A 57671-nucleotide genomic window follows, 5' to 3' on the forward strand; every position below is an offset into this window, starting at 1 on the left:
TGTGCGGGCCTGGAAGCAGGTCACCGCCGAGCTGGGGATCGCGGTTGACGGACGGTATTTTGAGTTGCACGAAGGCGAGAAGCCCGAGTACACCGTGAAGCAGCTGCTGGCGGAGAAAGCGGTCGAACTGTCCGAGGACCAACAGCGCGAATTGATCGAACGAAAGCGACGGATTTACCGCGCCGATGCTCCGACCGGGTTGATTCCGAACGCGCGACGGCTGATCGACGCGCTGCGGCTGCGCGGGATCGAGTGCGATATCGTGACCGGGTCGATCCGCCGAAATCTGGAGGCGACCTTGAGTCGGAGTGAAATGGACTTGTTCACGCGGATTACGACGGCAGATGATTACGACCGGGGAAAGCCGTTTCCCGATCCGTACTTGACGGGCTGGAAACGCAGCGGCGTGGCGCAGGCGGAGTGTCTGGTGCTGGAAAATGCGCCGCTCGGAATCCGCTCCGCGCGTGCCGCGGGGTTGAAGACCATTGCAATTGTTACGACGCTTCCCGCGGAGGAGCTGCGGGAGGCCCACCACATCATCACCTCTCACGAGGAGCTACTGAACTATGTCTGACGTTAAAGCCGCGACGCTGAATTCGCAGACGCCAAACGTCATCACGATCGAACGGCATATTGTCGATCAGGAGCGGGAGAATCCTGAAGCGACGGGCCAACTGTCACGGCTGCTGTACCAGATCGCCTTTTCGGCTAAGGTCATCAGCCGCGAGGTCCGCCGCGCGGGCTTGCTGAATATTCTGGGATCGACCGGCAGGACGAATGTGCAGAACGAAGTCGTGCAGGTGCTCGACGAGATCGCGCATCGCACGGTCGAAGAGGCATTTGATCACTCCGGTGTGCTTTGTTGCATGACTTCCGAGGAGGTCGAGGACTTGATCCCGATTCCGCCGGAATTCGATCTGGGCAGATACACGCTGGCGTTTGACCCGCTGGACGGCTCATCAAATATTGATGCGAATGTGAATATCGGAACCATCTTCTCCGTGCACCGGAAGGTCTCGGCGGGGCGGGAGGGACGCGTCGAGGACCTGTTGCAGAAGGGGAAGAAGCAGGTCGTCGCGGGTTACGTAATGTATGGCTCGTCCACGATGATGGTGTACACGACCGGACGCGGAGTCTATGGCTTTACGCTGGATCCGACGGTCGGCGAATTCCTGCTCTCGCACCCGGACATCAAAGTGCCGCCGCGGGGCAGTCAATTCAGTTGCAATATGGGCAACTATAAGTACTGGAGCGAAGGCGTTCGCAAGTACGTTGATGACCTCACGCTGATCGACAAGGACCGGCGCCGGCCGTATTCCCTACGATATATCGGCTCGCTGGTCGCGGACATTCATCGGACGCTAATTTATGGCGGCATCTTCATGTATCCGATGGACCTGAAGGATCCGAAAAAGCCGTCGGGCAAGCTGCGGCTGCTCTACGAGGCGGCACCGATGGCGATGATCATGGAGCAGGCGGGCGGCGGGGCCACTGACGGCGTGAATCCGATTACGGAGATCAAGCCGACGGAATTGCACCAGCGCGTGCCGCTGATTATCGGTTCCAAAGACGAGGTCGACGAGGCCGCGGAGTACATCAGGAAGTACGGGTAAAGCGATTGGGCTTATATTAGCAGTTGCTTAGTTCGCGGGTCCGGTGACCCCCGAACGCGAAGGCAGCGGGCCGAGAGGCCCGCTGCTGCGTTTACGGAAACGGAATTCGTTGCTATGGAATCTCCCGCGCTCACAGGCTTAGCGTTGCGACTTCCAAGCGCGCCACTCACGGACCTCGTATGTTACGACCAGTTCGCTTTGAGGCTCGACGACGACCGGGAACTCGATTGTGTGGTCTGAAGTCTGGCGGTATTCAGCGGACGCGGCGAGAATCTTCCACCCCTGGTTGAACCGTTCTTGAATTACCATGTCAACCGCAGCTTCCCGGTCATTTGTTAGCCGGACTTCCCAACTGTCGTCGTGGCGCGAACCCAACCCCTTTTCGGATCGAAGTTGGTTGCGAACGGCGCTAAGACCTTCGGCACTCCCGACGCGGATGCGGAGTGGATCGTTCTTCGCAAGGGCAGCGGTTTGGTACTCGCTCACGTACTCGGAGACGCCGCCTTCGCGCGTGCGATAGATACTAACTGTACCGGCGGGCAGCGGCATTCCCAGACCGGCACTGTCCGTGTTGACCGTCGAGACATAGACTCCGATTCGCGAAGGGTTGTTCCAGTAGGTGTATTCGTAGTTTGTGCGTGTCTTGATCGGGCTGCTCTGAATCAGCGTGAATTCCTGCTCGACGCCTTCAGGCAGCGATGATTCAACGGGCAGTGTGAAGAGCTTCAGACCGAACAGCTCCTCAACAAAGGCACTGGGCGGAGCGAGCGGATCACGATAGGCCTGACCGTCAACCGAGACGAGAACTTCTTCGTCTCTGCCTCCCCGGACGTGTATCGCGCCCGCCGGGTCCGTTTTGAAGCCCGGCTGCCGGGACAACAAACCCTTAACAGTTTCGGTCGCTCGAGTCGCGAGCTGATCGGAGGAGATGCGGAGCCGTTTGGGCGGTGATTGCAGTTGTCCCGAAACGAGTGTGATCCGGACGTGATCGAAGGCGCGCCCGGTTGCATTCCAGATGCGAGCGGAACCACTGAATATCGCGACAGAGTCGCTTGCCGTGAGCTCCAGCGTGTAGCCGGCGCTCCAATCCAATCCTTGCAGCGAGTATTTCGCCTCGACGTCATGCGGACCAGCTTCCGCAGCGTTAAGCTTGCAGGTCAGTACGGGTTCAATCTGGTAGTCGAGCGGCTTTGTGGCATAGCGATATTCCACAACTTGAGTCTGGCGAAGCGTGCGAATCATGCCACCCGGCTGCTCAATCACGAATCGCGCGGAGGAGTCGGATTCGTTGCGCGATTCCGGCTGGCCGATGAGCAAGCCGCTGAAGGAGGAACCGTCGCGCAGTACGAACTCGACTTGTTTGCCCAGGCTTTGACCGAGCAGCAGGTCATCCGTCACCCTGTGGAACTGGAACATCTGCTCCGAGGCCGCGATGCCGTGCCCGGTGATGCGAACGGGTTCGTCAAGAATGAGTCGCGAGAGATTCTTGAAGCTCACTTGATTATCGCCGGCCGTCAGATCGAACGAACGGACATCGCGCACAACCGCATAGTTCTGATCGTAGATCGTAATCAGAAAATGATCGGCGGCAGAAGCCATGAGAGTGCTCGCGAGGAGCAGGACTAGGCAGGCAGCAGCGTTCATGATCGGACCCTCCGCTGGTGGTTTGAAGTTGCGTTAGACAAAAAGCACAAAGGGCTCCGATTCTTGGAATCGCAGCCCCGAGTCAAAGACCCTTACTGTAGTTCACTCGATGGACAGGCGGGCGGTTCCGCGTGGGGCGAAGACGCTCCGATTCCGGGCACGTGAAGCCGGCGGACACGTGCCTCGGCGGCGGAGGGAGAATTCTCCCTTGGAAAGGGGGACGGGTGCTCTCTTGATTGGCTATGAGCGTGGGATCGAGGTAGAGCGCAATTCCGGCAGGGAAGGAATCCCTGCTCGGCGAAGATCTCCCGAGTCCCCCCTAACCCCCCCCTCTGCTCGCGGAGAGGGACACGACCTGGAAATTATCTTCCCAATTCAGGGCGGTGTTTAGTGCGAATTCTTGAGCATCACGTCCATTATGTGGCCCAGACCGGTGCCCTGCAGAATAGTTTGTGACTACGTACTGTTTCCCGAGGTCGTGGGCTTTGGCGCGAAGATAAAGAAGGAGCCGAGCGAATGCGTCCGCAGAAACTCCGGCATCCGGAGAATACTTCACGCCAATGACCGGAGCTTCGGACGCAATCCCGGAAAGGTCCGCAAACGTCCCTGTGTTTCGTCCCGCGATGATAGATGCCATCGAGGTCCCATGACCAAAAGGGTCTTGCAATGCGGGAGGTGGGTTCTGCATTGCCTGATTGATCGCATCCTCATCATATTCCCATCCAAGTTCCAAGTTATTGAACGGCGGCAGGAGATTCGTACTCGAACTCGTGTAATCTAGGATCGCCCTGAACAGCGTACTGTGCTCGGTGCTACCGTCACGAAGTGCTTGATGCTGGATGTCAAATCCAGTGTCGATGATGCCGAAGATTACGTTTCCTTGTGTTGGCCACGGCACAGGGTACTGTTCATCCGCTTCTCCATCGTGGATATTCGGACGGCTCTGATCAAGCTGCGGCGTATCCTTCTTAATGACCGGATAGACAATCCTCAGTAGTCGCGTCGGCAACGAGTCCCACGGCAAGTCAATCGGCCAGTCCCCCATGTACATATAACATGGTTGGGTCCACGTCTGCAGTGAATCTATCCAATCCTTTGTCTCAAATGGACCAAAAATGGTGAAACGGAATCCAAAAGACGTCAGTAGCGACGTATCCGCGGGCGACTCCACGTATATGTTTCCACTGACCCACCTTATCCCGTCGTTGCCCGGCGCTTTGCGGATTCCTTCGTAGTTCGCCGGTGGCGGTCCAACGGATTTACGCGCCTCGCTGCCAAAATAGGTCGGATCGCGGGGAAGATCAACCTGTGTTTTCTTCACTGCAATCGAGTCCACGGCCTGCGGAGGCAGGGATTCGGGGTCGCCGCCGTGCGGACCAGCCAGCACCATCGTCAGTAGAAACAACGTCAGTGTGAGAACGCCTAATCCCACGACCTGACCTTTCCCGCGCAAACGCCCTCGACTGTTTCTCATGTTCCTACCTCTTCTCGATACGCCCGTTGCCGTTTAGGCGTGCGCACTGGTCTCAATGACGATCTCGCACGGGGCGATTGTTGTCTCGCATGTCCACTCGTTCGTCGAAATACGCACGTCTTGGATCCCCGGGCCAAGAATGTGTACTCCCGATGTCCACAATCGCTGACCAAAATTGATCAGGCTACGACGTCGGCGGGGTGAGTCGTTGGAGTGTCGCGAAGCAGGGATCGCATCATGCCGGGAAGCCTGATGATCGCGGCGATGAAAATGATGACCAGCACAGCGGCACCGACCCAATAGGGGGCTGACGGAGTGAAGCGCTGGAAGAGGTAGGTGCCGCAGGGCGGGCCGACGGTCCTTCCCAGAGCGCCGAGGCCCTGCGCGACCCCGAGCGTCGCGCCCTGTTTCGCTGCCGATGCGCTGCGCGAAATCAGCGACGATAACGCCGGATTCGAGAGCGCCGATCCCAGGGCATAAAGCGGCACGACCGCAACCATCTGCGCGACCGTCGTGACCAGTCCATTCAACAACAGACCAATCGCCATCAGCAATACACCGGCGAGCGCGAGATTGACTTCGCCGAACCGGCGAGTTAGCCGGCCCGTCATCAAGCCCTGCACAACCGCGGCAATGATCCCCACTTCGCCCAGCAATGCCCCTACGCCGAAGGCACCCAACCCGACACGATGCTCGCTGAATAGCGCGAAGGTCGATTCCATGTTGGAGAACGCGAAGACATGCATGAAGAAGATCACGAGTAGGAATGCGAGACGCGGATCACCAAACGTCTCCCGGAGGCGCGTGGGATTCAAATAGGATGGTGTGATGCGGCGGTTGTGCTCATGCAATGTTTCGGGAAGGCTGAACCAAGCCCAAATGAAGTTTGCCCCGGCCAAACCGGCGGCAATGATCGCAGGAAAGCCATAACCGTAGCGTGTGAGCAATCCGCCCATCGCCGGGCCGAAAATGAACCCAAGGCCGAACGCCGCTCCAATCAGGCCCATGCCCTTCGCGCGATCCTCAGGTGCAGTAGAATCGGCAATATAGGCCTGCGCGGTAGGCAGCGATGCGCTGGAGAAGATCCCGGCGATCGTTCGCGCGACGAACAGGAGCGTCAGGCTCTCCGCGAGGCCGAAGACCAGAAATGCCGCGCACGAGCCGACGAGACTCATGAGGATGATCGGTCTCCGACCGACACGGTCGGAGACTCGCCCCCAGAATGGCGCAAACAGGAACTGCATCAGGCTGTAGCTCATCGAGAGCAGCCCAATCGTCAAGGGAGAAGCCCCATAGCTTTCGGCGTAGAAGGGTAAGGCCGGAAGTACCAACCCGAAGCCGAGCAGGTCGATGAAGATCGTAATGAAGATGATCGAGAGGGGCGAGAGTCGGCGTATGGAGTTCATGAACGGAATGTACGAACTTCCCGCCACAATGTAAAGGCTGTCTGCTGCATGGTTTAGGTGGCACAGCGAGCTTCAAACCGTTGCAAATGTTGGGGATTCTACCTATATTTAAGGTTCCGCGAGAGTGGCGGAACTGGCAGACGCGCCAGACTTAGGATCTGGTGCCCGAAAGGGCTTGGGGGTTCGAGTCCCCCCTTTCGCACAGCTTAAATCGGAGCATTTTGTGGAATTACAAGTCGAAAAAGAGCAGACCAGTCCGGTCGAATACGTCCTGAAAGTGACGGTCCCGGCGGATACGGTAGCCGAACGGGTAGAATCGGCGATTGACACGATTGCCCGAAAGGCACAGATTCCGGGATTCCGGGTGGGAAAGGTGCCGCGCAGTGTGGTCGTTTCCAAGTACGGTTCGGCCGTCACGACGGAAACGGTGCAGGAACTGCTGCAAGAGGCATATCGCGCCGCCCTCGAGCAATCGGCACTCTTTCCGGTTACTCCGGGCCAGATGAGCGACATCCAGTTCGACAAAGGATCGCCATTGTCGTTCAAGGCCAAGGTCGAGGTTCTGCCCGAATTTGACCTGCCGGAGATGAGCGATATTTCCGTCGAGCGATTGGAGCCTGAGGCCGGTGACGAAGATGTGATGAACGCACTTGACAATCTCCGCGAAGCGAACGGTACGTTACTGCCCAGCGAATCTGGCGCGACAGAGGAGAGCACGATTACCGCGGATTTCCAGGAATTGGACGCGGGCGGCGTCCCGGTGATCGGTCGTGTGCAGCGGGACATCGAACTTGACCTGCGGCGGATCAATCTTGGCGAGGATTTTGCTTCCAAAGTCCAAGGGATTCAAGCCGGGCAGGCGTTCGTGGCGGAGATTCCCATACAAGGCGGCAAGGCGGAGCAGCCGAAATCAACCCGGATGCAAATCACCGTGAAGACGGTCAAGGAACGGGAGTTGCCCCCGCTGGACGACGACTTCGCCAGGACGATTAATCCGCAGGTGGAGTCGCTGGCTGCGCTGAGATCCGATTTGAAGAAGTTCATCGAGGCTCGCGCCGCGCATCGGGCGCGCGATGCGATGTACAAGCAGATCGTGGAAGCGCTGCTGCGCAAAGTGGAGTTTCCGGTTCCGCCGCGATTGGTCGAAGACTATCTGGATCGGGCCACGCACGACGCGGTGCACCACGCCGAGCACAAGCCGGGAGAGCAGGAGATCACGGAGTTCCGCGAGAAGCATCGTGGATCCGCGGTCTGGAACATGCGGTGGTACCTGATGCGCAACCGGCTGGTACAAGAGGAAAAACTCGACGTCCCGAAACTCGAACTCGATGCGGAAATCGAACGGTTGGCGCAGATCGAAGGCTATCCCGTCGACGAATTCAAGGACAACCTGAGCAAAGAACAGCGAGAGCACGTGCGCGAGGACATCCTCGAACGCAAAGTGTTTCAGTACCTGGAGGAGCAGGTGACCGTGGTGCCGCGCAAGCTGTCACTCGCCGAGTTCGAAGGCCGGACCCCGGGCCGAATCATCACACCCTGAACACGACAGTAGTTCCCGTCGCGGACCGGGCGTTCGCGACGACACACGATACTCATCATCCTGGAGACACAATCAGCATGACACTCGTTCCGATGGTCATTGAGCAGACGGGGCGCGGCGAACGCGCGTTCGACATCTATTCCCGGCTGCTCAAAGAACGGATCATATTTCTGGGCACCGCAATCGACGATCATATTGCCAGCCTGATCATCGCGCAGCTGCTGTTTCTCGCGGCGGAAGATCCGGAGAAAGACATCAGCTTGTACATCAACAGCCCGGGCGGCGTCGTGACCTCGGGATTGGCCATCTACGATACCATGCAGCACATCAAGCCTGACGTGGCGACGATTTGCATCGGTCAGGCCGCGTCGATGGGGGCGTTTCTGCTGGCCGCGGGCGCGGCGGGGAAACGCAGCGTACTGCCGAACTCGCGCATCATGATCCACCAACCGGCGGGCGGCGCACAGGGCCAGGCCAGCGACATCGACATTCAGGCGAAGGAAATCCTGAAGATCCGCGCGAGACTGAACGAGATTCTGGCGAAGCACTCGGGCCAGCCGATTGAGCGCATCGAAAAGGACACGGACCGCAACTATTTCATGTCCGCCGAGGAAGCCAAGGCCTACGGTCTCGTCGATGAGATCATCTTCCCGCGGGCCGTCAAAATGAAGGCAACGAGCTAATCTTGAGTACGGACCAATTCGAGCAATTCTGCTCGTTCTGCGGTCGCACCGAATCGCAGGTCGCGACCCTGATCAAGCACCACGAAGGGATCGCGATTTGCGATATGTGCGTGGAGCACGCCCATCAGATCGTCGCGCTGTCGCGCGGCAGCAAGAAATCGCTGCAACTCGACAAGTTCCCGACGCCGCGCGAACTCAAGCGCAAGCTGGACGACTATGTGATCGGCCAGGACGACGCCAAACGCAAGATCTGTGTCGCCGTGTACAATCACTACAAACGAATCGGACGCGACGATTTCGGCAGTGACGTTGAGTTAGAGAAGTCCAACATCCTCTTGATCGGGCCGACGGGTACCGGGAAGACGCTGCTGGCGCAGACGCTGGCGAGATTCCTGCAAGTGCCGTTCGCGATCGCCGATGCCACGACGCTGACGGAAGCGGGTTATGTTGGCGAGGATGTCGAGAACGTGCTGGTGCGACTGCTGCAAGCCGCCGATTACGACCTGGCGCGGGCGGAAATGGGGATCGTCTATATCGACGAAATCGACAAGATCGCGCGCAAGGATACGAACGTGTCGATCACGCGCGATGTGTCGGGTGAAGGTGTGCAGCAGGCGCTGCTGAAGATCCTGGAGGGCACGGTGGCCTCGCTGCCGCCGCAGGGCGGTCGGAAGCATCCCGAACAGAAGCTCGTCCAGATGAACACCAAGAGCATTCTGTTTATCTGCGGCGGGGCGTTCGAGGGGTTGGACAAGATCGTGGCCACACGCATTAACCGTCAGCAAATCGGTTTCGGCTCGGAAGCCGTCGGCACCTCCGAGCGTGGCAGGATTCTTGGGCAGGTCAGCTTCGAGGATCTGCACGGGTTCGGATTGATTCCGGAATTGATCGGCAGGCTGCCCGTCGTTTCCACGCTGGAGCCGCTGTCCGATGACGCGCTGATGCGAATTCTGACGGAACCACGCAACTCACTGGTCAAGCAGTTCGCTCGCTTGTTCGAGATGGAGGGCGTCAAATTGACCTTTGAGCCGGACGCGCTCAGCCGAATCATTGCGCTGGCGCAGAGTCGGAAGACGGGCGCGCGCGCGCTGCGCTCGATCGTCGAGGAGAGTCTGACCGACGTGTTATTTGACATTCCGAGTCGCAAGGATGTGGCCGAAGTGGTCGTGACCGCGAAGTCCATCGATCATTTGGAACCCGCGCGGCTGATTCCCGCCAAGAAGCGAAAGAGCGCTTGATTCACTGAACACCAGCGTGGGCGGCAACTACTCCATGAAAGGTGACGGCAGGTGTTTGTCCGTCACCTTTTTGCTCATCACGGTAATGCTGGCGGCGGGTTCGTCGCCGGTGCAGGGTGCGCTGCGACCGCCGGCGGAAGTCGCCGCCGTGGACAGCGTGTCGAGCGCCGCCGAAAAGGGAATCGAGCTGATTCGATTCACGCAATATGCCGGATGGAATCAACGCGTGGACGCGAACGGCAGAGCGTTGGCCTATGTCAAGTGGCGAACCGATCAACGATTCGCGGATCAGGATGTGGATCGGATTCGGCAGGATGGACGCTGGTATGCCGGTGGAACGAGGCGCGGCCTGTCCATGCTGGATTTCTGGGTCGGGGCGGAAGGTGAGCACTTCGACGATCGGCCGAAGCGAACGCATTCCAAACCCGGTGACAAAGCCGACCTGCAGCCGCGCGACGCCGGGATTGTCACTGAACCGCTCAAACTCATTCAAACCGCGGCGAGCGCCGTCAGAATCCTGCGCGGCGGCGGGGGGATCGTGCTCACTCCGCTGCGCGGCGTGCGGGCAACGGTGGGCAGCGGCGCGGTCGAAGACCGGCGAATCGCACGAGTCGAGAATGGTCTTGGCGTATGGAGTTCCATGCGCGCCGACAGCATCATGATCGGCGGATACGAACAGCATGCCAGCGCGGAATACAATCGTGAGACGCCGCGCAATCACGCGAATACCGATCTGATGGGGCGGTATCAGGTGTACCGCGAGTTCTTTCCCGGAAACTCGAATCGCGCGGACGCCGCCGGAACACTGTACCGCCGGGATATCTACCTCGATGCGTCCGACTTGCTGTCGCGGCGCAAGGATGAGCACTACGAAATCCGCGACGTGCTCAACTATCAGGTGCACCGCCTGCTGGATGCGGAGTTCAGCGGCGAAATCGAGCACGACCGAACCACACAAGCCGGAGCCGGCAGCGCGGATTTCAAACTCGAAGAGAACCAGACCGGTTTCGGCGCGAAACTTGCCGCGCGGTCGAGCGACTACGCGGGGACACTGGGGATCGACCTGCGCCAGGTGACGCAGACGATCCGCGGCGAAGTCCTGCAGGGGCTCAAGACCGATCTGCTGCTGAACGGGAGCGCGCCCGCGCCACTATCTTCACGCCTACGACTGCGTTTGTTGGTCTCGAAATACCGGCTGGATACGCGCAGCGAAAGCAATCATGATGACCGCGACGAATTGCGATACACCGGAGAGGCCGTGTGGACGAAGCCGCTGTTCACCACGATGATCTTCGAATGGCATGGGTCGGTGATGCTGGATCATCTGGTCTATGTCTTCGCGGAGAACTCGGCCAATAACCGTTGGACGCGCTATCTTGTGACCGGGACGAGGCTGCGATATCGACCGGCAGCGTCAATCGACAACTTTCTGCGGGCCAATGTCTCGGCCAACTACTCCGATTACGATTTCGAAACGAATTCGCGCACGACACGATCGACCGTGTTTCGCCGACTGACACTGGGCGACTCCACTCGAGTCCAAGTCAGCGGCAGGACCGCGGCGCGATTCAACGTCGCCGGACAGATCGAGGAGTTCGGCAGATTGTACTGGGATTCGTTTGAAGAGGAACGCAGCGACGAGACCCGCTCGTACAGTGCATCCGCGGAGGCGGTCTTCACTCTGAATCCCCGGGACGAAATCGCGGCCGGCGGATTATGGGACAGCCGTCGCAGCCTGCGCTTTCCCGAGCATGTCGGTGATCCCGAACTGGTTTATCAAGAATATCAGACTTACGGTCCGGTGGGATCGCTGCGGCACGAGGGAGCGCAGTTGACGATTCGCATCAGCGCACGAGCGCTGCGTCAACTGCGGTTGGAGCAACCGGATCGCTGGCTGTACACCGGGGAGGCGGTAGTGGCATGGAGATTCTGACCCGTGAATGGGGTGAGTTCGTGTACGCACCGCCCGAAGCAAGAACCGGCGATCTGGTCAGGCTTCCGACGGCGGAGGAGCATCATCTGTATGACGTGTTGCGGTTCAAAGTCGGGGCGAAGGCGCGGGTTACTGACGGGGCCGGATGTGTGTACGACTGCGAAGTGCAGAGCGATCGCACGCTCCGAATCCTACAGGAGCACCGCGAATTCGGCGAGGCCACGATGCGTTTGACGCTGGTGATGGCCGTGCTGAAAGGCGATACGAACAAAGCGGTGGTCGATAACGCGACTCAACTCGGAGCGGTTAGGATTCGATTCTTCCACGGCGCGCGCAGCGAGGGGCGGATGGACGAATCCAAGGTTGATAAGCTGAGACGGGTCGCACTGGTGGCGGTCAAACAGTGCGGGCGGGCACGGCTGCCGAGCATCGAATGCTGTCGTGACCTGACGGCGGCGTTGGGCCGGTCGGATGAGGGCGCGGCGCGGTACATCGCGCATCCACTGAGCAACAGTCCGGGTGGTTCGCCCGGTGGCGCGATGAACGTCGAGATTCTGGTCGGACCCGAAGGCGGATTCACGGACAGCGAGGCGCAGGCGGCGATGGACGCCGGCTACGAACCGCTGGACTTGGGTGTACGGCGATTGCGAGCGGAATGCGCGGCTGCTGCCGCGATTACCACACTGGTGCAAGCGACTCGGCCGTAGGCAACCCGACAGGGGAGAGGCGCTAACGAAGCAGGCACCGCGGGGGCGGTGCCTGTTCACTTTTCGGCGGAAGTCCGGGGGACCCCGACATCATCGAGCATCCGGCGCGCGAGTTCCTGCAGCACCTCGGGTCGATCATAATACGCGTGCCGGATGCGCGCGTGCAGGCTTCGCGCGAGCTCGCCCGTCAGCGGGGACTCGCCGCCGCCGGCATGGCGCTGAGTGTGTTCATTCCGGGCTTCGCCCTTGCGAAATCGAATCATGGCGGGGTCGGGGTCACCATTGCGATGGACGGACGCGTGTTCTTGTCACATTATCGGCTGCTCCTGAAGTTTCTTGACGAGTTGACTCGCGTACACACCGGACCTGTTAGACGGACCCATCACATAGGCGAGAAGTCGCAACATTTCGCCGTCGAGTTCCTGCGACATGCGCTGATGTATGAAGGTCATCGCATCGAAGCCGCGCATGGCCGGTTTGTAGGAGCGGTGAGAAGTCAGCGCGTCATAGATATCGACGACGGAGCAGATTCGGGTCGGGAGCGAGATTCGGGCCGATGGCAACCGACGCGGATAGCCGTTGCCATTCAGCTTCTCATGATGGTCGTGTATGATCTCCAGCGCCATCGGGACCAACTGCTGATGGCACTGCATCAAGCTGACCCCGTGCTCCGGATGTCTCTCCAACTGTTTCAGTTCGGAAACCGAGAGCATTCCCGGCTTGTTCAGAATGTAGGTGGGCACGCGACTCTTCCCGATATCGTGCAGGAGCAGGCCGAGGGAAAGGTCGCGCAGCTCTTCCTCATTCTTATGGCCGGTTTCCAGCAGCAAGCCAGTCCCAAGCACCGCGACGTGCACACTGTGCGTATAAAGGCTGTAATCGAGCGCGAAAAGCGCGGCCATGGTCCTGACCATGGCCGGTTCACTGGCCAGCAGCGCCACCGAGTGCGCCATGAGTTTGCGATTTGTATTCACCAGCACGGGGGAATCCGGGCGCTCAAACGTGGAGCGGACAATTGCGCTCGTGGTCGTGTACAGGATCTCGGACTTCTTCTCCGGGGGCGTCGTCGCGGACAACAGCATCTTGCCGATAGTCTTGTCCACAAATGTGTGATAGGCCTCGATATCGCGCTCCTTGATGAAGAGCGTATCGATCCCCTTCGCGATCAGCTCCCGGCGCTTGACTCCGGTCAACTCGATGTTGGCGGACTTGTAAAGGTGATAACGCACTCCGGAGCGCCCCGGGATCGCAATGTAGAGCTCGAAATGCGCCTCACTGTCCGGGGGCAACGTGGCCAGCGGAGCGGGGTGGAAGACGGCGGTTTCTTCCGTGTCGGCGGGGCGGGAGCGAGGATCTGCGATCATGGCCGCGCCGCCCGGTGTGTCAGTGTCGTTGAAAGAGAAGAGTTCATCTGCCGAATGGCGGGCAAAGTGCATGCCCCGAAAGACAATCGACCCGGTCGCGAGGACCGGGTCGATTTTGTGAGGGCACCGGGACTCGAACCCGGGACACCCGCCTTAAAAGGGCGGTGCTCTACCTACTGAGCTATGCCCTCTCGTCTCGCAATTCGCAATGCCGTGTTGCCAGATACCACTCTACTTGACAATGGTCTGTTCCCGGGACACGCCGACGGAGACAATCGACACCGGCGTCTCCGTGAACTGCTGGATAAACTCGAGGTAGCCGCGGGCCTGCGGCGGCAGGTCGTGCCACGACCGCACCGTGTCCAGCGGCTCCGTCCAGCCCGGCAGGGCCTCGTAAACCGGTTCCAATTGGCTGAGCACGCGGCTATCGGACGGAAAGTTCTTGTAGATGCGCGAGTCATCCCGATAGGCGATGCACACGCGGAGTGGGTCGATGCCGGTCAGCACGTCAAGCTTGGTAATCGCCCAAGAGTCCACGCTGTTGATCCGCGCGGAGAACCGTGCCACGACGCCGTCAAACCAGCCGCAGCGCCGCGGCCGCCCCGTTGTTGCGCCGTATTCCTCGCCGCGCTCGCGGAGATTCACGTGGCTGTCGGTTTCTGAAAGCTCGGTGGGAAAGGGGCCTTCGCCCACGCGCGTCGTGTAGGCCTTGATGATCCCGAGGACGCGATCAATCTTGCGTGGCCCGATCCCGAGACCCGTACAGGCGCCGCCGGCCGCCGGATTGGAAGACGTGACGAACGGATACGTGCCCATATCTACGTCGAGCAAGGAGCCTTGCGCGCCTTCGAGAATCAGCCGCTTGCCGTCGCGGATCGCGTCATTCAAATAGACCGAGACATCCTTTACGTAGGGATCGATCTTCTCGTCAAATGCCAGATACTCATCGACAATCCGATCCACCTCGAGTTCGGCACCGCCGTACACGCGCGCCAGCAGGAGGTTTTTCTCCCGCACATTGTCGATGATCTTGCGGCGCAGCGATTCGCGGTCCAGCAAATCCACGATGCGAATCCCCACGCGGGCGACCTTGTCCACGTAGGCCGGGCCGATGCCGCGGCCGGTCGTGCCGATCTTCGTGCGTTCGGGCGAGGCTTCAATCACCTGATCGAGTTGCTTGTGATACGGCATGATGAGGTGAGCCTGATGACTCACAAACAGGCGATCCTTGAGTGAGATGCCGGCCGCTTCGATCTGCTCGATCTCTGCGCACAGGGCGACCGGATCGACAACGACTCCCGCTCCGATCACACAGGTCGTGGCCGGACGCAGGACTCCGGCGGGGAGCAGATGGAAGACATATTTCTTCCCGGCATGCACTACCGTGTGGCCGGCGTTCGCCCCGCCCTGATAGCGGGCGACGATATCCGCGTCCTCGGCGAGATAATCTACAATCTTGCCCTTGCCTTCATCACCCCACTGCGCACCGACGACCACCGTTACCATGCGGCACCGCTTTCAATAAAACTGCCCCGCTCTCGCGGGGCAGAGGAGAGCACAATCCTGAAATGAAGCGTCAGCGTTTCTTACCCTTTAAAACGGCCTTCTCGGCCCATTCGACCACAACCGGCGCCGACACGAACACCGTAGCATACGCCGAAGCAATCACGCCGACCAACATGACGAACGCGAAGCCGCGCAGCACCTCGCCGCCGAAGACGTACAGCACCAGCGTCGTCAGAAACACCGTGACCGACGTAATGACCGAACGCGACAGCGTCTCATTGATCGAAAGGTCCATGATCTCGCCCATCGACATGTTCCGCAGCTTCTTCATGTTTTCGCGAATGCGGTCAAAGACGACAATCGTGTCATTGATCGAGTAGCCAATAAGCGTCAGAAACGCGGCCAGCACCGCCAGCGAGAGTTCATAATTGAAAAAGACGAGGAAGGCCAGCGTCACGCCGACGTTGTGGACGAGCGCAATGATGCCGCCGATCGCGAACTCGAAGCGGAACCGCCAGGAGATGTAGATCAGGAGCAGGCCAACCGCAATGATGCCGGAAAGAATCGCCGAGTTGCGCAGTTCGCGACCGACACGCGGACCGACCATCGACACGTTGCGAATCTCGACCGGGTTGCCCGGAAAGGTCCGATCCAACCGCTCCTTGATCTGCTTTTGCGTGGCGTCGCTGTTTTCGGTGACCTTGGTCCGGATCAGGATGTCCGACTGCTGGCCGAGCCGGCCGATGGTCTTGACCTCGCCGATTTCGATGCCGCCGAAGGCGTCACGAACCTGACTCTCACTCAGCGGCTGCGCGAACCGGACGGTCATGTCCAGGCCGCCGCGAAAGTCCACGGACCAATTCGGCCCGCGGATGATCATCGCGATGATGCCCGCCAGGATCACCACTCCGGAAATCGTCGCCGTACGATAACGATGAACAACGAACTTGTAATTGGCGTTGTGGAAAAACTGTGGCATCAGACGCTCAATGTCTTGAGTTGGCGACCCTGAGTGAAGGCGTCGTACACGAGCCTCGTCAGGAAGATCGCCGTGAACATGTTAATGACAATACCAACCGTGAGCGTCAAGGCGAAGCCCTTGATTGCTCCGGTACCGTAAATCAGCAGTACGACACCGGCAATGGCCGTCGTCGTATTGGAATCGATAATCGTCAGCAAGGCGCGATTAAAGCCGGTGTCAATCGCCACGCGTACGGTCTTGCCCGCGCGCAACTCTTCCCGGATGCGCTCGAAGATCAGCACGTTGGCGTCCACGGCCATACCGATCGTCAGGATGATGCCCGCGATTCCCGGCATCGTCAGCGTGAACTGGAACATCGCCAATGCGCCCATCAGCAAGAAGACGTTGAAGATCATCGCGAGATCCGCGATCAGGCCCGAGGCGCGATAATACCAGACCATGAACAGAATGACGGCGAGGAACGAGATACTCAAGCAAAGCTGCCCGGCCCCGACCGACTCTTCACCCAGCGACGGGCCGACCGTGCGCTCCTCAGCGATCGAGACCGGCGCGGGCAGAGCGCCGGCGCGCAGCACAATCGCGATATCGCGAGCTTCAGCCATGTCGTCCAATCCGGTGATGACCGCCGAGCCGCCGGAGATCTTGTCGCGGATATTCGGCGCCATATAAACCTTGTCGTCCAGCACAATGCCCAGCCGCTTGCCGACGTTCGCGCCGGTGACGCGGGAGAAGATCCGTGAACCCTCGCGATTAAACTCCATTTGTACGATCGGCTTACCGGCCTGATCCGGCTCGTAGCCCGAGCCGATCGACGAATTGGCATCGCTGATCGTGGCCCCGGTCAGTTCGGCCTGCTTCTTGACCAGATAGAGTATCCAGTACTCGTTGCCTTCGGTGCCCTGAATCTGCGACTTGCTCGACCAATAGAACGCCACATCGGTGGGAATCAAGCGCTGGTATTCCTTGGCCGAGAGCAGACGTACGACGCGGCTCTTATTGGAGGCCTCGACCAAGATGTCCTGCGCGCCGCCAACAAAGAGCGACAGTAACGGGTGGGCCGCGGCCGATGTGTCCTGGGCCGCCGAATCGAGGGCCGCAGCCGCGAGCGAATCCGCCAGCTTGACGCTATCCGTCCTGATTTTCGAGGTATCGGTCTGCGCGTGCTTCGACGTATCGGCCTTGACCGCGGCGCTGTCGGCGGCAAGCGGCTCCACGGGAGCCTCACCCTTCTGCCGCGCGAGAATACCTTGATCGAGCTTGGTTAGAATGTCACGGGCGCGCTCCGCATCCACGAGGATCTTGAAATCAAGCTGAGCCGTGCGTCCGACAAGTTCGCGGGCCCGGACGGGATCTTTCACGCCGGGAAGCTCGAGTGCGATCCGGCGCGTGCCCAGCTTGGAGATGGACGGCTCCGAGACGCCGAACTGGTCAATACGATTCCGCAGAATCTCGAGCGATCGATCCACCGCGTCGTCCGCTTGTGTCGTCAAATCCGTGATGATCGCATCATCGGTTTGACCGGCCTCGCCCCAATAGCGACTCAGCGAGGCCTTCTCGCGGACCGCCAGGGCGTGCAAGGTCTCCAGAACGTCGATATCCGATTCCCGCGCGCGAGTGCGCAGCGCGGAAAGCATGCGGTCGTAAACCTCGTCCTTGCCCTTGGCGCTATTGTCTAACATCTGCACAAGGTCAACCTCGAGCACGAGGTACATACCCCCTTGCAGGTCCAGACCGCGCTTGATGGCTTTCGGACGATAGTACTTGATATCCGTGTAGAAGTCCCCGCGGAGGTACTCGAGCTGCTTAACCGCTTCTTCCTTGGTCAGCGCATCGAGATTGCCGCTCTCGATCTCGGATTTCAGGTCAACGTCGTCACGGTAGATGTCCGTTCCCAAGCGAGCCAGAGGAATCCCCGACGTCTCCGACAGCTTGGTCAGGAGCACCGACTCTTGGTTGGACATGTTCTCGTACTTGACGGTGGGATAGAGGTAATACCCGCCGAGGCCAAGCAGGACGACCAGAACGATGATTCGTGAACGAATGGATTTCATAGACTTGAATTCGCCAAAAGATCTGCCTTAACTTCGCGGAAAACTCACAAATATAGGGCTTTTATTCACCAATGTCAAGGTTTTTGTGAGCATCTTCACGCAATAAATTCAGTATCTTAGTGAAATTGGAGGGCGGGTCTTGGGACCATTCCAGAGATTCCTTTGTGATCGGATGCACAAACCCCAGTGAGCGCGCGTGAAGTGCAACATCGGGCATTTCCATCAGTAACTGCTCATAGAAGTGTGTCCGTGACCCGGCCATGTTGTTGATTCGCTTCTGCCTGCCACCGTAAGTGCCGTCGCCGAACAGGGGATGACCTTCATGCTCCAGATGCGCACGAATCTGATGTGTCCGCCCCGTTCTGAGCCGCAAGGTCAATAAGGTAATGTCGCGATAGGTCTCTTCGACCTTGTAAGTGGTCACGGCCTCCTTGCCTCCGCGACGAACCACGGCGAAGCGCTTGCGGTCACCGGGGTGTCGGCCTAATGGAGCGTCGATCTCGCCCACGTTCGACTTGAAACGGCCCCACACCAGAGCCATATACTCACGCTTGACGGTGCGGGCGGCAAACTGCTCCGTCAGGCGGCGATGAACCTGCTCGTGCTTGGCTACCACGAGCAAGCCTGACGTGCCCTTGTCGAGCCGATGCACGATGCCCGGACGGACCGAGCCGGACGCGTGCGCCTGGCCGAAATGATGGAGCAGCGCATTGACCAGCGTGCCGGAAAAATGGCCGTGCGCCGGATGAGTGACCATGCCCTGCGGCTTGTTCACCACGAGCAGCACGTCATCTTCATAGCGAATATCCAGCGGAATCGGTTCCGGGAGGATGTCGTGCACGGCCTGATCGCGAAAAAAGATTTCCACCGTCTCGGAGGGACCGATCCGCTGCGACTTCTTGGGCGGTTTGCCGTTTATCAGCACCAACCCCGATTCGATCAGTTCGTGGACTTTGTGGCGGGAGATTGCAGGTAGCGCCTGCTGCAGGAAGCGGTCAATCCGCAGACGTTGCTGACCGGGTGCCGTCGTCAGACGAAACGGTTGCGGCGGATGATCCGGGAGCGAGGTCATGCGGGGAGGGGGAATGGGCGGGTCTTCGATCAAACAACACCAGGAGCGCAACCAACAGCACACCAACGGTTACGCACGAGTCCGCGACGTTAAACACAGGCCAACGGTCCATGATGAAGTCCGGAAAGTCGGCGTCGAGGAAATCCGTGACCTCACCGTACAGCGTACGATCGATCGAGTTACCAATCGCGCCGGAGAAGAAGAGCAGGATCGGCCAGCGCAAAGCGTCGCGACGACGGATCAAGATAGACAAGTAAACCGCCAGCGCTGCCGCGGCGGTCCACCCGAAGATCAACAGCAGTGTACGGGAGGGAACCGGCAGACCGAAGGCCACGCCGGGGTTCAACACATAGGTAAGTCGTATCAGATCTTCACCGATCAGCGAGATCGACTCGCCGACCTGAAAACTCGAGCGGATCAGGTATTTCGTCCATTGATCAAAAGCGATCAGGAACGCCGCACCGCCGAACCACGGCCAGAGGGCCGGCTTACCGCTCATTCGCGTCCGCTGTTTTCTTCTTCGTTGCGCTTTTTCGCCGCGATGCAGAGCCGAGCGTGCGGAATCGCTTCAAGTCGCTTGAACTCGATCGGCGCCGCGGTTTCCTGGCAGTAGCCGTACGTTCCGTTGTCGATGCGCTCGATCGCGCCTTCGAGGAGGCGCAGCATCTTGCCTTCGCGACTCGCGAACATGAACGCCTTCTCGCGCTCCTGCGCATCCGTGCCCTGATCAGCCATGTGATAGCTGTAGGTGGAGTTGTCGCCGGAGTACTGGTCGGTCGTCGTCTCCATCGAGGTCTCGCGCAGGTAGCTCAGCTCGCGCAGAATCTCCTTGCGCTTCTGAATGATGATCTCGCGGAAGTACTCTTTCCATTCCGGCGCGTACAGCGCCGGCTTCTCGCCAGCCGGCCACTTCGCCTTCTCGGTCGCCTTGGACTTCGACTCGCGCGGCTTGGCCGGATTCGTCTTGTTCGTGCTCATTCGATTGCCGAATTCCTTTCAACGGGTTACGGACGCGGCGGCGGATGCACGATGAACGGCGACCGTCAGTTTCTGGCCGTTCGAATCCAGCTCCGTACCCGTCACAGCAAGTTTTAACTCAAGCTCGCTCGATAAAGTTTCGCGGCATATGTAGTCGCGGAAGGCAACCACCGCCTGCCGAAGTTCCGCGGAGTCCGTGTGGAGCTCGGCATGAATCCGATCCGTAATCTCGAAACCGGATTGCTTGCGCAAGTTCTGAATATGATGCACAAGTTCACGGGCATGCCCTTCCGCAATCAGCTCCGCCGTCAGCTCGGTGTCGAGCGCGACCGTCATATAGCCGTCGCTTTTCAGGGCCATGCCCGCACGCTCTGTGCGGCGAATCTGGATATCCTCAGCCGTAAATTCAAGGCTGTCATAGCTGACCGACTGGCCGGATTCGAGGCCCTGAATCTCCGGATCCCCGAGCTTCGAGATGAACTCGGCGACCTCCTTCATCCGACTGCCGACTTTCTTGCCGAGCGTGCGGAAGTTGGCGGCGGCCGAGCGATGAACCAAGTCGCGATCATCGTGACGAAATATCACCGTTTTTACGTTCAATTCGTCGGCGATAATGTGCAAAAACGGGGCCAGATCCTCCTCTTTCTCCTTGTCCGGAACGACCCAGATCAGGTTACTTAAGGGCTGACGAACCTTGAGATTACGTTCCTGCCGCAGCGCCCGAGCGAGGCTGACCGCTTCGCCGACCCGACCCATGTGATCTTCCAGCTCACGATTCCGTTTGGATGTCTCAGCAACCGGAAACGCGGAGAGATGAACGCTGATGGAGGCCGTGTCGTCGAATCCTCGCACGAGATTCTGATAGATGTGCTCGCTCAGGAAAGGCAGGAATGGCGCCAGAACCCTCGTCAGTCCCGTTAGCACCTCATAGAGGGTTGCGTATGCGGCCGACTTGTCGGAGTCGCTTTCAGACTTCCAGAAACGACGCCGCGAACGACGAATATACCAGTTCGTGAGCAGATCGAGAAACTTCTCGATCGCGCCCGCGGCGGGAGCCACATCGAAATCATCAAGGTGCAAACACACCCGCTCGAGCATGCGATGATACTCGCTGAGAATCCAGTGGTCGAGCTGCGTCAAGGCGGGCTTTGCCGTCGAATCGGGAGCCCAGCCGTCGATCTGCGCGTACGTTACGAAGAACGAATAGGAATTCCAGAGCGGGAGAATCACCGCGCGAACGGCATCGCCGATCTCTTCCTCGCCGAAGCGCTTGGAGTTCCAGGGATTCGACGAATAGAAGATCCAGCGAACCGGATCGGCACCGAACTTCTCGAACAACGCCAGCGGATCGACGACATTGCCGAGCGATTTGGACATCTTCAGACCCGTGCTGTCCAAAACCAGCTCGGTGCAGATCACGTTCTTGTAGGACGACCAATTGACCGAATTGTTCCAGAATTTCTTGCGCGCAGGTGTGGTCGCCTTTTGCTGCATCGATTTCGCCACCAGGCAAGAGCAGGCCAACAGCGTGTAGAACCAGCCGCGGGTCTGGTCGAGGCCTTCGCAGATGAAATCGGCCGGGTACTGTGACTCAAACTCAGTTTCGGAACCGGGCTTCGCGGGTAATCCGAATTGTCCCCACGGCATCAGGCCCGCATTGAACCAACTGTCAAGCACGAAATTCTCGCGACGCAACTCGCGGCCAGCAGGGGTACGAAGCACGATCCCGTCGATCGCGGGCTTGTGCGGATCGAAGTCACTTGAAAGTGGGACACCAGCTTGCTTGGCGAGTTCATGCAGCTCCGCGAGGCTACTGACACAGATCGACTCGCCACCATCTTCTGTTTGCCACACCGGGAGCGGGCTGCCCCAGTAGCGCTCGCGCGTGACGTTCCAATCGCTGACATTCTCGAGCCAATTGCCGAAGCGGCCTTCCTTAATATGATCGGGCCGCCAACCGATATGTTGGTTGGCTTCGATCATCATTTCCTTTAGCGCCGTCGCGCGTAAGAACCACGCCGGACGCGGGAAATACATGAGCGGCGTCTTCGTCCGGTAATCGAACGGATAGCTGTGCGTGTACTTCTCTTTGCCGAGCACCAAACCGCGCGCCTGCAAGTACTTGAGGATGTCAACGTCGAGACCCTCCTCGCGGAACTCGCGGCCGCTGAACGGCTTGGCGAAATCGGCGACGAGGCCGTTGGCATCGACGGCAAGCACCACCGGGATTTCCTGCTTCCGCAAAATGCGGAAGTCGTCCTCGCCATAGTTCGCGAGATGAACGAGGCCGGTGCCGTCTTCGGTCGTGACATACTCATCCGCGACGACCGTACACGCTTTCGGATTGTCGAGCCTCAGCCAGTCAAACAGCGGCTCATAACGCAGCCCCGCGAGATCCTGGCCGACATGATGCGAAACGATGTGATGCTGTCCAAGCATCGGAGAGATCGTCTGATGTCGAGCATGTGCGAGAATCAACCGATCACCTTGCTTGCCCGCCGACGAATCCGCCGTCAATTCGATGGTGATGTACTCAATCTCGGGACCGACTGCCACCGCGAGATTCGAGAGCAGCGTCCACGGTGTCGTCGTCCAGGCAGTCAGATAGGTGTTGGGCTGATCGAGCAGCCGGAACTTGATAAAGAGCGTGAGGTCGGTGACATCCTGATAGCCCTGCGCAACTTCGAAATTCGAGAGCGTCGTGCCCGAGCGCGGACTGTAGGGCATCACGCGATAGTCTTTGTAGAGATAGCGCGGCGATTGGCCGAGCCGCAGTGCGCGTTCACGAGCCTCGCCGGCGAGTTCGAGATCCCAAGCCTGCTTCAGCGTCCACCAGTCCGACTGAATGTAGTACGGCTCGTAGGTCGCGTAGGCATGTTCGAGATCGACGAAGCGACCGCAGCGGCGAATCGCGTTCTCCCACTCGCGCTTGAAGCGAAACACGGTGCCGCGACAGTACTCGACATATTTGGCCTCGCCGTACGCGAGAATATCGCGCTTGGAGGTGAAGCCGAGTTCCTTGTCGGACGTCATCTCAATCGGCAGTCCGTGCGTGTCCCAACCCGCCTTGCGCAGCACGCGATAGCCCTGCATGGTCTTGTAGCGCGGCCACAAATCTTTGAGCGCGCTCTGCATCATGTGCCCGATGTGCGGCAACCCGTTGGTTCCGGGCGGGCCGTCATAAAATACGAAATCGCCTTTGGGCGCGGGCCGGTTCACCGACTGCTGAAAGACATCGTGGGTCTTCCAGAACTCGAGCAGCTCGCGATCAAACGCCGGCAAATCTAATTTATTGGGAACGGGGGATAGCACGGAATCAAAGTCAATCTTCAGGGGGTACTAAGGGAGCCAAATAGTCAAGCAACTCAGGGACAGCGGCGGTCATCAGTTCCCAGAGTCGAGCATAATCTACTTTGTGGTATTGATGAGCCACGATGTTTCGCAATCCGGTCCATGCTGACCAATGAACTTCGGAATGAAAATCACGGAACTCCTCAGACAACCGACTGGCCGCCTCACCGAGAATCTCGAAATACCGTTCTGACATTCGTTGGATATCTTCATCAGCAAGAAAGGTCGTGTAGTCTGCCTTACGCGAAATTCGAACCAGCGCCCGGCAGGCGTCACGCATGTCTCTAACGGACGCCTCATCCTGCCACATAAAACCGCTGCGAGTTGGCAAGTATATGGCGTCGGCGAATTGGATTTCTGCTTTGCTCTACCGCACTCCGCTCGACCAGATCAATCCTACGGCCGATGATCTCCGACAGTTCTTGTTCAGCATGCATGATGTCAAACACAGACCAACCGTCCTTCGGCGCGAACGTCACCAGCACGTCCACGTCGCTGTCGGGGCCGAAGTCGTCGCGCAGTACCGAGCCAAAGAACGACAGCTCGATGATCTTCCACTTCTGGCAGAAGGCCTCGATCTGAGCGCGGTCAACGGGGATGCGGGGTTCGGCGGGCGTCATTGTTAGTATTTTGCGGTGACCGTGTAGAACTGACGCGGCGCGGTCGGATTGATGATCTGCCAGAACTCGGGCTCGTCCACGTCGATGGTCGCGATCCAACTCCAAGGGCCGTTCTCAGATGGTGACGAGAAGATTGAGTAGCGGTATGCAGTCGGCACCGGTTCCCACGACAACCGGAGTTCACGGAGTTCGCCGAATGCTTGAATCACCAACCCGCCGACCTCTCGAACTTGTTTGTAAACCCGCGCGATGCGCGTTGACGGGGAGTATGTTACGATATCTGCGGGACGGTTCGATTGCTTGATCGCATAGGCAGAAGAATTGCCCAATATGCTACTCGTGATGTCGAGCGAATCACCGTTAGACGCATCAAACACTGAAAAGTACCCGCCTTGGCCCTGGCCAGTCCATCGAAGAAAGCGCTCGTCGGAGCTGCCGAGTATGGTCCCGGACAATATCCATCCGGACAAGAGAGGATTCGCCCATATTGTATCATTCATGTCACCGTCGGTGCAGACTCCACCTGAGAGGAGAACACGCATGGACCCGGAGGAGTCGACCTGTGCACAGAGCGCCGGCGTGGGTGGGCAGGGCGAAGAGTAATCACAGCCTAACGGGCAATCCACGAAGTCGGCGCAAAGCGTTACGGAGTTGGGACTCGCGCCGTCTAGAACGATACGCTGTAGGTGCGCACTCGAACCCCATTGATCACAGGCCTCGCCTGCCGGTGCACAATCGACGTGATAGTCGCTTCGAGACGACTTGGCGAACGTCGTTTGAGCAAAGTCCGCAAAGATCGAAATCCCGAATCCGCTCTCACTTTCGATATCGTGACCCATTCCGTCGCAGTAACGCCGCGTTGAATACACTGGAATTGCATTCCGAGCGCTCAGGGGAGGCGGAGGCCATGTGAACAGCCCAGTGACATTGACAATCCAATATTCCCCGTTTGAACACTGGTTGGTCTCATAGAAAAACGGAATTGGACTGCCGACAACCGATCCGTCGATGGTACTAATTGCCAAGACGAAATGGGCCGCAGGATCGGAGTATGGATCGTCGTACTTGGCCGTGCAGTAGACGAGAGGTTGGAACGGTGACGACGGACTGCGTCCGAGCGCGATATCAAATGCCGCCTGTAAGTACATTTCCCCACCTCCGATGTACAATTCAGATGGTATCTGCATGTAAGCCAACGGAGCATCAAGTGTGAGTCGGTAGACGATGGTGTCGCCAGTGTCAAGTTGGCGCTGCGCCCACCCATACGTCGAATCCGACATCCAGTGCTGCAAGTCCCACGGTCCGTCACCAGGAAGCTGGACTTCGGCCTCGAGCGCGAGTTCGAGACCAAACACGGTGGTGCAGTACACCAGCATGAGAGCCATGGAAAAGAACAGTCGAAAACAGGGCTGGACCAGAACAGATGAATACATGCGCCCTCCTATTTCAGACCGGAGACCGCCAACTACAATCTATCGACTACAATCTTTCAATCAGCCGCTTCCTTATTCTGCGTCACCTTCGGTTCGGATGATCTCAATGGACAACTCGCGGGAGCAGACGAACACTATCCTCCACGGCCGTGCGAATGGTCAGGAAGTCCCGCTGCTTCGCTCCAAATTCCTCAGGCGTGTACGCCACAAGGTCCACGAGGTCGTTCCGATCCCACAGCTTGATGAGGTGGGCGACACGATCCCGCCACCGCATGCCCGCGAAGCGCTCCGAGATGATGATGAGATCGTAGTCGCTTTCGGCGCGTGCGTCACCGCGCGCGCGGCTGCCGAAGAGCAGCACAAGTTGCGGGTTGTACTCGCGTTCGAGTCTGCCCAAGAACGGTGCTAAGTCGCGCTCAATTGCCGCTGAATCCAATGGACACAAACCTCACTACAGTCTTTCAATCAACCGCTTCATGATCTGCGTCATCTTCGGTTCGGCTTTGGCCGCGTTCTCGAGGATGTGCGGAATCGAGGCGGGCTTGAGGCAATCGGCGAAGCCCTCGTCGGTGACGATGGACATGCCGAAGCACTCGAGGCCGGCGTGATTGGCGACGATGATCTCCGGAACCGTGGACATCCCCACCACGTCCGCACCGATCGTGCGCATGAAGCGATATTCCGCGCGCGTTTCGAGATTCGGACCGGGGACCGCGACGTACGTGCCGCGATGAACCTTGAGCTGCAATTCCATCGCAATCTGCTCCGCCATCTCGATCAGGCGGCGCGAATAGGGCTCGCTCATGTCGGGAAAGCGCGGGCCGAGATCATCATGATTCGGGCCGATCAGCGGATTGTCGCCAAGCAGATTGATGTGATCGTCCATGATCATCAGATCGCCGGCTTTGTAGAGCGGATTGACACAGCCGCAGGCATTCGAGACCAGCATCACCTTCACGCCCAGCGCCTTCATCACGCGCACGGGATAGGTGATCTGCTGCATCGTGTAGCCTTCATAATAATGAAAGCGGCCCTGCATCGCGACCACCGCTTTGCCGCCAAGTTCGCCGAAATGCAGTTTGCCCGCGTGACCCTCGACGGTCGAGAACACGAAGTTCGGCACCTGCTCGTACGGAATCACCAGATCGCTCTTGATCTCCCGGGCCAGGCCACCGAGACCCGTTCCCAGAATGATGCCGACGTGCGGGGTTACCTTCAGCTTCGGCCGCAGCGCGGCAACGGTCTCGTCGATGTGTTGCTTCAGATCGCTCATTGAGATGTGACTCGCCTGCTCAGGACGGCAATAGATAATTGTTCAGTCGTGGTCTGCGTGCCGGGCTTGATTCCGGCGGGGAAACAGTCCCCGCTCGGCGGCGGATGGCGATTCCGGCGGGCTGAGGGCACCCCGCTCGGCGTATCGCAAGTCCCCGCTCGGCAGGCAGATCAAGAGTTTTCGGTACCGGACCGCGACAGCACGAACGGCTGGGAATCGGGAATCTTGTCGGGTGACTCGTCTTCCAGTAGATCGAGCAATTCCATGTGCGATTTGAGCAGGAAGCGCAGCCGCTTAATGTACGCGTCACGGTGGATCTTCAGGCTGCGCAATTCTTCCTGAATCGCTACCACGTCGCGTTGAGCCTTTAGTTTCAACTCATCGGCGGAGAGCTGAGCTTCGCGCATGGACTGCTCGCGCTCCTGGGCAATCTGTTCGCGAGCAATCTTAGCGTTGTCCTGCGCCGCGACCATGGAATCGCGCAGGCTCTTTTCCAAGTCGAGGTAGGCTTCGAGCTTGGTCTCGGTCATCCGCAGCCGCTCGCCCAGCGAGGCTGTCTGCGTTTGTAACTCGCTCAGCTCGTCGGCGATCCGCTCCAAGAAGGCGCGAACTTCGGCCGGATCATAACCGCGCATGACCCGCGTGAATTCGTGTTTGGCAACATCGAGAGGTGAGAGGGGCATATGAAGAAAACGCTAAGAGGCTGAAAAGCTGAGACGCGGAAATCCGATCCCGGAGCGGGAATCAGACCTGAGGTGCGGGGCGAGGGCCGAAGAGAATCGAACCGAGGCGAACCTCCGTCGCGCCCTCCGCGATCGCCAACTCGAAATCGCCAGACATGCCCATCGAGAGAGTCGTCCAGTCCGGAGGCTTCAGCTCGCGGGCAACATCTTCCCAGAGCGTGCGAAGTTGCCGAAAGCTTGCCCGAATCCGGCCCTGATCGTCCGTCTGCGGGCCAACAGCCATGAGACCGGCAAGCTCGAGATTCGGGCAGTCGTTCAGCAGGTCGTTCGCGAGCGCAAGAGTCTTGTCGGGTCTGACCCCGTACTTCTGGGGTTCGCCCGAAGTATTCACCTCGACTAACACCCGCAGCCTGGAAACTTCCTGATTCAGCTTCTGGCCAAGCTCCACGCTGTCCACGGTGTCAACGGCCTGGAATAGTTTTGCAGCCCGGCGCACCTTATTGCTCTGTAAGTGGCCAATTAGATGCAGAACCGGGCAGAAGTCGCCGCCAAAGGACTTGCTATCCTCATATTTTTCAACGGCTTCCTGAACCCGGTTCTCGCCGAAATGACGGATGCCAAGGGCATAGGCTTTGCGCGCTACGTCCCCGGGGAAGTTCTTGGTCGCCGCGACCAGGGTTACGGAATCGGTCTGACGCCCGGCCGAACGACAGGCGCTGCGGATCTTGTCCAGAACCAGTTGATAATTCCGTGAGAGGTCAGCTTCGGCAAGCTCAGAACACATAGTGGGAGGCCAATTGAGGCAAGCACAAAATATAGCCATTTTGCGTTAGTTCCGCAAGCAATTCGGCCGCGGGGAGAAATCTGGTGATGGTCGGCTATCGATTAAATTCAACAATGTTTCAACTTGATTGCTGCAAAATGGGTCACCGCGCCGCAAGCCTGAACACCTATCTTGCACGTTATTAACCCCATCGCCCCCCAAAAGGCGCGACAAGATGATGATTCTGTGAGGAGAAATCAGTTGTTTCTCCCTAAAAAAATCAGTACATTCCGACCTATACCGTCAAAGGCGGCCTTACGAGGTCGATTCCATTCGTGTAAGCTTTTGAAATACGTGATGTTAGGGCGCGTTGCGGAGCCCCTGTCAGGCACGACCAATCTGTTGGAGCCCATGACCAAACAGCTCTTCTCCTTGGCAGTCCTTGCATTAGCGTTTGCGCTATACACCGGTGGTTGCGCATCGCTCAACGCGTCCTCCGGCGGGACGTCTGCCTCGGTAACCCAACGACAGAAATTCAGCCAACTCGATCTTTCGGACTTGTCCAACCGCGACAAGTGGAGTCTGGCACGGGAAGCCTATCAGCAGGCGCTGCACGAAGAGAAGCGAAAAGACGCCGATGCCGCCGCTGAATTCTATGAAGCAACATTAGAATTGCTCGGCAGTCTGGATGTCGGCGCGATCGAGGTGCCCGCCCAACGCGTACTTGAGTTCCAGCGCACGGTCCTCGCGAGTTACAACAAGTTCATGGCGTCGATCGAGACGCTGCCGCCAACCGCCGGAACAGCCGTGGTGCTGGAGGCGGTCCCGGACGAGGAAGCTGACGATGTCAGCCTCCCCTCGAAATCCGAGAAGGATCGCGACAGTGTGGCGCCGCAGGCGATCGTCGCTCACCCGAATCCGCTGCCGGAAGTGCCGCTGACTCTGAACGGCCAAGTCTCGGGTCAGCTTACGTTCTTTATGAACAAGGGCCGGAAGGTGATGGAGCGCTGGATGGAGCGCTCAGCCCTGATGTTCCCGCGGATGCGCCCGATTTTGCGCGAAGAAGGCATGCCCGACGACTTGATGTTCCTCGCGATGATCGAGTCCGGGCTGAATCCGCGCGCCTACTCCTATGCGCACGCGGCGGGAGTCTGGCAGTTCATCCCGGGTACCGGCCGCATTTTCGGATTGCAGGTGAATCAGACGTTCGATGAACGACTGCACGTGGAGTCCGCAACGCGCGCCGCCTGTCGCTATCTGCGGAAGCTCTACGAAGAGTTCGGAGACTGGTATCTCGCATTCGCCGCCTACAATTGCGGTGAACAGCGGGTCCGCCGGGAAATCGCTCGCAGCCATACGACGAGTTATTGGCGGCTGAACCGGCTCCCCAAGCAGACGCGAAGTTACGTGCCGGCATATCTGGCAACGAAGGCGATTTGCGAGAATCCACGGCAGTACGGCTTCGGCGAAATGCCGGAGGAGATTCCGTTCGAATGTGATCGGATCTTTGTCAAGGACTGCTACCAACTCGATCAGATTGCGTATGCAGCCGGTTGCGACGCGCTGGAAGTGCGGGACCTGAATCCGGAGTTCCGCCGGTCGGTGACTCCGGGTGGCCAGACCTCAATGGTGCGGTTGCCCAAATCCCCGCGCGACGACTTCGAAGTGCGGTTGGCGTCGGCGCCGAAGTCGGACTACAACCCCACGACGATTCATACGGTCCGGCGCGGCGAGACCTTGAAGTCCATTGCCGCGCGTTACGGCGTGACCCAGGCGCAGATCAAGGCGCAGCCGGAGAACAAGAAGGCACGGTCGGGGAAGTTGAAATCCGGCATGGTACTGACCATCCCGACCCCCGCACCGCAGATTGTCGAGGCGCAGCCGCCCGCCGCGCCGCGCACCGGAGAGGCGACTTCGGAGACGTCGCCGGCCAAGGAAAGCAGCGAAATCGTGTACACGGTGCACCGCGGCGAAACCCTCGGTCGAATCGCGCAGCAGGTGGGGGTGTCCGTGAGCGAGATTTGTCGGCAGAACGGCATCAAAAATCCAAACAAACTCGAACCCGGACAGAAGCTGCGGATCCGAGTCGATGGCAGTCAATCCACGGTTGCCGAGGTCTCAAAAACCCCAAAATCCGACTCCGTGAAGGCCGTGGCCGCGAAGAAGACGCAAGGTGCGGCCGCGGCAACCCGGCATCGTGTTCGGGCCGGCGAGACCGTTTGGTCCATTGCACAGCGCTACGGCGCGGATCCCTCGGACATCCTGCGCTGGAACCACTTGAGCAAGCGCGGGCGGATCCTCGTCGGACAGGAATTGGTCGTTAGTCAGTAACAGCAGAAGCCGTCGTGCGCGTCCAGCCACGTGCCGCCGCGGGCCTTTGCCATCCGGTTCCCGGATGGCGGTCTTCCATCTCGTCAGCATTAGTTCTTTGCTTTGGCGGAGCACAGCCGGGAACGATGGAGCGTCGCACTGCATCGCGCGCGGTCGGGTCGTCCTACGACCTGCTGTTCCTGGCCGATGAGTTTAGCAAGTCGAATTCGTCCCGGCTTCCGTTGGTCGCCCGGGAGTTCGCGCCCGCAAGGGCGCCGATAAGTCGGATTGAGGAGAACTCACCCCATGACCAAGCAAGACATTGTGGAACAACTGGCGTCCGGTATCGGAATCTCGCGGCCGGAAGTTGCCGCGGTGGTGGACGGATTCCTGGCGTTGGTGATGGATGCTGTCGCGCAGGGCGATAAGGTCGAGCTGCGCCGGTTTGGAACTTGGAAGCCCACGGTTCGCAAGGCTCGTCACTTGCGAATTCCCGATGGCTCGCGAATCATTGACCTGCCGACGCGATCCACCGTGGTGTTCTCGCCGGCCGGCGAGTTTAAGTCCCGGCTCGCGGAACTCAAGGTTCCCGACGGGAGTGCTTAAGGGCGGAAGCGTCCGGCAAGCTCGGGATTCGTCCGATCCCGTTGCGCTGAATTTCATTCACTGAAGATACATTCACTCATCGCCCGGGATCCCGGGCTGAACGCGAAAAGGAGACACGCTTTTGCCCTGCGGAAGAAAGCGCAAGCGACACAAGATGGCGACCCACAAGCGCAAGAAGCGCCTGCGCAAGAACCGGCACAAGAAGAAGATTCGTTAAATCTTTGCGGCTGCCGTGGTGCGTGACCGCTGGTGTCGCGCACCGTTGTTGGGATTGGAGTGGGCCTTGTCTAAATGAGGCCCTTCCGTTTTTGTAATCGGGCCGAGCGGCGGGTGGTTTGAGCCAATTCGGAGTACTCCCTCGTGTCAGAAGCCAGCAAGGCCCGCGTGGAACGTGAAGCCGTTTATTCCGTTGGCCAGATCACGCGCGAGATCAAGAAGCTGTTCGCGAATTCATTCGGTGCGGTCTGGATTGAAGGCGAGGTTTCGGGATTCAAGCGGCACAGCTCGGGCCACGCGTATTTCACGCTGAAGGACGCGACCGCGCAACTGAGTTGCGCGATGTGGAAGGGCAGTTTGCAGCGCGTCCAGTTCGAGCCACGGGATGGCATGAAGGTTCGGGCGTTCGGCAATCTGGATTTGTATGAACCGCGCGGCAGTTACCAACTGATCGTCAGTTTGTTGCAGCAGGCGGGCGAAGGTGAACTCCAGCGCGCGTTTGAACTGCTCAAAGCCAGACTGCAAGCGGAGGGGTTGTTTGACAGCGCGCGCAAACGCCCGTTGCCGAGGTTTCCTGACCTGGTCGGCATCGTGACGTCACCAACCGGCGCGGTGATTCACGATATGCAGACCGTGGCCGCGAGGCGATGGCCGGCCGCGCAACTTGTGCTGCGGCCCGTGCGGGTCCAGGGCGAAGGAGCGGCCGGGCAGATCGCGCAAGCCATCGCCGAGTTCAATCGAACGACGCGGGTTGACTTGTTGATCGTGGCGCGCGGCGGCGGTTCGCTGGAAGACCTATGGGCGTTTAATGAAGAGGCGGTCGCGCGGGCAATTTTCGAGTCCATGATCCCCGTGGTTTCGGCGATTGGTCACGAAGTGGACTTCACGATCGCCGACTTTGTGGCAGATCTGCGCGCTCCGACGCCGTCCGCGGCGATGGAATTGATCTTGCCCGACCGCGAGCAGGTCGCGGGTGATGTCCACGCGCTCGGCCAACGACTCGCGCGGGCACTCGGCGACCAACAGCGCCATTTGCGCACGCAACTGGAAGCCATGGCCCAGCACTGGGCTCTCCGGCGACCGATGAATCTCGTGATACTGGCCGGACAACGGATCGACGACCTCGACCTGCGACTGCAGGCCGCGTACGATCACGGCTTGCGCCTGAAATCGGGCGAGCTGAATCGCTTGACCGAGCTGTTGCAGTCTTATCGACCGCAATCGGTGCTCGACCGAGGCTACGCGATTGTTCGCGACGAGAGTGGCGCCATCGCGCGCGACGCGCGCTTGCTTCGCCATGGCGATCGGCTGGCCGTGACATTCGCGCAGGGTGTCGCGAAGGTCAGTGTCGAGTCGGCAGCTTGACCACATCCCGTTCCCGCCATCAATACGACGGCTATCCTCAACTCCTCCCGCGCATGGCTGCCATACCACCCAACTCCGAATCCACGAGCGCCGACACCCAGTCGTTCGAGGCCGCGTTAGAGCAGCTGCAACAGCTTGTGCGCGAACTGGAGCAGGGGGATGTTCCATTGGAGCAGTCGTTGGTCGCGTTTGAACTGGGGCAGCGGCTGATCAAATATTGTCAGGACAAACTTGCGACGGCCGAACAGTCGCTCAAACAACTCGCGGCCGACGCGGACGAAGCGCTCGGAAATGACAAACCGAAGAGCTGAGATGGAGATCCGCGCGTGAGCGCGATCCTCGGACTGATGGGCAATTTCGCCAAGCCCATGTTCCGAGAGCTGATACCGGGTCTGATCGCGGAGCTGCGCAAACGACGAGCGGAATTCGTGCTTGATCGCGCCGCCGCGGACGGAATCGACGTGAGCGAACGCGAAACTCTGGCTGCCGAGCGCATTCCGAATGTTGCGGGTCTGGTCATCAGTTTTGGCGGGGACGGCACCCTGTTGCGCACCGCGCGGGCGATCGGTCAGCGGCACGTGCCGATTCTCGGCGTGAATCTGGGGCCCGGACTGGGATATCTGACCGACCTCAATGCGCGCGAATTGTTCAATTCGCTCGATGCGATTCTGAGCGGCAATCTGACCTTTCAGGAGCGATTGATGCTCGAAGGCTGGGTCGATGGGGAGCGCGATCCTGACCTGCTGGCGCTGAACGATTTTGTGGTCGCGAATGTCAAGCCATGGCAGACGTTGCAGCTGCAGGTCACGATCGACGACAGTCCGGTGACCACCTATCGCAGCGACGGACTGATCGTGGCGACGCCGACGGGATCGACGGCCTATTCGATGTCGGCCGGCGGACCTATCGTCGAACCGACGTTGGACGTGATCCTGGTCACTCCGATTAGTCCGCACACACTGACGATGCGCCCCGTGATCGTCGCCGCGGATCGCTCCGTTTTCATCACGGTGTGCGGTGATGCCGTGCTCACGGCCGACGGCGAACCGGTCAAACCGCTGACCAGCGGGCAGACCGTACGCGTTCGCCGCGCGTCATTCTCGACGACGATCGCCGGAATCCGCGGACGTGATTTCTACCATGTGCTGCGCGCCAAGCTGCAATGGGGTGCTTCGCCACCGACCCTCGATAACTGACACTCCTCCCCCTCCTCCACCGACCACGCTCCTGATCCCGGCCGTATGGGTCTCTTCGACAAAATAAAGCAGGCGTTCCAGAAAACCCGCGAGGTCCTCGGTGACAAGATCGCGGCAGTTTTCACGCCCGGACGCAAGGTCGATCAAGAGCTGTTGGATGAACTGGAAGAGATCCTGCTCTCCTCGGATGTCGGAATTGACACGAGCGAGTACTTGATCGGCGCACTCAAAGAGGCCAATCGACGGGAAGGTGGAAAAGTCGCCGCCGACGTCCTGATGCGACAAGCAATCGTGGACTTGCTCAAGCATGCCGAAGCTCCCGCGGAAGCCAGCGAGTCCCCGCGAGTGATAATGGTCATCGGCGTGAACGGCACCGGTAAGACAACCTCGGTTGGAAAACTGGTTCTCTACTACAAGAATCTGGGCAAGCAAGTCATGCTGTGCGCCGCCGATACGTTCCGGGCCGCGGCGATTGACCAGCTGCAAGTCTGGGGGGAGCGGTCGGGTGCCAAGGTGATCGCCGGCGCGCCCAATGCGGATTCGGCGGCCGTCGCCTATGACGCACTGGAGGCGGCGTTGAGCAAACAGGTTGATGTCCTGCTGATTGATACCGCCGGACGCTTGCACAATAAGAGCAACCTGATGAAGGAACTCGAGAAGATTTCGCGCGTGCTTAAGAAGCGGATGCCGTCCGCGCCGCACGAAGTGCTGCTTGTGCTGGACGCAACTACCGGTCAAAACGGGCTGAATCAGGCGATGGAATTCGCGAAAGCAGCAGGCATTACGGGGCTTGTTCTAACGAAAATCGATGGAACGGCGAAAGGTGGAGTAATTCTCGCAATTTCGCGGCAGATGAGTATTCCGATCCGCTACGTGGGTTTCGGTGAGTCGCTCGAAGATCTCGCCGAATTCAGCGCCGACAAGTTCGCCGAAAGCTTGCTGGGCGATTTCGCTCGGGCACCGACGGTGGGGGCTTAGACCGTGCCTGAAACCGGTGGCGACGCGGTGCCGACGGAGGGAGTTATCGCCGTTGTTTGCGCGCGATTCAATGAGACCGTGACCCACGCGCTGCTGCGGGGGGCGCTGGAGACGTTGCGGCAGCACGGGATGAGCGACGAGCGAGTGCAAGTCGTGTGGGTGCCGGGATGCTTCGAGCTTCCGCTCGCGGCGCAAGCATTGGCGAGGCGAGAGGATGTCTTGGCCGTCATTTGTATAGGAGCCGTGATCCGCGGTGAAACACCGCATTTTGAATTCGTGAGTGACGCGGCGGCAACCGGTATTCTGCGCGTTTCCCTCGACGCGATGAAGCCGGTTACGTTTGGCGTACTCACTACCGATACCACCGAGCAAGCGTTTGCTCGTGCCGGCGGTAGAGCCGGTAACAAAGGAACTGAAGCCGCCCGGGCGGCCGTCGAGATGGTCGAATTGCTATTCACTTTGCGGGAGAACCAAACTAAACCCTTGTGACCGTGTTTGTTCCAACCTTAACATCACAAGGGCGGTGGCTCATGCGAACAGTCGGACTCCTGCTGACGATTATCGGCTGCACGGCCGTCACGGCACAGCCGTTTCAGTGGACCACGTACACATCCACATCGAGTGTCATCGATCTGCTGGTTGTGGAGGATCATCTCTGGGCGGCGACCACGGGCGGACTTTTCGACTATGATCCTGCGAGTGGATCCTTCGACGTTTACAACAACACGCGCGGACTGGCGATGAACCAGTGCAATGCCGTCGGGCGCGACGCACAAGGTTGGATCTGGGTGGGAGCGCAGGATGGACGGATCACGCGACTGGAACCCGAAAGCGGAGACATTCGTCTGAATTACGACCTGCAAGACGAGGTGTTTGAGATCAACGCCATCCTCGGTTCGGGAGAGAACGTATTTGTGGCGGCAAACAACGGCATCTTTCGGTTCTCTTATCGATCGATCTCGGACAACTACAGGGTGCTGGAGTCCATCCGCGTGCTCGGCAGCTTTCCCGGTGAAACGCGAGTCTCGGCCCTGGCCGTCCGCGACGGGTACCTCTTTGCGGCAACTGCGCAGGGACTGGCGCGGGCGAGTCTGGCCACCGAGTCGCTTAGCGCTCCTTCGGCCTGGACAAACTATACCAGCGCGAACGGCGGCCTGCCCCAGAATTCGTTGACGACGGTATTCGCGGGCGACAGCGCGCTCTGGATCGCATCGACGAACTATGTGTTTAGCTTCGTCGGCGAAACCGTAGGGAATGAAGCGATGCTGGCCGGCATCAAGACGTTTGCCGAATCGCAGGGAGTCCTGCTGGCCGCGAGCAATAACGCGGCCTTTGCACAGGTTAGCGGACAGCCCGAGCAATGGACTGCACTGGGCCAGGGGCTGCCCGCCATCAGTCGAATCGCGAGCTTTACTGATGGCGATGTGGAGCGGTTTGTAATCGGTCAACCCGATAATTACTCCGCCCGCGGAGGCCTGCTCTATTTGATCGATAACCAATGGGTCGGACCGCTGCGGGCACCGGGCATTGGCGGCAATCTCATTACCGCGGTCGGCGTCTCTCCGAGCGGCGCTGTCTGGGCTGGCGGCAAGAACTTGATTAGTGCCGATCTCGCGCTGAACGGCGTGTACATGCTCGCCGGGGAATCGTGGGAGGCGCGGACCCGGCTCGAATGGGATCCGGGCCGGGGGTTGAACGATATTCAAGGTTTCGCGTTCGACCAATCCGGTGGAGTCTGGATCTCCAGTTTCGGATCCGGCGTGGCGTGGCTGCGCGGTGATGAAATTCACTATTACAACCATGCAGATACAGCGGGCTTCAGCGAGGACGGGCCGCGGTTTGCCGGGATCCCCGCCGATCCGCGATTTGTCGTGACACAAGTTTCGGTCAGCGCACGCGGCGACCTCTACATTTCCGATCGACTTTCGGCCAATTACTTGCCGGTGATCCGCGTGTCCGCCGAGTGGATCGCGAGCGGCAACCACGCTGTGCCGTGGAACTACTTCTCGCTCGGCAGCACAAACAACGATCGCGAAGTCGAAACGCTGATTGCCGATCCATTCGACCGGATCTGGGTGAGTCCTTCGGGCGACGGCACCCTGAGTTTCGTGCTGAATTACGCGGACACGCCGGCTGACAGCACGGACGACGAGCGGTTTGTTTATCATCCGGCGAACTACGAAGACGCGGCCTACACCTGTTACGATGACATCAACAAACAAGCGGTTGATTACGAGATCGATCACCAAGGCTATCTGTGGGCCGCGACTCCGCAAGGCGCCTACTACACCCAAGGCGGAATCCCCGCCGATCTCAGCCAGCTGTTCTTCATTTGTGTGGCGGACTTGCCGGTCGGCACCCGAGTGAATGACATTCACGTTGATGCACAGGACAACAAGTGGTTTGCCACGGACGAGGGTGTCGCCGTGCTGGATCGAAGTTTTCGCTGGGTTCACGTGTTTCAGACTTCGGCGGAGGCCGACAATCCGTCTGATCTCGCCGCCAAAAACGTGACGTCGATCGCCTCGAATCCGGCGAATGGTGACGTCTGGATCGGTACATCAGACGGACTATCCCGGCTGCGGACTCCCTACGTCTCACGCGGCGGCGAACTGGATGAAATCTGGCCCTATCCAAATCCGTTCCGCGCCGATGGCTCACAGCGGATGTTCGTCGATCACCAAAAGCTCGGCGCGCGATTCGATGAGTTCCGCATCTATACCATTTCCGGCCGGCTGGTGCGTAAGCTGAGTTGGGAGCAAATGGTGGACCCGCAAGTTGGCTGGGACGGCACCAATAACGACGGCGACCTGGTGGCCGGCGGAGTCTATTTGTTGGTGGCCGCGACCGAGGACGGTTCCGCCGCGACGGGGAAGATCGCGGTGCTGGGGCGGTGACGCATTATGCTGCGCTCGCTGTACATTCGCAATTACCTGCTGGTCAGCGAGCTGCGGCTCGACTTTGAGGCCGGGTTGACCGTGCTCACCGGTGAGACCGGTGCCGGAAAGAGCATGATTGTCGGCGCCATCGACGCGCTGCTCGGGGAAAAGTTCCCGCGGGACAGTCTGGGCGGTGAACGCGAGCGAGCCGTGGTCGAGGGCTGGTTTGCGATCTCGCCGCTCACGGAATTGCAAGAATTCGTGGATGACGACGACCCGGCCGATGAGCTGATTGTACGCCGCGAGTTCTCGCGGCAGGGACGCACGCGGACTTTTCTGAACGACCGGCCGGTGAATTCTGATCTGCTCGCCAAAGTACGCGGCCGGTTGGTGGATTTCCATGGTCAACGCGAACAGAACAGTCTGTTCGATCCGCTGTGCCAATTGGATTATGTCGATGCGTTTGCCGGGAGCCGTGAACGCGCAATCCGGGTACGGGAGCTTTTCCAGCGACGGCAGGCGCTGGCGCGAGAGGTCGGGCGACTGAGGGCTGAAATTGCCGCGCAACAGAAGGAGCGTGCGCTGCTCAGCTATCAACTCGAAGAAATTGAGCGCTTAGGATTGCGGCCCGGCGAGGAAGCCGAGATCGAGTCGCGGTTGGCGCGGCTGGAAGGCGGCGAAAAATTGTCCGCCGACTGCCAGCGGCTGTTATCGCTCTTGAGCGAAGCCGACCCCTCCCTGGTAACGATGGCCGGACAGGCCAAGTTGGTTGCGGGCTCGATCGCGAAAGTCGATCGGGAATTCGATAATTTCCTGCAAGAATTCGGCGATATCTCGTCGAGACTCAAGGATGTGGCGAATTCGGTGCGGATCTATGCCGATAGCCTGCAGCTCGACGAGGCCGAACTGAACCGACTACGGGAGCGGCGCGGCACGCTCTGGGACCTGCGGAGAAAACACGGGGTGAGCGTGGACCAGATTCTCGCGCGCGCCGATGAACTGAAGCTGCTGTTGCAACACGGCGCGGAGCTGGATCGGGAAGCGGAACAGAAATCCGTGGAATTGACAGCGCTGGACCAGGAGCTGATCGCCGCCGCGCGCGACCTGTCAGCGAAGCGGAACAAGGCCGCGAAGGCTCTGGCCGCGAAGATCGTGGAGCAGTTGCGGCCGCTGGGCTTTCCCAGCCCGCACTTCGACATCATGCTGTCGTCGAAATCCGGGTCGCTGTCCGGCGCGGATATCGGCGAACACGGCCTTGACTCCGTTCAGTTCTTGTTTACGGCGAACCCCGGAACGAATCCAGCACCGATCGCAGACGTTGCATCGGGCGGTGAAACGTCGCGTGTCACCTTGGCGATCAAGAGCGTGCTGGCCGACGCGATGTCCTATCCGCTCCTGGTTTATGACGAGATCGACTTGGGGATTTCCGGGAAGACCGCCGACGCCGTGGGCAAGGCGCTGGCCGAGCTGTCCCGCCACCACCAAGTGCTGGTCATTACGCACTTGCCGCAAATCGCCGCCCGGGCCGACCGCCATTTGTGCGTGTTCAAGCAAACGGACGGCAAGACCAGCGAAACCTCCGCGCGATTCCTCGACCAACGGGAGCGAGTCGAAGCGATCGCGGCGCTCATCGCCGGTGTGAACATTACCGACCAGGCGCGAGCATCGGCCAGCGAGCTGCTGCGCGCGAATGGTAAACTTCAAGCTGCCTGAATACCGTGGATAAATTAGTGATCAAAGGCGGACATCGGCTCGAAGGCGAGTTGCCGATTTCCGGTTCAAAAAATGCCACGCTGCCGCTGCTGGCGGCGGTTCTGCTCGCACCGGGTACCTACCGGTTGTCGAATGTTCCCGCCCTCAAGGATGTCGAGACGATGTCCCACCTGATCCGCATTCTGGGCGCGGAAATCGTCCGGACGGATCATGAATTGCACATCGACACGTCGCGCGCGCGCTACACCGAGGCCCCGTATGAACTGGTGAAGACGATGCGGGCAAGCTTCTATGTGCTGGGGCCGCTCGTCGCCCGCCACAAGTACGCGCGAGTGTCGCTGCCCGGCGGATGTGCGTGGGGACCGCGCCCCGTGGACCTTCACATTAAGTCATTGGAGGCGCTGGGAGCGAAGGTGTCGCTCGATCAGGGCTATGTCGTCGCCGAAGCCGAACGGCTGCGCGGCGGCACCTATGAGTTCCCGATCTCCAGCGTCGGCGCCTCCGGCAACGCGCTGATGGCTGCGGTGCTGGCCGACGGGCGCAGCGTGCTCAAGAATGTCGCCATCGAGCCTGAGATCACGAATCTGGCCAAATTCCTGACGCGGATGGGCGCGGACATTGAAGGAATCGGGACCACGGAGCTGTCGATTCGCGGAGTGCCGGAGTTGCACCCGGTTGATGCCGCCGTGATTCCAGATCGGATCGAAACGGGAACCTACATTTGCGCGGTCGGGATGGCCGGCGGTCGGGTCAAACTCGTCAATACGGAGCCGCGGCATGCGCAAAGCGCCTTGACGGCCGCAAGGTCAATGGGACTGAAGATCGAGACCGACGCGAATTCGATCACTGTCGAGCGCAGCGGCCGCGAATTGACTCCCATCGACGTCACGACCGAGCCGTACCCGGGATTCCCGACGGACTTGCAGGCGCCGTTTATGGCCATGGCCTGTCTCGCGAACGGTCAGTCTTCGATCACGGACACCATCTACCGGGATCGCTTCACGCACGTCGCGGAACTGGCTCGGTTGGGCGCACAGATTGAGCTGAACGACAACACCGCCATTGTGCACGGCATCGGAGCATTTTCCGGCGCCCCGGTGATGTCCACGGATCTCCGGGCCTCGGTCTGCCTCGTGCTCGCGGGACTCGCGGCGAAAGGCGTGACGGAGGTCAAGCGAGTCTATCATCTCGACCGTGGATACGAAAAGCTCGAAGTTAAATTGGGAAGCGTCGGAGCACAGATCACCCGCGAAGAAGGCGAGCTGTGAGCGAATTCGTTCACCTGCATAACCACTCGGAATACAGTCTGCTCGACGGGGCATGCAAAGTCCGCGACCTCGTGGACCGGACCAAGGAACTCGGCATGAGCAGCGTGGCGCTGACCGATCACGGCGCGCTGTTCGGCGCCATCGAGTTTTACAATACGGCCCGCAAGGCCGGTGTCAAACCGATCATCGGTTGTGAAGTCTATATCTGTGCAAACCGCTTTGAAAAGACCACGACCGGTGCGGGCCGCGGGGAAACCGCGAATCACCTGCTGTTGCTGGCGAAGAACGAAGCGGGGTACCGGAACCTGGTCAAGCTGTCGTCGCACGGCTACGTCGAGGGCTTCTACTATCGCCCGCGCATCGATCACGAGCTGCTGGCGGCGCATGCGGAAGGTCTGATCGCGACGACGGGCTGCCTGGCCTCCGAAGTTCCGGCCGCGCTGAATAACGGCGATCGGGAGAAGGCCTGGCGACGCGCCGCGTGGTACCGCGATGTGTTCGGCCCGGATTACTATGTCGAGCTGATGCACCACCATCTCCCCGAAGAAGAGGAGATCTATCCGCAGCTGATCGATTTTGCCCGCAAGCTCGGTACGAAGTTGGTGGCCACCAACGATACGCACTACCTCAAACGCGAGTATGCCGAGGCCCATGACGCATTGTTGTGCATCGGGACCAACGCGAATGTCTCCGACGAGAACCGACTGCGATTCGATACGCAGGAATTCTACCTGAAATCGCCGCAGGAGATGATCGAGTTGTTCCGCGACTGTCCGGAGGCGATCAAAACCACGCTGGAGATCGCTGAGAAGTGCGACCTGCAACTCGATCTGTCAAAGCGACATCTGCCGCGCTTTCCGTTGCCCGATGGCGAGGACCACGAGCACGAGTATCTGGCGCGGCTCTCGCGGGCCGGACTCGCCCGGCGGTACCCCGTGGTGACGTCGCCGCTTGCGGAACGGCTTGACTTCGAACTGCGCGTGATCGAACAAATGGGGTTCTCGGGGTACTTCCTGATCACGCAAGACTTTGTCAACTACGCACGATCGATCGGAGTCGCGGTCGGTCCGGGACGCGGCTCGTCGGCGGGGTCTTTGGTCTGTTACGCGCTCGGCATTACGAACATCGATCCGATCCGGTTCGAGCTGGTCTTTGAGCGATTCCTGAATCCCGAGCGTATTTCGATGCCCGATATCGACATCGATTTCCAGGATGAGGGGCGGGCCCGGGTGATCGACTATGTAAAGGCGAAGTACGGTTCGGAGGCCGTAACGCAGATTATCACGTTCGGACGACTCAAGGCGCGCGCGGTGGTGCGTGACGTCGGGCGCGTGCTGGGACTGAGCTATGCCGAGATGGACAAGCTCGCGAAGAAGATCCCGGATCGCATCGCGGAGAAGTCCGATGATTCGACGGCGGGGGTCACACTTAAGGACGCGTTGAAGGAGTCGCCGGAGCTCGAAGCGATGCTCGGCGAGCGCGAAGATTATCGCAAGGTGTGGCGGATCGGTGAAGTGCTGGAAGGTCTCAACCGCCATGCGTCCACGCACGCCGCCGGTGTCGTGATTACGCCGGGACCGCTGACCGATTACGTGCCGCTGTATAAGCAATCCGACGGCAGCGTGACGACGCAGTTCGACATGACGATCGTGGATAAGATCGGGCTGCTCAAGATGGATTTCCTAGGGTTGCGGACGTTGAGCGTCATCTCCCGCGCCGTCGAGACCCTCGCGCAGCAGGGCGTCGAACTCGATCTGGACGCGATCATCGAAGAACACGACCCCAAGACTTATAACCTCCTCTCCCGGGGGGATACAACCGGGGTGTTTCAGCTTGAATCCCGGGGCATGCGGGAATGGCTGATGCAACTGAAGCCGACGTGTATCGATGACATCGTGGCGATGGTGGCGCTCTATCGGCCGGGACCGATGGGGTGGATCGGCGATTTCGTCAAGCGCAAGCATGGCGAAGAGAAGATCAGCTACCTGCACCCGAAGCTGGAGCCGATTCTCAAATCGACTTACGGTGTTATCGTTTATCAAGAGCAGGTGCTGCGAGTCGCGCGCGACCTCGCCGGGTTCTCCCTCGGGCGCGCGGATATTCTGCGCCGCGGTATGGGCAAGAAGGACCCGAAAGAGCTGGCCCGCATCAAACAGGATTTCATCGCCGGCTGTGTTTCCTACAGCAAGTTGAACGAAAAGCTGGCGAATCAGGTCTTCGATGTCGTGCAGAAGTTCGCCGGTTACGGCTTCGTCAAGGCGCATGCTACGTGTTACGCGGTGCTGGCCTATCAGACCGCCTATTTGAAGGCGCACTATCCCGCCGAGTTCATGGCCGCGGAAATGACCTCGTGGCACGGTGAAACCCGGATGATGCCGCGACTGATCAACGAGTGCCGCAGGTTCGGGATCACCGTACTGCCGCCGGATGTAAACTGCTCCGAGCGATACTTCACGGTGGCTGAAGGCAACATTCGCTGCGGCCTGGAAGCGGTGAAGAACGTCGGCGGAATCGCGATTGAATCCATCATTCACGCGCGGGCGGAAGGCGGTCCGTTCACATCGTTCTACGACTTGGCGGGCCGGGTCGATACCCGAGTCGTCAATCGGAAGTGCCTCGAAAGTTTGATTTGCGCCGGCGCGCTCGACGACTTACCCGGGCATCGCGCGCAGTTCATGGCGGCGGTCGATCAATTCCTGGCTTATTCAACTCAAAGCGAACAACAGCGCACGCTGGGGCAATCGTCACTCTTCGGCGACGGTACCAGCACGGCAATTCCGGCGCCCGCCCTGCCGATTGTGCCACCGTACGCCAGCGATCAGAAGCTCTCGTTGGAAAAGGAGATGCTGGGTTTTTTTGTCTCAGGCCATCCGCTCGATGATGTGCGGGACGAAATCGACCAGCTCGCTAACGCCAATCTTGGTGATACGTCCGAACTTGAGGACGGGAATACCGTGCGGCTGGGCGGCGTCGTCACGGATATCAAGCGCGTGATTACGAAAAAAGGCAAGGCGATGGCCACGGTGATCCTCGAAGATTTCGTGGGGAGCGCGGAGCTGCTGGTCTTCGGCGACACGCTGGAGAAGTACACGTCGCTGCTGCGCAAAGAGGCCAAGCTGATCGTGAGCACGCGCGTGAGTTGTCGCGAGGATCAAGACCCGAAGTTCCTGGCCCAGGACTTCTACACGATCGAGCAGGCCAGGGCGGAGTTCGCCGCGAGTATGTGGATCAAATTGCCGATCACGAGTCTGAATGATGACACGATGGAAGCGCTCGAGGATCTGTTCAATCGACACCAGGGCAATGTGCCCGTTTTCTTCAAGTTGTTGGGTGGCGAGACTGAACGCGTGGTTCGATCGAGACGTTATCGGGTCAAGACATCGCTGGATGTCTTGAAGCAAGTGCGCGACATGATCGGGGACGCCGAAGTCAAGGTCGGCTGGTGAACAAACGACACTGCACGAACAGCCTGCGACCCAAGCGCGTGACGATCCACACCCTCGGGTGCGCCAAGAATACGGTTGACAGCGAAACGTTCGCCGGGCTGTTGCGCGCCGCGGGGTTCGAGTACGTCACGCAGCCGCATCGCGCGGACGTCGTGATCGTGAACACCTGCGGATTTCTGGACGACGCAAAGATCGAGTCCATCGAGACTATGCTCGAAGCCGCGCGGTGGAAGCAGGCCAAGCCCGGACGCGAGCTGTTCGCGATGGGTTGCTTGACACAACGTGACGGCGACGAGGTGGCGGCGAATATTCCCGAATTAGACGGCGTCTTCGGTATCGGTGACTGGTCCGCCATGCTGTGCAGACTCGGTGTCAGTCCGACGGCCATCGACCGGGACTCGCCAACCTTGTTCACGGGGCACGCGGGTCCGGGTTCGGCATACCTTAGAATCGCCGACGGCTGCTCGCACGCCTGCGCGTTCTGCGCGATTCCGCAGATGCGCGGCCTTTATCACAGCGAACCGATGGAGGCGCTGTTGCGCGAGGCATCGCTGTTGGCGCAGACGGGAATCCGGGAGATCATGCTGATCGGTCAGGAGACCACGAGCTATGGCGTGGATCTCCACCGTGAACGGCGCCTCGTAGAGCTGTGCAAGCGGATTTCCGACCTTGACGGAATCGAGTGGATTCGGATCCTCTATGCTCATCCACCGTCAACCCCGCCGGCATTGTTGGACGAACTGGCGCGGGTGCCGAAGCTGGCCGCGTACTTGGACTTTCCGATCGAGCACGCCAGCAACCGCATGCTGAAGCTGATGAATCGCCGCACAACGGCGGCGCGGATGCAGGAGGCGATTGATGCGTTCCGCGCGGTGCTGCCGGATTCCTGCGTTCGCACCACCGTGCTGGTCGGTTTTCCCGGGGAGTCCGCTGAAGATTTCGCCGAACTTTACGAATTTATGGCGAACGTGCGGTTTGAGCGCGCCGGAGTGTTTACCTATTCACCGCAAGCGGGCACACCTGGCGCGGAATTGCCCCTTCGGGTTGAGGAGGGCATCGCGCTTGACCGACTGGATCGACTCATGAAACTTCAGAAACAAATCTGTCTGGAGCGACATCGGTCAATGATCGGCAAGCAGATCAAGGTGATTGTCGAGCGCTCCGCCCACGGTAACTCGTGGGGACGCAGCGAATGGGACGCGCCGGAGATTGACGGTCGAGTACGGATTTCCGGCGTCCGGACGCCGGGGGAGATGATGATGACGACCGTGCGCTCGGCGTCCGCATATCAATTAGAAGTCGAGGCCGCGGTTACTTCAACGACGCGAGGTGAACGATGTGGAAGCTTTGCATTGCCTGTACTCTCGCAGCCCTGACGGCGATTGCGGCGATCGACGAATCGACTCCGCCTCCCGTAATTTCGCAAGGGGCCGGGCCGTTGTTCCGTTGTCAAATCGGGCAGAAGCTGACGACCAGCCTCGACTCGCTGCGATTGACCGTGGCGATGTCGGTTCCGTACGACAACCTTGTTTTCTTGCGATCGGATTCCGGTTTTCAGGCGCAGTTTGAACTGGTCACCTCACTGTTTCGCGACGGAACCGGACTGGTTTCGGAGAAGATTCGGACCGTCACGGTGGACGCGCAGCAGTATGCCGAAACCAATAGCCGCACGCGGAACGCCGTGCATGTCGATGAGTTTGACGTCGTCGCCGGTGAATACAAGGTGCGGGTAACCATGACGGCGGACCGCGAATCGCGTCGCCGGTCGAAGTGGGAGGGGTCGATCGACGTCGGTGCCAGCGATCCACTGCTGCGAATGTCGGATATCAACTGGGTTTCGGAGGATGCGCAGCTGGCCGAGTTAGGCGTGCCCAGGCTGGTCGAGGGGTTTTCGACAGGCGAAGAGGATCCGCGCGCACGCATCCAGCTGTTCAGCACGGGTCGAGACTCGATCCGGCTGATCTGGCAGGTGCTGGATCATGACAACAAGGTCGCCCTGCGTTCGGAGTCCGCGGTCATGCCCGACTCGACGATTCAAGTGCACGAGTATCAATTTGTACTCGACAGCCTGGCGCCGGCCAAATATACCCTAAAGGTCGAGGCCGACGGGAATGGGCGACGGGAGACTCGATCGCGTCCGTTCGGGTTGCGCATTCCCGGAATTCCCGCTTCGATCACGGACCTCGATATCGCGATCCGACAGCTCAAGTACATCGCCTCAACGTCCGAGAACAAGCAGTTGCGGCAGGCCGTATTCCCCGACCGGGAGCGGCTGTTTCGCGAGTTCTGGTTGCGACGCGATCCAACGTCGGGGACCGATGAAAATGAATTGATGGATGAGTACTATCACCGCGTTGAGGTCGCCAACGAGAAGTTCGCCACGCATCGCGAGGGCTGGGATACCGATCGCGGGCGGGTTTACATTCTATACGGAGAACCCACCGATATCGAACGCCACCCATTCGACTCCGGCTCGCGCCCCTATGAGATCTGGTACTATAGTTCGATTGCTCGCATGTTCGTGTTTGTGGACTACACCGGGTTCGGCGATTACACCTTGACCGGACCGGAGTGGGGATACTGAGTTGATTCTGCCGCGACCGCTGCAGCGCGGAGGTACCATCGGCATCTGCGCGCCGGCGGGCCCGGTCAAGCCGGAACGACTTGCGCGAGCCGTCCGGGAGATCGAAGCCAGCGGATTTCGAGTCGTTCTGTCGGAACAAGTGCTCGGCAATATCGGGCTGTTTTCGGCGCCCGACGAGACTCGCGGCGCAGAACTCCTGCAGATGTTTCAGCGTGCGGATGTGGATGCCGTCTTCTGTGCCCGAGGCGGCGTGGGTTCGAGTCGTTTGCTCGAGTTGCTGGACTGGCAGCGGATTGCCGAGGTTCGGAAGCCGTTGGTGGGACTTTCCGACACCACGGTGTTGCAATGGGTATTATGGCAGCGCACCGGACTGGTGAGCTTCGCGGGTCCGTTGGCAGTGGAGTGGGATGGAGCGCTCAGCGCGGCAACTCGAGATCATTGCACGAATTTACTGGCGGGTCGGCAGTGCGACAATCTCCTCTCCGCCTTTCCCGGGCGCGGACGAGTGTTGCGCCGCGGCAGGCAAGACCGCGTGACCGCGCCACTGCTCCCCGGGAATCTAACCATGATCACGACGCTGCTGGGGACTCCCTATCTGCCCGACCTGCGCGATGTGGCCTTATTGGTGGAGGATATCCATGAACCGCCGCACCGTGTGGACCGCATGTTCTTCCATCTCCGAAATGCCGGGGTGCTTAACTCTCTGGCGGCGCTCTTGATCGGCGATTTCGGCGACGGAAGCGTTTCCGTTGATGCAGATTCTATCGAACGATCCGCGCTCGCTGCCGCGGCCGGCACCGATTATCCGATTCTAACCGACATTCCGTTCGGCCACGGTCCGGACCGCATGTCGCTACCCATCGGCGGCAATGTCCAGATCAGTTGTCAGGAGTTGCGAATGCAATGGATCGACACGCTCGACGGGGAGCCGTCAACGTGAAGCCGCTCCGCATCGCATGCTTCGTGTCGGGGAACGGTACGCTGTTTGAGCACATCGCTCGGAAGTGTCTGCAAAAGGAGATCCCGGCAACGGTTGTCGTCGTGATCTCGTCGTCGAGCACTGCGAAGGCGTTGGAACGGGCCGCGGCGCTGGAAATCCCGGCCGAGGTTGTGCGACGGGGCGCGGACGAAAGTGATGATGTGTATGCCACGAGGCTGCTCGACACGCTCCGCAAGTATCAGGTGAACTTCATCTGCCTCGCGGGTTTCCTGAAATTGTTGCCCGCGCAGTTGATCCGCGAGTATTCCGGCCGGGTCTTGAATATCCATCCCGCCTTGCTGCCCGCTTTCGGCGGCAAAGGGATGTACGGGCGGCGGGTGCATGAAGCGGTGATCGATTCCGGTGTGCGGGTCTCGGGAGCAACCGTGCATCTCGTCGATGAGGAATTCGATCACGGTCCCATCGTTGCCCAACGCGCCGTGTTTGTGCATGCTGACGACAATCCGGATACGCTTGCGGAACGGGTGCACGCCGTCGAATTTGACCTTTATGCGCAGGCGGTCACATGGTTTGCGCAATCCCGCGTCCGGATTGACGGACGCAAAGTTACGATCCTTCCTCTATATTCCAAATGATACGGATTCGTCGCGCTCTGCTGAGCGTTTCTGATAAGTCAGGGTTGATCGAGTTGGGACAGGAGTTATTGCGGCACGGCGTAGAATTGATCGCGAGCGGAGGAACCGCCGCCGCGCTCGAAAAGGCCGGATTGGCCGTCACGCCGGTGGAGAAATGGACAGGCTCGCCGGAGGCGATGGAAGGGCGCATCAAGACTCTGCATCCGCGGATTCACGGCGGTTTGCTGGCGCGCCGCGACCATCCCGGTGATCTCGCCGATATGGGACGCCTCGGACTTGATTTTATCGATCTCGTTGTCATCAATTTCTATCCGTTTGAACAGACCCTGGCGGCGGGCAAGCCCGAACACGAGATCATCGAGGCGATTGATGTAGGCGGACCCTCCATGATGCGAGCCGCCGTGAAGAACGCGCAGCATGTCGTTGCCGTGTGCGACCCGTCACAGTACGGCGAGTTGTCGGCGCTGCTTGCGGAATGGCACGGCGAGGTTCCCGAGGAGTTCAGCAAACGCTGCGCGGCGAGCGCCTTCGCGCGCATGGTGGCCTATGACAGCGCGATTGCGGCGTGGCTCAACGGAGGAGAACTGGAGCCGTTGCCGCTACGGCGCGTGCGGGGACTGCGCTATGGCGAGAACCCGCATCAGCAGGCGTGGCTGTATGCCCGGGCCGGTGAACCGGCGGCGGGACTCGTTGCCGCGGATCAGCTCGGTGGCAAGGAGCTTTCGTACAACAATTTCCTCGACGCCGACGGCGCCTTGAAGCTGTTACGCGAGTTTGATGAGCCTGCGGCCGTTATCGTCAAGCATGTTACGCCGTGCGGAGTTGGTGTCGGAGGCAACCTCTCTGAAGCGGTAACGCTGGCGCTGCAAACCGACCGGACGTCGGCGTTCGGAGGGATTGTCGCATTCAACCGCGAGCTGGATGCAGAAGCCGCCGAAGTGTTAGCGGAGATCTTCCTGGAGATCATCCTTGCTCCCGCTTTCAGCGACGCGGCGCGAGCGGTTTTGTCGAAGAAGAAAGCGCTGCGGCTGCTCGAGTTCGATTGGGATGAACTGAAACGACCGTTTGCTTCACGCGAACTTCGCGCAATCTGGGGTGGCTATTTGCGACAGACACCGGATGACGAATTGCCAGAGCTTGACAACCATAAGGTCGTCACCAGGCGTGCGCCAACTCCGACCGAACTCGCGGCCATGAGATTGGGCTGGAAAGTCTGCAAGCACGTGCGTTCGAATGCGATCGTTTTCGCCGATGAGCGACACACCCTCGGGATCGGCGCCGGGCAGATGTCGCGCGTGGACTCCGCCGAACTCGCGGTCAAGAAAGCCAGAATGGCACCCCTCGAGCTCAAGGGCTCGGCTTGCGCATCGGACGCCTTCTTCCCGTTTCGTGACGGCTTGGAAATCGCGGCCAAAGCCGGAGCGACCGCGATTATCCAGCCGGGCGGCAGCGTGCGCGACGCGGAAGTGATCGCCGCCGCCGACGAACAGAATCTCGCGATGGTCTTCACCGGACGCCGACACTTCAGACATTAATTCGATCATCAGGATGTTGCTGAGTGATAACCTGACGCACAGCCGAAAACCGGACCCCACCATGCAATGGCCTAACAATCTCGACCGCCCGCTCTACATCCGCCCCTCCTCGCGCGTGCGCTATCTGGGCAAGGACTACATTGTCAAACGCGATATCAAGGGTGCCATTTACCAGCTGATCGGGCGCATGACGCGTAAACTGCCGTCCATCAAGGACGCGATGGACGCGACGCGCAATCAGAAACTCGTCTGTCAGTGGGGCGGCTACTACTCGATCTACGTGCGGGTTGACGACGAACAAAAACCGATGATTCTGAACTACCTCTGGGCGGAGGAGAAAAAGCGCGGAATTCAACCGCCCGATTTGAAGCAGATTATGCTGGCCGACGAGGGATGAGGCTCACCTGCGATCCGATGCCGATTCATTCACCCACTTTTTTCTCGTAAGGACGCAAGCGAGGTATCTACATGGCGTTTTCTCTCAGTGGCTTGTTCTCCAACGAAATTGCCATTGATCTTGGAACCTGCAATACTCTGGTCTATGTAAAGGGCAAGGGAATCGTCGTGCGCGAACCGTCGATGGTGGCGGTGCGCAAGCGCGACAACAAGGTGATTGCCGTCGGTACCGAGGCCCGCGAGATGCTCGGGAAGACCCACCGCGATCTCGAAGTGAGTCGGCCCATGCGCGACGGCGTGATTGACGACGACGAACTTGCGGAAGTCATGATCCGGGCCTTCATCCGCAAGGCCCAGACCAACCGGATGATGCGGCCGAGGGTGATTGTGTGCGTGCCGTCCGGTGTCACCAAGTCCGAAAAACGGATTATTCGCGATTCCGCGGAGCACGCCGGCGCGCGCGAAGTCTATCTGATCGCCGAGCCGATGGCCGCCGCACTGGGCGTCGGCTTGCCGGTGAATGAACCCATCGGCAGCATGGTGATCGACATCGGCGGTGGCACGACCGAAATCGCCGTGATCTCGCTCTCGGGAATTATTACCGACACGTCCATTCGAGTCGGAGGCGATGAGTTGGATGAGTGCATCGTCCAATTCATGCGGCGTAACTATAACCTGCTGATCGGCGAGCGAACCGCCGAAGAGATCAAGGTACGCATCGGTTCGGCAATCAAGATGGACCAGGAACTGTCGATTGTCGCCAAGGGGCGCGACCTCGTGGAGGGCGTGCCGAAGGCCATCGAAATTAATTCCATTGAGATCCGGGAGGCATTGAACGAGCCGGTCTCGCAAATCGTCGAAGCGGTCCGGATGGCGCTGGAAAAAACACCGCCCGAACTCGCGGCGGATATCCGAGATCGGGGCATCGTCATGACTGGCGGCGGCTCCATGATTAAGGGGCTGGACGTCCGCCTGCGTGAAGAGACCTCGCTGCCGGTGATACTGGCCGAGGACCCGCTCACTTGCGTGGTGCGCGGCACGGGTAAGGTCCTCGATGACTTCGAGACCTTCAGCAAAGTACTGCTTCCCTCATAATAACCCATGCGGAGTTCGCCGCGGCTATTCGTTCCGCGCCTCGATTGGATTATCCTCCTGATCACGGTCGGCTTCTCGCTGACCCTTCTCTTTTTCAGTAAGAGTCCGGCGGTGAACGGAGTCAAGCGCGAACTGGGCACGGGGTTGGCCTATCTCGCAAAACCGCTGGTGCAGTTGCGACGGGCCTTCGATGTCTTTCGCGAAAACGCGGAGCTCCGCGAACTCTCGATCGACCTGAGCCGCGAGAACGGTGAATTGCGGGCGATGACCCTGGAAAATGAGCGGCTGCGAGGCATGCTCGCGTTTCGCAATCGGTTTCCGTACGAGATGCTCAGTGCGAGCGTGATTGCTCATCCCGGGATTGAAATCGGCGGCAAATTGATCGTGGATCGCGGGAAGAAGGACGGGCTGCGAATGAACGCAGCGGTGGTCGCCCCTGCCGGCTTGGTGGGAAAGGTGGTGGAAGTCGCGAATCACACAGCGCTTGTGCAGACGCTCGTCGGTAACACCTATGGCGTATCCGTCATGGTTGAACGCAGCCGGGCGATGGGAATCCTGCGCTGGCTGGGACCCGGAGAGTGGACCATCGTGGGTCTGGCGACCGGGGAAGACATCACCGTCGGGGATCTGATCCTTACGACAGGCGCTGGATTCGTGTTCCCCGCGGGCATTCGCGTGGGCGTCGTGTCGGAGATCCGCGCGCAGGCCGAGCCCGGCAGCGGGTTCAGCCGCGTTCAGCCGTTTGTCCGGTTCAATTCCGTGGAAGAGCTGTTCGTCGTAACCACGAGCCACCCGGGAACTCCAGCCGTTGAGGACTCGGTCGTGACCACGGGGACAGAGCCATGAGCTACATGACCCTGGCATTCGTGGGCGTGTCTCTCTTACTGCTCGATGTATCGATCGGAGGATTGCTGACTATTGGTGCGACGCTGGTCCAACCTTCGCTGACGCTGCCATTCGTCGTCTATGTCGGTCTGCAACTTGGTCCGATTGCCGGAACGCTGACAGGCGCCGGGATCGGTCTGGGATTCGATCTGCTGAGTAGCGGGCCGCTGGGTGGCAGCGTGTTCGCCTACTCTGTCGTCGGGTTTTTCTGCGGCAAACTCTGGGACGAAGTCTCCTTTCGCCTGCTCTGGCCGTGGGGCGCCTTCTTGCTGGTCAGCGCACTGTTCAGTGAGAGTGTGGCCTACTACCTCTTTGCGCGCGGCGCGGGGACGAACTTCCTGCCGTTGTTCTGGCAAAGCGGCGCGCCCGCCGCGGCCTACACGACCCTGCTCGGGTTGTTGTGGTTCCTCTCGCCATTGCACAGGACGCGCTGAGGATGGCGAATCAAACGTCCGGCGAGACGATTCGCTATTTCAGCTTTCTCGGTATCGTCGCCGCGCTGTTTTGCGTGCTCGGGGTCCGGCTGTTTGAGCTGCAGGTATTGCAGGGAAACGAGTATCGCGAGAAGTCGGACAGCAATCGCATCAGGCTTGTGGAAACGACACCACCGCGCGGCGTCATGCGCGATCGCCACGGCCGCCTGCTGCTGACGAATCGTGCGTCCTATTCGTGTTGGGGAGTTCCCCGCGAACTCTGGAATGACCGAGCGGGGTTGGAGCTGCTCAGCGGCGCGATGCGGAAAAACACCGAATTCGTCCGGCAAAACATGATCAAGCCGTTCCGCTCGACATTCCAGCCCATGCGCATCGAGCGTGACCTGAGCTTCGGCCAGTTGTCCGCCTTTGAAGAAATGCGCGACCGGATCCCGGGTGCATTCTTGGAACTGGAGCAGCAGCGATATTACTCGCGTTCACTGGCGGCCCACGCGCTGGGATACGTCAGCGAGGTTTCCAAGGACGAGCTGGAAAAATTCCCCTATGCCAGAGTGGGCGATCTGGTCGGGAAGCGCGGATTGGAGCGCATCTACGACGAAGCGCTGCGCGGCGTGCCGGGACGGCGGTTTTCAATTGTCAATGCACATGGGCAGGAAATCGCCGACGAGGACAAGCTCGACCGCATCGAACCGATTGCCGGCAAGGAACTTTGGCTGTCGATTGACGCCGACGTACAGGCGCTGGCGGAATCGTTGATGACGGGCAAGATCGGCGCGGTGGTGGCGATGGACGTGCGAAACGGCGGAGTCGTGTGCATGGCCAGCGCACCGACCTACGACCCGCAGGTGTTCGCCGGGCGGATTGACTCCAAAGAGTGGAATCGGTTGCTGACGGATCCGCAGAAACCGATGCTGAACCGCGCGTCGCAGACCATGTATCCGCCCGGCTCGACAATCAAGATGGCGATGCTGACCGAGGCGCTCGAAAGCAAGACCATCACGCCCGCCTTCACCGCCAGCTGTCCCGGCCATTACACCGTCGGAAATCGCACCTTTAAGTGCTGGAACAAGAAGGGACATGGAAGCGTCAACGTCTATCGCGCGATCGAAGAAAGTTGCGACGTATTCTTTTACAAAGTAGGAATGATGCTGGGCGCCGACGGCATCAACCGGGCGCTCGCCCGTTACCACTTCGGCACGAAAACCGGCGTCGATCAAACGTCTGAGGCGGATGGGCTGATTCCTTCCGAGGCATACTACAACAAGCGCTACGGTCCCAGCGGCTGGACCAAAGGCTTCATCCCCTCCATCGCGATCGGTCAGGGCGAAGTGCTGGTGACGCCCCTCCAACTTTGCGCCTACGCATGCGCCGTGGGCGACGGAAAAGTCTGGAAGAAGCCATTTCTGGTCAGCGGGGTGTACGATCCACAGACCAAGACACTCCAGAAACGTGAGGCGCCGCCCGGAGAGCCGCTGAGCTGCTCCCCTGAAAACATGGCAATTGTGCGCGAAGGCGCCCGGCGGGTCGTCTGGGGCGGGGGCGGAACCGCCAGGCGGCAGCAGGATGAGGATTGTCCGATTGCCGGAAAGACCGGAACCGCGCAGAATGCACATGGCGACGACCACGCCTGGTTCGTGGGATATGCGCCGTACGATGACCCGATTGTCGCATGTTGCGTGCTGGTTGAGTTCGGCGAACACGGTTCGTCTGCTGCCGCACCGATCGCCAAAGAGGTTATGCGGGCCTTCGTGCTTTCCGAACGCGGGATAGACAACCCGCCGATCAGCGCTAATCTCGCGACGGCCGAATGAGTGGACGGTATCAGTTCCCCGATCCCTGGATCCTGATCTCAGTGCTCGGCCTCGTCGGAATCGGTTTGCTGGCCAATTACTCCACGAGCTTTGCCGAAGGCGAATTGGAATTCACCCATTTCTATCGGCAGTTGTTGTGGGCCACGATCGGCGGCGGCTTGATGATCATGACCGTGGCAATTCCGCTTCGCGTGTTCCAGTCGTTCGCCTACGTCATCTATATCATCGGCGTGCTGTCGCTAATCGGTGTAATGTTCTTCGGCCACGTTGAAATGGGGGCGAGACGCTGGATCGACTTGGGAGCCTTTCGACTCCAACCTTCGGAGTTTGCCAAGGTCACGACCCTGCTGGGAGTCGCGAGGTTTCTGACCGACTTTCCACGCGACATCGGCAAGGCCTGGGTGACCATCGTCGCCGTCGCGACGTGCGTGGTGCCGATGGGGTTGATTCTCGTAGAACCCGATCTCGGGACATCGCTCGTGTTCCCGATGGTCATGTTTTGCCTGCTGGCGTGGGCGGGAATCCCGTTCTGGCACCTGGTCTTGCTACTGACTCCCGTGTTGGCGGTGCTGACATTCTGGCACCAAACACTCCACATCGCTACGCTCGCTGCAATCGTGGCAGCCATCTTTTTCAGCCGGCGGAGACTGGTGCCCCTCGCACTCGCGGTCATTGTCTTTCTGTCCGTCGGCTCGGCGACGCCGCACCTCTGGGGCAAACTGCACCCCTATCAACAGAAGCGACTCCTGACATTTATCAACCCGGAAGCCGATCCGCTGGGATCCGCGTATCAGTTGATCCAATCCAAGATCGCGATTGGTTCCGGCGGGATCACCGGCAAGGGCTTCTTGCACGGCACGCAAACGCAGTTGAAGTTCCTGCCGGAAGGTCATACCGATTTCATCTTCAGCGCGTGGGGCGAAGAATTCGGTTTCGCCGGCACGCTGGTCGTGGCCGTGCTGTTCTTCATCCTGTTTGTCCGGGCGATGCGGTTAGCTCAGCGCTGCCACAATCCATTCTATTCATCAGTGGCCGCCGGCGGCGCTTGCCTGATCACGGCACAGGTACTGACTAATCTGCTGATGACCGTAGGATTCCTGCCCGTAACCGGAGTGCCCTTGCCGTTCGTGAGCTATGGTGGGAGTTCTTTGTTGAACATGTTGACCTTGTCCGGATTGATGTTGTCAGTAAGCGTGCGGTGGCGAGAGTACTGATCTTCCTCGCGCTCGCCTTGTCGGCAGACGCAACTGCGCCGGAGCGGCTCTGGCCGTTGCCGTTTGGTCGGACGCTGACCGGAGGATTCGCCGACAGCCGACCCGAACATTTCCACGGCGGCGTGGACCTGCGAACCGGTCCCGAACATCGGCCGGTCGTCGCGCCGACCGATGGCTTCATTGAGCGGATCGCGGTTGCTCCGAGTGGGTATGGTCGCGCGCTCTATTTTCGCATGGCGGACGCGCGCACGGCGGTCTTCGGGCACTTGAACGAATTTGTCGCGCCACTCGAAACGCTGATGCGCGACTCGCAATTGGTCCGCGAGAACTATCGGGTGGATTTCGCGACGGACTCGATCTCCGCGGCCGTGCAATTTCGGCGCGGCGATGTCATCGCGTACACCGGTGACAGTGGCGCCGGGCCTGCACACTTGCATTTCGAGATTCGCGAAGGAGCCGTGCAGATTGATCCGCTGCAATTCTATGAGCCGCGCGACTCGCAACCGCCGGTGATCACCGGGTTGTCGTGGATCGGGCTTGGTGATTATGACCCGCTGGCGGCAGGTCTCAAGCTGACGCTGACTAAGGTGCGAAGCGGACGATGGCGCGCGCCGGCTATCACGGCTGCCGAGCCTGTTGCGCTGTTCGTCCGGTGCTATGATCCCGGTCCCTGGGGTCGCAATGCCGTGCCGTCGGAGATTCGACTGCGCGTGAACGGCGAGCAAGTGTACTCCGTAGCCTGCGGTAGCATCGACCTGCTCGGCGCAAAGGACATCTACGACCGACTCGTTTACGCCGAACGGCTGCATCGTGATACGGATGTGCGTCGGCTGTTTTGCAGTCCGCCGCCGGCCCAATGGAACTCGGACGGTTCGTGCGAGGGCTGGCTGCATGACTTGCGAGATGCTCAAGTTGAGGTAGAAGTCGTGGACCGCGCCGGCAATACGACCACCGTCTCGTTGAGACTGACCTCGGGTCTTGCCGCGGCCATCGACGCCACGACGTTACCCGACCGCTTCAGTGCCGGACCGTTCTCGTTGCTGACCGCGCAGGACGCATGCGCCGCGTGGGCGAAACTGACGCTGTCGGGAGCCGATCAGGTACGAATATCACCTACCGAGCTCGCGTTCGGCGATCGACTCGAATTGCACTACGATCTTGCGCCGGGGGAGACCGTTCAAGGCAGGTACTTCTACGAGCAGAAGGGCGATGGGTCCAAACGCCCGCTGTGGAGGATCCCGGGTCGCACGGCTGGGATGTCCTGTTACGTCATGAAAGCCGGGACTTACGGAATCGGTCTGGATGGGACGCCGCCCGTTGCCCGCTGTACCGCTCATCGCGGGTCAATTTATGTCGGATTGACGGATGAGGCGTCGGGGATCGATGATGGCACCGTGCGTTGCCGCGTGGATGGCGAACCGGCCATCGTGGAGTTCGATTTCGAAGCGCGCGGTGGACCGATTTGGACTCCGCACATCCTGCGCAACGGACCGCATCGCATCGAGCTTTCCGCGGGGGATCGCGCCGGCAATGAGCAGAGTTGGGTATTCGATGTGGCGATTCCTTAGCGCACGCCGTCCGTTGTGATTCCGATTCGTGACGAGAATCCGACGCGTCGCTTGCCGGTGATCACGATCGGCTTAATTGCCGCGAACGTGATCGCGGGGATCTGGTCGTTCACATTGCCGTCGTCGATGTATGAGGCGTTGGTCTATCAGTTCGGCACCGTGCCGCTCTTGATGACGCGGGCGTTCAATCTGCTTCCGCAATTCCCCGAGCGCTGGCTCAGCCTGGTGTCGAGCATGTTCCTGCATGGCGGGCTGATGCATCTCGGCGGAAACATGCTCTACC

50 protein-coding genes and 2 tRNA genes (2 of these 52 cut by a window edge) are annotated in these 57671 nt (G+C 59.7%); 32 read left to right on the forward strand and 20 right to left on the reverse strand.

Annotated elements, in window-relative coordinates; translation table 11 throughout:
* Together HZB60_01405 and fbp are read left to right on the forward strand one after the other, a co-directional pair.
* Positions 1-574, forward strand: the 3' portion of a protein-coding gene (locus HZB60_01405; protein MBI5058418.1) for an HAD family phosphatase. It extends 59 nt beyond the left edge of the window; the window shows 574 of its 633 coding nt (coding positions 60-633); the start codon falls outside the window, past its left edge; its stop codon occupies positions 572-574.
* Entirely contained in the window at positions 567-1613 is a 1047-nt protein-coding gene (gene fbp / locus HZB60_01410; protein ID MBI5058419.1) for a class 1 fructose-bisphosphatase, read from the forward strand. Before HZB60_01405 ends, fbp begins: the two co-directional genes overlap by 8 nt.
* Positions 1614-1751: 138 nt before the next feature.
* Here the strand turns inward: fbp and HZB60_01415 are convergent, their stop codons facing one another.
* The 3 genes from HZB60_01415 to HZB60_01425 all read right to left on the reverse strand — a co-directional run bounded on the left by HZB60_01415 (position 1752) and on the right by HZB60_01425 (position 6137).
* Positions 1752-3212 carry a DUF4139 domain-containing protein gene (locus HZB60_01415; GenBank protein MBI5058420.1) on the reverse strand — a complete coding sequence of 487 codons (1461 nt, stop codon included), beginning with the start codon at positions 3210-3212 and terminating at the stop codon, positions 1752-1754.
* Between the two features lie 364 nt (positions 3213-3576).
* Positions 3577-4647: a S8 family serine peptidase gene (locus tag HZB60_01420; protein MBI5058421.1), complete on the reverse strand. Its 1071-nt coding sequence runs from the start codon at positions 4645-4647 to the stop codon at positions 3577-3579.
* A 263-nt stretch (positions 4648-4910) separates the two neighbouring features.
* Entirely contained in the window at positions 4911-6137 is a 1227-nt protein-coding gene (locus HZB60_01425; GenBank protein ID MBI5058422.1) for an MFS transporter, read from the reverse strand.
* A gap of 118 nt (positions 6138-6255) precedes the next feature.
* Between HZB60_01425 and HZB60_01430 the strand changes: the two genes are divergently transcribed.
* The 6 genes from HZB60_01430 to HZB60_01455 all read left to right on the forward strand — a co-directional run bounded on the left by HZB60_01430 (position 6256) and on the right by HZB60_01455 (position 12238).
* Positions 6256-6339: transfer RNA gene (locus HZB60_01430), tRNA-Leu, on the forward strand.
* 21 nt (positions 6340-6360) lie between these two features.
* Positions 6361-7677 carry a trigger factor gene (gene tig / locus HZB60_01435; protein MBI5058423.1) on the forward strand — a complete coding sequence of 439 codons (1317 nt, stop codon included), beginning with the start codon at positions 6361-6363 and terminating at the stop codon, positions 7675-7677.
* Between the two features lie 77 nt (positions 7678-7754).
* The gene (gene clpP / locus HZB60_01440; GenBank protein MBI5058424.1) at positions 7755-8360 is read left to right on the forward strand and encodes an ATP-dependent Clp endopeptidase proteolytic subunit ClpP; all 606 of its coding nucleotides are present in this window, start codon (positions 7755-7757) and stop codon (positions 8358-8360) included.
* Positions 8360-9598: an ATP-dependent Clp protease ATP-binding subunit ClpX gene (clpX, locus tag HZB60_01445; protein ID MBI5058425.1), complete on the forward strand. Its 1239-nt coding sequence runs from the start codon at positions 8360-8362 to the stop codon at positions 9596-9598. Before clpP ends, clpX begins: the two co-directional genes overlap by 1 nt.
* A gap of 55 nt (positions 9599-9653) precedes the next feature.
* A complete protein-coding gene (locus tag HZB60_01450) occupies positions 9654-11531 on the forward strand; it encodes a hypothetical protein (protein MBI5058426.1) in 1878 nt (625 codons plus the stop codon).
* The gene (locus tag HZB60_01455; GenBank protein MBI5058427.1) at positions 11519-12238 is read left to right on the forward strand and encodes a 16S rRNA (uracil(1498)-N(3))-methyltransferase; all 720 of its coding nucleotides are present in this window, start codon (positions 11519-11521) and stop codon (positions 12236-12238) included. The genes HZB60_01450 and HZB60_01455 overlap by 13 nt, the downstream gene beginning before the upstream one ends.
* 56 nt (positions 12239-12294) lie before the next feature.
* Here HZB60_01455 and HZB60_01460 read toward each other — a convergent pair whose 3' ends face one another.
* The 17 genes from HZB60_01460 to HZB60_01540 form a co-directional block, all read right to left on the reverse strand.
* A complete protein-coding gene (locus HZB60_01460) occupies positions 12295-12501 on the reverse strand; it encodes a hypothetical protein (protein ID MBI5058428.1) in 207 nt (68 codons plus the stop codon).
* A gap of 45 nt (positions 12502-12546) precedes the next feature.
* Positions 12547-13602: an HD domain-containing protein gene (locus tag HZB60_01465; GenBank protein ID MBI5058429.1), complete on the reverse strand. Its 1056-nt coding sequence runs from the start codon at positions 13600-13602 to the stop codon at positions 12547-12549.
* Positions 13603-13720: 118 nt separating this feature from the next.
* A tRNA-Lys gene (locus HZB60_01470) sits at positions 13721-13793 on the reverse strand.
* A gap of 40 nt (positions 13794-13833) precedes the next feature.
* Positions 13834-15108, reverse strand: a complete 1275-nt coding sequence (locus HZB60_01475; protein MBI5058430.1) for an adenylosuccinate synthase — start codon at positions 15106-15108, stop codon at positions 13834-13836.
* Positions 15109-15178: 70 nt separating this feature from the next.
* Entirely contained in the window at positions 15179-16087 is a 909-nt protein-coding gene (gene secF, locus HZB60_01480) for a protein translocase subunit SecF (GenBank protein ID MBI5058431.1), read from the reverse strand.
* On the reverse strand, positions 16087-18141 hold the full coding sequence (gene secD / locus HZB60_01485; protein ID MBI5058432.1) for a protein translocase subunit SecD: 2055 nt from the start codon (positions 18139-18141) through the stop codon (positions 16087-16089). The genes secF and secD overlap by 1 nt, the downstream gene beginning before the upstream one ends.
* Positions 18142-18202: 61 nt before the next feature.
* Entirely contained in the window at positions 18203-19213 is a 1011-nt protein-coding gene (locus tag HZB60_01490; GenBank protein ID MBI5058433.1) for an RluA family pseudouridine synthase, read from the reverse strand.
* On the reverse strand, positions 19137-19712 hold the full coding sequence (gene lspA, locus HZB60_01495; protein MBI5058434.1) for a signal peptidase II: 576 nt from the start codon (positions 19710-19712) through the stop codon (positions 19137-19139). Before lspA ends, HZB60_01490 begins: the two co-directional genes overlap by 77 nt.
* Complete coding sequence (locus HZB60_01500; GenBank protein ID MBI5058435.1) at positions 19709-20191, reverse strand: TraR/DksA C4-type zinc finger protein; 483 nt, start codon at positions 20189-20191, stop codon at positions 19709-19711. The genes lspA and HZB60_01500 overlap by 4 nt, the downstream gene beginning before the upstream one ends.
* A gap of 18 nt (positions 20192-20209) precedes the next feature.
* Complete coding sequence (locus HZB60_01505; protein MBI5058436.1) at positions 20210-23503, reverse strand: isoleucine--tRNA ligase; 3294 nt, start codon at positions 23501-23503, stop codon at positions 20210-20212.
* A 10-nt stretch (positions 23504-23513) separates the two neighbouring features.
* Positions 23514-23822: a DUF86 domain-containing protein gene (locus HZB60_01510; GenBank protein ID MBI5058437.1), complete on the reverse strand. Its 309-nt coding sequence runs from the start codon at positions 23820-23822 to the stop codon at positions 23514-23516.
* 16 nt (positions 23823-23838) lie between these two features.
* A complete protein-coding gene (locus HZB60_01515) occupies positions 23839-24162 on the reverse strand; it encodes a nucleotidyltransferase domain-containing protein (GenBank protein MBI5058438.1) in 324 nt (107 codons plus the stop codon).
* A gap of 2 nt (positions 24163-24164) precedes the next feature.
* Positions 24165-25595 carry a hypothetical protein gene (locus tag HZB60_01520; GenBank protein ID MBI5058439.1) on the reverse strand — a complete coding sequence of 477 codons (1431 nt, stop codon included), beginning with the start codon at positions 25593-25595 and terminating at the stop codon, positions 24165-24167.
* 103 nt (positions 25596-25698) lie between these two features.
* Complete coding sequence (locus tag HZB60_01525; protein ID MBI5058440.1) at positions 25699-25992, reverse strand: nucleotidyltransferase domain-containing protein; 294 nt, start codon at positions 25990-25992, stop codon at positions 25699-25701.
* A 54-nt stretch (positions 25993-26046) separates the two neighbouring features.
* Positions 26047-26868, reverse strand: a complete 822-nt coding sequence (locus tag HZB60_01530; GenBank protein ID MBI5058441.1) for a purine-nucleoside phosphorylase — start codon at positions 26866-26868, stop codon at positions 26047-26049.
* 170 nt (positions 26869-27038) lie between these two features.
* A complete protein-coding gene (locus HZB60_01535) occupies positions 27039-27551 on the reverse strand; it encodes a DivIVA domain-containing protein (protein MBI5058442.1) in 513 nt (170 codons plus the stop codon).
* Between the two features lie 61 nt (positions 27552-27612).
* Positions 27613-28335 (reverse strand): YggS family pyridoxal phosphate-dependent enzyme, encoded by a 723-nt coding sequence (locus HZB60_01540; protein ID MBI5058443.1) that lies wholly within the window; start codon positions 28333-28335, stop codon positions 27613-27615.
* A 390-nt stretch (positions 28336-28725) separates the two neighbouring features.
* Between HZB60_01540 and HZB60_01545 the strand changes: the two genes are divergently transcribed.
* The 24 genes from HZB60_01545 to HZB60_01660 form a co-directional block, all read left to right on the forward strand.
* Entirely contained in the window at positions 28726-30645 is a 1920-nt protein-coding gene (locus HZB60_01545; GenBank protein MBI5058444.1) for a LysM peptidoglycan-binding domain-containing protein, read from the forward strand.
* A gap of 285 nt (positions 30646-30930) precedes the next feature.
* Positions 30931-31230 carry an HU family DNA-binding protein gene (locus HZB60_01550; GenBank protein ID MBI5058445.1) on the forward strand — a complete coding sequence of 100 codons (300 nt, stop codon included), beginning with the start codon at positions 30931-30933 and terminating at the stop codon, positions 31228-31230.
* Between the two features lie 360 nt (positions 31231-31590).
* Positions 31591-32811, forward strand: coding sequence for an exodeoxyribonuclease VII large subunit (gene xseA / locus HZB60_01555; GenBank protein ID MBI5058446.1), 1221 nt, complete (start codon positions 31591-31593; stop codon positions 32809-32811).
* 53 nt (positions 32812-32864) lie between these two features.
* Positions 32865-33122, forward strand: coding sequence for an exodeoxyribonuclease VII small subunit (gene xseB, locus HZB60_01560; protein MBI5058447.1), 258 nt, complete (start codon positions 32865-32867; stop codon positions 33120-33122).
* Positions 33123-33137: 15 nt separating this feature from the next.
* The gene (locus HZB60_01565) at positions 33138-34007 is read left to right on the forward strand and encodes an NAD(+)/NADH kinase (GenBank protein MBI5058448.1); all 870 of its coding nucleotides are present in this window, start codon (positions 33138-33140) and stop codon (positions 34005-34007) included.
* Between the two features lie 45 nt (positions 34008-34052).
* Entirely contained in the window at positions 34053-34985 is a 933-nt protein-coding gene (ftsY, locus tag HZB60_01570; protein ID MBI5058449.1) for a signal recognition particle-docking protein FtsY, read from the forward strand.
* 27 nt (positions 34986-35012) lie between these two features.
* Complete coding sequence (locus HZB60_01575; GenBank protein MBI5058450.1) at positions 35013-35474, forward strand: 6,7-dimethyl-8-ribityllumazine synthase; 462 nt, start codon at positions 35013-35015, stop codon at positions 35472-35474.
* A gap of 41 nt (positions 35475-35515) precedes the next feature.
* Positions 35516-37882, forward strand: a complete 2367-nt coding sequence (locus HZB60_01580) for a hypothetical protein (protein MBI5058451.1) — start codon at positions 35516-35518, stop codon at positions 37880-37882.
* A gap of 6 nt (positions 37883-37888) precedes the next feature.
* Positions 37889-39577 (forward strand): DNA repair protein RecN, encoded by a 1689-nt coding sequence (gene recN / locus HZB60_01585; protein ID MBI5058452.1) that lies wholly within the window; start codon positions 37889-37891, stop codon positions 39575-39577.
* 5 nt (positions 39578-39582) lie between these two features.
* Entirely contained in the window at positions 39583-40845 is a 1263-nt protein-coding gene (murA, locus tag HZB60_01590) for a UDP-N-acetylglucosamine 1-carboxyvinyltransferase (GenBank protein ID MBI5058453.1), read from the forward strand.
* Complete coding sequence (locus tag HZB60_01595; GenBank protein ID MBI5058454.1) at positions 40842-44291, forward strand: DNA polymerase III subunit alpha; 3450 nt, start codon at positions 40842-40844, stop codon at positions 44289-44291. The genes murA and HZB60_01595 overlap by 4 nt, the downstream gene beginning before the upstream one ends.
* Entirely contained in the window at positions 44288-45667 is a 1380-nt protein-coding gene (rimO, locus tag HZB60_01600; GenBank protein MBI5058455.1) for a 30S ribosomal protein S12 methylthiotransferase RimO, read from the forward strand. The genes HZB60_01595 and rimO overlap by 4 nt, the downstream gene beginning before the upstream one ends.
* Positions 45628-46875, forward strand: coding sequence for a GWxTD domain-containing protein (locus HZB60_01605; GenBank protein MBI5058456.1), 1248 nt, complete (start codon positions 45628-45630; stop codon positions 46873-46875). The genes rimO and HZB60_01605 overlap by 40 nt, the downstream gene beginning before the upstream one ends.
* 1 nt (position 46876) lies before the next feature.
* On the forward strand, positions 46877-47815 hold the full coding sequence (locus HZB60_01610; protein ID MBI5058457.1) for an LD-carboxypeptidase: 939 nt from the start codon (positions 46877-46879) through the stop codon (positions 47813-47815).
* Positions 47779-48450 carry a phosphoribosylglycinamide formyltransferase gene (locus HZB60_01615; protein MBI5058458.1) on the forward strand — a complete coding sequence of 224 codons (672 nt, stop codon included), beginning with the start codon at positions 47779-47781 and terminating at the stop codon, positions 48448-48450. The genes HZB60_01610 and HZB60_01615 overlap by 37 nt, the downstream gene beginning before the upstream one ends.
* Complete coding sequence (purH, locus tag HZB60_01620; protein ID MBI5058459.1) at positions 48447-49985, forward strand: bifunctional phosphoribosylaminoimidazolecarboxamide formyltransferase/IMP cyclohydrolase; 1539 nt, start codon at positions 48447-48449, stop codon at positions 49983-49985. The genes HZB60_01615 and purH overlap by 4 nt, the downstream gene beginning before the upstream one ends.
* 61 nt (positions 49986-50046) lie before the next feature.
* Complete coding sequence (locus HZB60_01625; GenBank protein ID MBI5058460.1) at positions 50047-50382, forward strand: hypothetical protein; 336 nt, start codon at positions 50047-50049, stop codon at positions 50380-50382.
* Between the two features lie 71 nt (positions 50383-50453).
* Positions 50454-51476 carry a rod shape-determining protein gene (locus HZB60_01630; protein MBI5058461.1) on the forward strand — a complete coding sequence of 341 codons (1023 nt, stop codon included), beginning with the start codon at positions 50454-50456 and terminating at the stop codon, positions 51474-51476.
* A gap of 6 nt (positions 51477-51482) precedes the next feature.
* Positions 51483-52322 (forward strand): rod shape-determining protein MreC, encoded by an 840-nt coding sequence (gene mreC / locus HZB60_01635; GenBank protein ID MBI5058462.1) that lies wholly within the window; start codon positions 51483-51485, stop codon positions 52320-52322.
* Positions 52319-52795 (forward strand): hypothetical protein, encoded by a 477-nt coding sequence (locus HZB60_01640; GenBank protein MBI5058463.1) that lies wholly within the window; start codon positions 52319-52321, stop codon positions 52793-52795. The genes mreC and HZB60_01640 overlap by 4 nt, the downstream gene beginning before the upstream one ends.
* A 2-nt stretch (positions 52796-52797) precedes the next feature.
* Positions 52798-54606, forward strand: coding sequence for a penicillin-binding protein 2 (mrdA, locus tag HZB60_01645; GenBank protein ID MBI5058464.1), 1809 nt, complete (start codon positions 52798-52800; stop codon positions 54604-54606).
* Positions 54603-55820, forward strand: coding sequence for a rod shape-determining protein RodA (gene rodA, locus HZB60_01650; GenBank protein ID MBI5058465.1), 1218 nt, complete (start codon positions 54603-54605; stop codon positions 55818-55820). The genes mrdA and rodA overlap by 4 nt, the downstream gene beginning before the upstream one ends.
* Complete coding sequence (locus HZB60_01655; protein MBI5058466.1) at positions 55805-57388, forward strand: M23 family metallopeptidase; 1584 nt, start codon at positions 55805-55807, stop codon at positions 57386-57388. The genes rodA and HZB60_01655 overlap by 16 nt, the downstream gene beginning before the upstream one ends.
* A gap of 15 nt (positions 57389-57403) precedes the next feature.
* Positions 57404-57671, forward strand: partial view of a rhomboid family intramembrane serine protease gene (locus HZB60_01660; GenBank protein MBI5058467.1) — the beginning only. The gene runs 416 nt beyond the window's last position; the window shows 268 of its 684 coding nt (coding positions 1-268); the start codon lies at positions 57404-57406; its stop codon lies beyond the right edge, outside the window.

The sequence above is a fragment of the candidate division KSB1 bacterium genome, from assembly GCA_016214895.1.
Taxonomy (GTDB): Bacteria; Electryoneota; RPQS01; order RPQS01; family RPQS01; genus JACRMR01.

What these genes read in the sequence shown, in the direction of transcription:
- HZB60_01500 (MBI5058435.1), bottom strand. Translation starts at nt 20,191, where the DNA reads ATGAGCACGAACAAGACGAATCCGGCCAAGCCGCGCGAGTCGAAGTCC.
- HZB60_01475 (MBI5058430.1), bottom strand. Translation starts at nt 15,108, where the DNA reads ATGGTAACGGTGGTCGTCGGTGCGCAGTGGGGTGATGAAGGCAAGGGC.
- HZB60_01640 (MBI5058463.1), top strand. Translation starts at nt 52,319, where the DNA reads ATGAGCTACATGACCCTGGCATTCGTGGGCGTGTCTCTCTTACTGCTC.
- HZB60_01605 (MBI5058456.1), top strand. Translation starts at nt 45,628, where the DNA reads ATGTGGAAGCTTTGCATTGCCTGTACTCTCGCAGCCCTGACGGCGATT.
- HZB60_01530 (MBI5058441.1), bottom strand. Translation starts at nt 26,868, where the DNA reads ATGAGCGATCTGAAGCAACACATCGACGAGACCGTTGCCGCGCTGCGG.
- HZB60_01545 (MBI5058444.1), top strand. Translation starts at nt 28,726, where the DNA reads ATGACCAAACAGCTCTTCTCCTTGGCAGTCCTTGCATTAGCGTTTGCG.
- secD (MBI5058432.1), bottom strand. Translation starts at nt 18,141, where the DNA reads ATGAAATCCATTCGTTCACGAATCATCGTTCTGGTCGTCCTGCTTGGC.
- HZB60_01540 (MBI5058443.1), bottom strand. Translation starts at nt 28,335, where the DNA reads ATGTGTTCTGAGCTTGCCGAAGCTGACCTCTCACGGAATTATCAACTG.
- HZB60_01415 (MBI5058420.1), bottom strand. Translation starts at nt 3,212, where the DNA reads ATGGCTTCTGCCGCCGATCATTTTCTGATTACGATCTACGATCAGAAC.
- HZB60_01535 (MBI5058442.1), bottom strand. Translation starts at nt 27,551, where the DNA reads ATGCCCCTCTCACCTCTCGATGTTGCCAAACACGAATTCACGCGGGTC.
- HZB60_01510 (MBI5058437.1), bottom strand. Translation starts at nt 23,822, where the DNA reads ATGCGTGACGCCTGCCGGGCGCTGGTTCGAATTTCGCGTAAGGCAGAC.
- HZB60_01615 (MBI5058458.1), top strand. Translation starts at nt 47,779, where the DNA reads ATGGATCGACACGCTCGACGGGGAGCCGTCAACGTGAAGCCGCTCCGC.
- fbp (MBI5058419.1), top strand. Translation starts at nt 567, where the DNA reads ATGTCTGACGTTAAAGCCGCGACGCTGAATTCGCAGACGCCAAACGTC.
- HZB60_01420 (MBI5058421.1), bottom strand. Translation starts at nt 4,647, where the DNA reads ATGGTGCTGGCTGGTCCGCACGGCGGCGACCCCGAATCCCTGCCTCCG.
- xseB (MBI5058447.1), top strand. Translation starts at nt 32,865, where the DNA reads ATGGCTGCCATACCACCCAACTCCGAATCCACGAGCGCCGACACCCAG.
- mrdA (MBI5058464.1), top strand. Translation starts at nt 52,798, where the DNA reads ATGGCGAATCAAACGTCCGGCGAGACGATTCGCTATTTCAGCTTTCTC.
- HZB60_01465 (MBI5058429.1), bottom strand. Translation starts at nt 13,602, where the DNA reads ATGATCGCAGATCCTCGCTCCCGCCCCGCCGACACGGAAGAAACCGCC.
- mreC (MBI5058462.1), top strand. Translation starts at nt 51,483, where the DNA reads ATGCGGAGTTCGCCGCGGCTATTCGTTCCGCGCCTCGATTGGATTATC.
- HZB60_01520 (MBI5058439.1), bottom strand. Translation starts at nt 25,595, where the DNA reads ATGTATTCATCTGTTCTGGTCCAGCCCTGTTTTCGACTGTTCTTTTCC.
- secF (MBI5058431.1), bottom strand. Translation starts at nt 16,087, where the DNA reads ATGCCACAGTTTTTCCACAACGCCAATTACAAGTTCGTTGTTCATCGT.
- ftsY (MBI5058449.1), top strand. Translation starts at nt 34,053, where the DNA reads ATGGGTCTCTTCGACAAAATAAAGCAGGCGTTCCAGAAAACCCGCGAG.
- HZB60_01625 (MBI5058460.1), top strand. Translation starts at nt 50,047, where the DNA reads ATGCAATGGCCTAACAATCTCGACCGCCCGCTCTACATCCGCCCCTCC.
- HZB60_01425 (MBI5058422.1), bottom strand. Translation starts at nt 6,137, where the DNA reads ATGAACTCCATACGCCGACTCTCGCCCCTCTCGATCATCTTCATTACG.
- lspA (MBI5058434.1), bottom strand. Translation starts at nt 19,712, where the DNA reads ATGAGCGGTAAGCCGGCCCTCTGGCCGTGGTTCGGCGGTGCGGCGTTC.
- HZB60_01580 (MBI5058451.1), top strand. Translation starts at nt 35,516, where the DNA reads ATGCGAACAGTCGGACTCCTGCTGACGATTATCGGCTGCACGGCCGTC.
- HZB60_01630 (MBI5058461.1), top strand. Translation starts at nt 50,454, where the DNA reads ATGGCGTTTTCTCTCAGTGGCTTGTTCTCCAACGAAATTGCCATTGAT.
- HZB60_01550 (MBI5058445.1), top strand. Translation starts at nt 30,931, where the DNA reads ATGACCAAGCAAGACATTGTGGAACAACTGGCGTCCGGTATCGGAATC.
- HZB60_01515 (MBI5058438.1), bottom strand. Translation starts at nt 24,162, where the DNA reads ATGACGCCCGCCGAACCCCGCATCCCCGTTGACCGCGCTCAGATCGAG.
- purH (MBI5058459.1), top strand. Translation starts at nt 48,447, where the DNA reads ATGATACGGATTCGTCGCGCTCTGCTGAGCGTTTCTGATAAGTCAGGG.
- rodA (MBI5058465.1), top strand. Translation starts at nt 54,603, where the DNA reads ATGAGTGGACGGTATCAGTTCCCCGATCCCTGGATCCTGATCTCAGTG.
- HZB60_01460 (MBI5058428.1), bottom strand. Translation starts at nt 12,501, where the DNA reads ATGATTCGATTTCGCAAGGGCGAAGCCCGGAATGAACACACTCAGCGC.
- HZB60_01455 (MBI5058427.1), top strand. Translation starts at nt 11,519, where the DNA reads ATGGAGATTCTGACCCGTGAATGGGGTGAGTTCGTGTACGCACCGCCC.
- recN (MBI5058452.1), top strand. Translation starts at nt 37,889, where the DNA reads ATGCTGCGCTCGCTGTACATTCGCAATTACCTGCTGGTCAGCGAGCTG.
- clpP (MBI5058424.1), top strand. Translation starts at nt 7,755, where the DNA reads ATGACACTCGTTCCGATGGTCATTGAGCAGACGGGGCGCGGCGAACGC.
- HZB60_01490 (MBI5058433.1), bottom strand. Translation starts at nt 19,213, where the DNA reads ATGACCTCGCTCCCGGATCATCCGCCGCAACCGTTTCGTCTGACGACG.